Source organism: Sphingobium sp. Leaf26 (genome assembly GCF_001421665.1).
GTDB lineage: Bacteria > Pseudomonadota > Alphaproteobacteria > Sphingomonadales > Sphingomonadaceae > Sphingobium.
On record NZ_LMKV01000032.1, the window covers coordinates 1 to 57,671 of the forward strand.

47 protein-coding genes (1 of these 47 running past the window's edge) are annotated in these 57,671 nt (G+C 63.6%); 34 read left to right on the top strand and 13 right to left on the bottom strand.

The genetic code is table 11. The features are described 5' to 3' along the window. The 8 genes from ASE85_RS20435 to ASE85_RS20470 form a co-directional block, all read right to left on the bottom strand. A partial coding sequence (locus ASE85_RS20435) for an alcohol dehydrogenase catalytic domain-containing protein (RefSeq protein WP_156358450.1) occupies positions 1 to 636 on the bottom strand: 636 nt, incomplete at its 3' end. 56 nt (positions 637 to 692) lie between these two features. Then, positions 693 to 1,739 (bottom strand): aromatic ring-hydroxylating dioxygenase subunit alpha, encoded by a 1,047-nt coding sequence (locus tag ASE85_RS20440; protein WP_056693165.1) that lies wholly within the window; start codon positions 1,737 to 1,739, stop codon positions 693 to 695. A gap of 24 nt (positions 1,740 to 1,763) precedes the next feature. Next, positions 1,764 to 4,205: a TonB-dependent receptor gene (locus ASE85_RS20445; RefSeq protein WP_056693170.1), complete on the bottom strand. Its 2,442-nt coding sequence runs from the start codon at positions 4,203 to 4,205 to the stop codon at positions 1,764 to 1,766. 46 nt (positions 4,206 to 4,251) lie between these two features. Further along, entirely contained in the window at positions 4,252 to 5,295 is a 1,044-nt protein-coding gene (locus tag ASE85_RS20450; RefSeq protein ID WP_056693176.1) for an aromatic ring-hydroxylating dioxygenase subunit alpha, read from the bottom strand. Positions 5,296 to 5,313: 18 nt separating this feature from the next. Continuing rightward, positions 5,314 to 6,513, bottom strand: a complete 1,200-nt coding sequence (locus tag ASE85_RS20455; protein ID WP_235523657.1) for a cytochrome P450 — start codon at positions 6,511 to 6,513, stop codon at positions 5,314 to 5,316. Between the two features lie 5 nt (positions 6,514 to 6,518). Further along, positions 6,519 to 8,138 (bottom strand): FAD-binding oxidoreductase, encoded by a 1,620-nt coding sequence (locus ASE85_RS20460; protein ID WP_056693180.1) that lies wholly within the window; start codon positions 8,136 to 8,138, stop codon positions 6,519 to 6,521. Continuing rightward, positions 8,135 to 8,422 carry a c-type cytochrome gene (locus ASE85_RS20465; protein WP_056693183.1) on the bottom strand — a complete coding sequence of 96 codons (288 nt, stop codon included), beginning with the start codon at positions 8,420 to 8,422 and terminating at the stop codon, positions 8,135 to 8,137. Before ASE85_RS20465 ends, ASE85_RS20460 begins: the two co-directional genes overlap by 4 nt. A 177-nt stretch (positions 8,423 to 8,599) precedes the next feature. Further along, entirely contained in the window at positions 8,600 to 9,250 is a 651-nt protein-coding gene (locus ASE85_RS20470; protein ID WP_056693185.1) for a TetR/AcrR family transcriptional regulator, read from the bottom strand. Positions 9,251 to 9,679: 429 nt separating this feature from the next. Here ASE85_RS20470 and ASE85_RS20475 point away from each other — a divergent pair, with 429 nt between their 5' ends. From ASE85_RS20475 to ASE85_RS20485, 3 genes are all read left to right on the top strand, one after another. Further along, positions 9,680 to 11,983: a putative bifunctional diguanylate cyclase/phosphodiesterase gene (locus ASE85_RS20475; RefSeq protein ID WP_056693189.1), complete on the top strand. Its 2,304-nt coding sequence runs from the start codon at positions 9,680 to 9,682 to the stop codon at positions 11,981 to 11,983. A 143-nt stretch (positions 11,984 to 12,126) separates the two neighbouring features. Beyond that, complete coding sequence (locus ASE85_RS20480; RefSeq protein WP_056693191.1) at positions 12,127 to 14,415, top strand: TonB-dependent receptor; 2,289 nt, start codon at positions 12,127 to 12,129, stop codon at positions 14,413 to 14,415. A gap of 23 nt (positions 14,416 to 14,438) precedes the next feature. Then, complete coding sequence (locus tag ASE85_RS20485; RefSeq protein WP_056693194.1) at positions 14,439 to 16,085, top strand: alkaline phosphatase D family protein; 1,647 nt, start codon at positions 14,439 to 14,441, stop codon at positions 16,083 to 16,085. A 39-nt stretch (positions 16,086 to 16,124) separates the two neighbouring features. Here the strand turns inward: ASE85_RS20485 and ASE85_RS20490 are convergent, their stop codons facing one another. After that, on the bottom strand, positions 16,125 to 17,666 hold the full coding sequence (locus ASE85_RS20490; protein ID WP_235523635.1) for a right-handed parallel beta-helix repeat-containing protein: 1,542 nt from the start codon (positions 17,664 to 17,666) through the stop codon (positions 16,125 to 16,127). A gap of 83 nt (positions 17,667 to 17,749) precedes the next feature. Between ASE85_RS20490 and ASE85_RS24130 the strand changes: the two genes are divergently transcribed. From ASE85_RS24130 to ASE85_RS20510, 4 genes are all read left to right on the top strand, one after another. Then, positions 17,750 to 18,400, top strand: a complete 651-nt coding sequence (locus ASE85_RS24130; protein ID WP_056693199.1) for a hypothetical protein — start codon at positions 17,750 to 17,752, stop codon at positions 18,398 to 18,400. Next, positions 18,397 to 19,953, top strand: coding sequence for a long-chain-fatty-acid--CoA ligase (locus ASE85_RS20500; RefSeq protein ID WP_056693202.1), 1,557 nt, complete (start codon positions 18,397 to 18,399; stop codon positions 19,951 to 19,953). The genes ASE85_RS24130 and ASE85_RS20500 overlap by 4 nt, the downstream gene beginning before the upstream one ends. A gap of 18 nt (positions 19,954 to 19,971) precedes the next feature. After that, positions 19,972 to 20,292, top strand: a complete 321-nt coding sequence (locus ASE85_RS20505) for a hypothetical protein (protein WP_056693205.1) — start codon at positions 19,972 to 19,974, stop codon at positions 20,290 to 20,292. Between the two features lie 75 nt (positions 20,293 to 20,367). Beyond that, positions 20,368 to 22,824 carry a M20/M25/M40 family metallo-hydrolase gene (locus ASE85_RS20510; RefSeq protein ID WP_056693208.1) on the top strand — a complete coding sequence of 819 codons (2,457 nt, stop codon included), beginning with the start codon at positions 20,368 to 20,370 and terminating at the stop codon, positions 22,822 to 22,824. 7 nt (positions 22,825 to 22,831) lie between these two features. On the opposite strand, the gene ASE85_RS20515 is transcribed toward ASE85_RS20510, so the two are convergent. Then, a complete protein-coding gene (locus tag ASE85_RS20515) occupies positions 22,832 to 23,884 on the bottom strand; it encodes a Leu/Phe/Val dehydrogenase (RefSeq protein WP_056693210.1) in 1,053 nt (350 codons plus the stop codon). 125 nt (positions 23,885 to 24,009) lie between these two features. Here ASE85_RS20515 and ASE85_RS20520 point away from each other — a divergent pair, with 125 nt between their 5' ends. Beyond that, complete coding sequence (locus ASE85_RS20520; RefSeq protein WP_056693622.1) at positions 24,010 to 24,471, top strand: Lrp/AsnC family transcriptional regulator; 462 nt, start codon at positions 24,010 to 24,012, stop codon at positions 24,469 to 24,471. 36 nt (positions 24,472 to 24,507) lie between these two features. Here ASE85_RS20520 and ASE85_RS20525 read toward each other — a convergent pair whose 3' ends face one another. Beyond that, the gene (locus ASE85_RS20525) at positions 24,508 to 25,653 is read right to left on the bottom strand and encodes a dipeptidase (RefSeq protein WP_056693212.1); all 1,146 of its coding nucleotides are present in this window, start codon (positions 25,651 to 25,653) and stop codon (positions 24,508 to 24,510) included. A gap of 101 nt (positions 25,654 to 25,754) precedes the next feature. On the opposite strand from ASE85_RS20525, the gene ASE85_RS20530 reads away from it, so the two are divergent. From ASE85_RS20530 to ASE85_RS20565, 8 genes are all read left to right on the top strand, one after another. Then, on the top strand, positions 25,755 to 27,263 hold the full coding sequence (locus tag ASE85_RS20530) for a serine hydrolase domain-containing protein (protein ID WP_056693216.1): 1,509 nt from the start codon (positions 25,755 to 25,757) through the stop codon (positions 27,261 to 27,263). Positions 27,264 to 27,475: 212 nt separating this feature from the next. After that, positions 27,476 to 30,175 (top strand): TonB-dependent receptor plug domain-containing protein, encoded by a 2,700-nt coding sequence (locus tag ASE85_RS20535; RefSeq protein ID WP_056693218.1) that lies wholly within the window; start codon positions 27,476 to 27,478, stop codon positions 30,173 to 30,175. Positions 30,176 to 30,353: 178 nt separating this feature from the next. Beyond that, on the top strand, positions 30,354 to 32,327 hold the full coding sequence (locus ASE85_RS20540; RefSeq protein WP_156358452.1) for a serine hydrolase domain-containing protein: 1,974 nt from the start codon (positions 30,354 to 30,356) through the stop codon (positions 32,325 to 32,327). 126 nt (positions 32,328 to 32,453) lie between these two features. After that, on the top strand, positions 32,454 to 33,467 hold the full coding sequence (locus tag ASE85_RS20545; RefSeq protein ID WP_156358453.1) for a dipeptide epimerase: 1,014 nt from the start codon (positions 32,454 to 32,456) through the stop codon (positions 33,465 to 33,467). A 94-nt stretch (positions 33,468 to 33,561) separates the two neighbouring features. Beyond that, positions 33,562 to 34,773: a peptide MFS transporter gene (locus ASE85_RS20550; RefSeq protein WP_443018559.1), complete on the top strand. Its 1,212-nt coding sequence runs from the start codon at positions 33,562 to 33,564 to the stop codon at positions 34,771 to 34,773. 61 nt (positions 34,774 to 34,834) lie between these two features. Continuing rightward, positions 34,835 to 35,878 carry a DUF1611 domain-containing protein gene (locus tag ASE85_RS20555; protein WP_082462960.1) on the top strand — a complete coding sequence of 348 codons (1,044 nt, stop codon included), beginning with the start codon at positions 34,835 to 34,837 and terminating at the stop codon, positions 35,876 to 35,878. Further along, positions 35,875 to 37,008, top strand: coding sequence for a YkvI family membrane protein (locus ASE85_RS20560; protein WP_056693222.1), 1,134 nt, complete (start codon positions 35,875 to 35,877; stop codon positions 37,006 to 37,008). Before ASE85_RS20555 ends, ASE85_RS20560 begins: the two co-directional genes overlap by 4 nt. Beyond that, positions 37,005 to 38,564, top strand: a complete 1,560-nt coding sequence (locus ASE85_RS20565; protein ID WP_056693224.1) for a serine hydrolase — start codon at positions 37,005 to 37,007, stop codon at positions 38,562 to 38,564. Before ASE85_RS20560 ends, ASE85_RS20565 begins: the two co-directional genes overlap by 4 nt. A gap of 9 nt (positions 38,565 to 38,573) precedes the next feature. On the opposite strand, the gene ASE85_RS20570 is transcribed toward ASE85_RS20565, so the two are convergent. Next, positions 38,574 to 39,236 carry a helix-turn-helix domain-containing protein gene (locus ASE85_RS20570; RefSeq protein WP_056693228.1) on the bottom strand — a complete coding sequence of 221 codons (663 nt, stop codon included), beginning with the start codon at positions 39,234 to 39,236 and terminating at the stop codon, positions 38,574 to 38,576. A 517-nt stretch (positions 39,237 to 39,753) separates the two neighbouring features. On the opposite strand from ASE85_RS20570, the gene ASE85_RS20575 reads away from it, so the two are divergent. The 5 genes from ASE85_RS20575 (at position 39,754) to ASE85_RS20595 (ending at position 45,623) form a co-directional block, all read left to right on the top strand. After that, a complete protein-coding gene (locus ASE85_RS20575) occupies positions 39,754 to 40,239 on the top strand; it encodes a hypothetical protein (protein WP_056693230.1) in 486 nt (161 codons plus the stop codon). Between the two features lie 128 nt (positions 40,240 to 40,367). Beyond that, on the top strand, positions 40,368 to 41,423 hold the full coding sequence (locus ASE85_RS20580; RefSeq protein WP_056693235.1) for a DUF1611 domain-containing protein: 1,056 nt from the start codon (positions 40,368 to 40,370) through the stop codon (positions 41,421 to 41,423). Between the two features lie 153 nt (positions 41,424 to 41,576). Continuing rightward, a complete protein-coding gene (locus ASE85_RS20585; RefSeq protein ID WP_235523637.1) occupies positions 41,577 to 43,211 on the top strand; it encodes an N-acyl-D-amino-acid deacylase family protein in 1,635 nt (544 codons plus the stop codon). Between the two features lie 26 nt (positions 43,212 to 43,237). Then, entirely contained in the window at positions 43,238 to 44,533 is a 1,296-nt protein-coding gene (locus ASE85_RS20590) for a metal-dependent hydrolase family protein (RefSeq protein WP_056693237.1), read from the top strand. Positions 44,534 to 44,630: 97 nt separating this feature from the next. Further along, complete coding sequence (locus ASE85_RS20595; RefSeq protein WP_056693239.1) at positions 44,631 to 45,623, top strand: dipeptide epimerase; 993 nt, start codon at positions 44,631 to 44,633, stop codon at positions 45,621 to 45,623. A gap of 129 nt (positions 45,624 to 45,752) precedes the next feature. Here the strand turns inward: ASE85_RS20595 and ASE85_RS20600 are convergent, their stop codons facing one another. Continuing rightward, positions 45,753 to 46,901: a Gfo/Idh/MocA family protein gene (locus tag ASE85_RS20600; protein ID WP_056693242.1), complete on the bottom strand. Its 1,149-nt coding sequence runs from the start codon at positions 46,899 to 46,901 to the stop codon at positions 45,753 to 45,755. 110 nt (positions 46,902 to 47,011) lie between these two features. Between ASE85_RS20600 and ASE85_RS20605 the strand changes: the two genes are divergently transcribed. The 13 genes from ASE85_RS20605 to ASE85_RS20665 form a co-directional block, all read left to right on the top strand. Continuing rightward, positions 47,012 to 47,380 carry a c-type cytochrome gene (locus tag ASE85_RS20605; RefSeq protein ID WP_056693245.1) on the top strand — a complete coding sequence of 123 codons (369 nt, stop codon included), beginning with the start codon at positions 47,012 to 47,014 and terminating at the stop codon, positions 47,378 to 47,380. Continuing rightward, positions 47,377 to 48,438 carry a sugar phosphate isomerase/epimerase family protein gene (locus ASE85_RS20610; RefSeq protein WP_056693250.1) on the top strand — a complete coding sequence of 354 codons (1,062 nt, stop codon included), beginning with the start codon at positions 47,377 to 47,379 and terminating at the stop codon, positions 48,436 to 48,438. The genes ASE85_RS20605 and ASE85_RS20610 overlap by 4 nt, the downstream gene beginning before the upstream one ends. 63 nt (positions 48,439 to 48,501) lie before the next feature. Further along, entirely contained in the window at positions 48,502 to 49,791 is a 1,290-nt protein-coding gene (locus ASE85_RS20615) for an MFS transporter (protein ID WP_056693253.1), read from the top strand. Continuing rightward, positions 49,788 to 50,702, top strand: coding sequence for a hydroxypyruvate isomerase family protein (locus ASE85_RS20620; RefSeq protein ID WP_056693255.1), 915 nt, complete (start codon positions 49,788 to 49,790; stop codon positions 50,700 to 50,702). Before ASE85_RS20615 ends, ASE85_RS20620 begins: the two co-directional genes overlap by 4 nt. A gap of 19 nt (positions 50,703 to 50,721) precedes the next feature. Beyond that, positions 50,722 to 51,558, top strand: coding sequence for a 3-keto-disaccharide hydrolase (locus ASE85_RS20625; RefSeq protein ID WP_056693258.1), 837 nt, complete (start codon positions 50,722 to 50,724; stop codon positions 51,556 to 51,558). After that, the gene (locus tag ASE85_RS20630; protein WP_056693263.1) at positions 51,555 to 52,115 is read left to right on the top strand and encodes a gluconate 2-dehydrogenase subunit 3 family protein; all 561 of its coding nucleotides are present in this window, start codon (positions 51,555 to 51,557) and stop codon (positions 52,113 to 52,115) included. Before ASE85_RS20625 ends, ASE85_RS20630 begins: the two co-directional genes overlap by 4 nt. Then, positions 52,112 to 52,957, top strand: a complete 846-nt coding sequence (locus ASE85_RS20635; protein ID WP_056693267.1) for a sugar phosphate isomerase/epimerase family protein — start codon at positions 52,112 to 52,114, stop codon at positions 52,955 to 52,957. The genes ASE85_RS20630 and ASE85_RS20635 overlap by 4 nt, the downstream gene beginning before the upstream one ends. Before the next feature lie 27 nt (positions 52,958 to 52,984). Then, the gene (locus ASE85_RS20640) at positions 52,985 to 54,667 is read left to right on the top strand and encodes a GMC oxidoreductase (RefSeq protein WP_056693268.1); all 1,683 of its coding nucleotides are present in this window, start codon (positions 52,985 to 52,987) and stop codon (positions 54,665 to 54,667) included. 73 nt (positions 54,668 to 54,740) lie between these two features. After that, complete coding sequence (locus ASE85_RS20645) at positions 54,741 to 55,799, top strand: LacI family DNA-binding transcriptional regulator (protein ID WP_235523638.1); 1,059 nt, start codon at positions 54,741 to 54,743, stop codon at positions 55,797 to 55,799. A gap of 4 nt (positions 55,800 to 55,803) precedes the next feature. After that, on the top strand, positions 55,804 to 56,205 hold the full coding sequence (locus tag ASE85_RS20650) for a Dabb family protein (RefSeq protein WP_235523639.1): 402 nt from the start codon (positions 55,804 to 55,806) through the stop codon (positions 56,203 to 56,205). An 85-nt stretch (positions 56,206 to 56,290) separates the two neighbouring features. After that, positions 56,291 to 56,512 carry a hypothetical protein gene (locus tag ASE85_RS20655; RefSeq protein ID WP_156358454.1) on the top strand — a complete coding sequence of 74 codons (222 nt, stop codon included), beginning with the start codon at positions 56,291 to 56,293 and terminating at the stop codon, positions 56,510 to 56,512. Next, positions 56,509 to 57,342 carry a class I mannose-6-phosphate isomerase gene (locus ASE85_RS20660; RefSeq protein ID WP_056693276.1) on the top strand — a complete coding sequence of 278 codons (834 nt, stop codon included), beginning with the start codon at positions 56,509 to 56,511 and terminating at the stop codon, positions 57,340 to 57,342. The genes ASE85_RS20655 and ASE85_RS20660 overlap by 4 nt, the downstream gene beginning before the upstream one ends. Positions 57,343 to 57,419: 77 nt before the next feature. Then, a protein-coding gene (locus ASE85_RS20665; RefSeq protein WP_056693278.1) for an SPFH domain-containing protein crosses the window boundary here: on the top strand, positions 57,420 to 57,671 show its 5' end (the start). The gene runs 738 nt beyond the window's last position; the window shows 252 of its 990 coding nt (coding positions 1–252); its start codon is at positions 57,420 to 57,422; the stop codon falls past the right edge of the window.

Below are 57,671 nucleotides of genomic sequence, written 5' to 3' on the forward strand. Positions count from 1 at the left end.
GGCGATCCTGGCCGCCATGATCGCGGCCATGCCGACGGTTCCCGCGCCCCAGATCGCGATCGGCAGTCCGGCGCGCACCTTCATCGCCCGCAGCACCGCSCCCGCGCCGGTCATCAGCCCGCAGCCGATCGGCGCGAGGATGTCGAGCGGCACGTCGTCCATGCTGTCGGGCACGCGGACGACATTGCGTTCATGGGCGATGGCATGGGTGGCAAAGGCGGACTGGCCGAAGAAATGGCCGTTCATCGGCACGCCGTCATGGAACAGCGTGGGGCTGCCATCGGCACGGACGCCGGACCAGTTATGCTGGACGAAGGCATAGCAATAGGTTGGCGCATCGACCGTGCAACTGGGGCACTGGCCRCAGGAGTTGAAGCTCATCACCACGCGGTCGCCGGGCCGGACGGCGGTGACGGCGCTGCCGACCGCCTCGACGATCCCGGCGCCTTCATGGCCCAGGACGATCGGCAGCGGGACCGGCAGTTGCGCGTCGCGCACGGCCAGATCGGTATGGCAGATGCCGCAGGCTACGATCCGCACCCGCACCTCGTCCGGCCGGATATCGTCCAGCCGGACCGCCCCGATCACGAACGGCTGGCCCGGCCCGCGGCAGATGGCCGCTCTGGCAATCGTCATGAAGCGATTCTCCTATGGGGGTATGTCAGGATCAAGGGTGAATTCGACTGGGTCGGCTATGATGGTGGTGCCGTGGGACAATCCTGGCTCTTCATCAGTCGCTGGAAAATTGTGATGGCGCGGTCGGCGGTCGCGGGCCTGGGCAAGCGTGTCGGGTCGGCGTCTATGATGCGCTGCTGAGCCTCGATCATCAGCTTGTCCTCGCGAAAGGCGAGCGTCGCGGTGTCGATCATCACTTGCGCGATCGCATCGTCGCCGAACCGCGATCCTGGCCCCCAGCTATAATAATAGCGCGACGTTCGCTCGCCAGTCGGCACCACCGCCTGACTGGTGAAATTGTCGAACAGGATGACCTGGCCGTCGCCCGGCGCCTCCCCGTTGCAAGCCTGCGCGGTGCCGGCCGGATAGATCGCCGTGTAGAGCAGGAACACACCGGGCAGCACGAAATCATAGCTGGTCCAGATATCGACCCGGTCATGGTGCGCGGCCTCACCCAGAGGCGGGATTGGCGGCGAATCCGCGATCCAGCGCGACGATCGCACGCCTTCGGCGATGCGCTCTATTCTGGGCCGGTTGCGGGACCAGGCTGCATCCGCGCCAAAGCTGGCGGCGTGGACATAGGCCAGATGGGTAAGGTCCAGCAGATTGTCGTTGATGAGTTGATAGTTGGCATCATAATCGAGCTGCCCGGTCTTCAATATCCAGTCAGGATCGTCCAGCGCCTTGGACGAAGCAATGCGCGATGGATCGGCCCGGTCGGGATCGCCCATCCAGACCCAGACCCAGCTATTCTTCTCACATACCGGATAGGTGCGGACACAGGTGCCCGGCGGCACGACATCCTGTCCCGGTATCTGGCGGCACTGCCCTCCTGTCTCGAACAGGAAGCCATGATAGAGGCAGCGGATCGCGTCACCCTCGATCCGGCCCATGGACAGGGGCGCGAGCCGATGGGCGCAACGATCCTCCAGCGCGACCGGCACGCCATCTTCGCGCCGGTAGAGGACGACCGGCTCCCCCAGCAGCATTCGCTGGACCGGCGTGCGGCCGATGTCATGGCTCCAGCCGGCGACATACCAGCAGTTGCGGACAAGAGTGGACATGGCGCGCGCTCCTCCCCCCGGCGATCAATATTTGATGCTGACGGTGGCGTAATATTCGCGCGGCCGCGAATAGGTGACGGTGGTGGCACCCACGGCATCGACCTGCGTGCCGGTGACGATATAGCGCTCGTCGGTCAGGTTGAGCACGCCCAGCTTGACTTCCAGCAATTCGTCGCTGCGGGTCCAGCGCAGCGAAGCGTTGGCAATATTCTGCGGCCGGGTGATGAGCGCCGGGGTATTGACCGCGTCGCGCGCCATGCGGCTTTTGTAGCTATAGTCGCCATGCACCGTGACCTTGCCGTCCGCCGTATCGAACAGATCGACGTCCGCACCGATGAAGGCAGTCCATTTGGGCGTATTCACGAAATGGTCGTCTGTGCCGAAGGTGACGCCGGGATCGAGTTCCGTATAGCGCGCATCGATAAAGCCGATGCTGCCATTCAGGCGGATTTCAGGGATTGGACGGGCGACCATTTCCAATTCCACGCCGTCAATCTTGGCCTTGCCCGCATTCTGGATGAAGGGAGATATGCCGCGCACCACCGTAATCTGGAGATTCTTGTAATCGGTATGGAAGGCGGCGAGGTTGAGTTGCAGGCGGCGATCGAGAAACTGCGTCTTCGCGCCGATTTCATAGGTGTCGGCCCGTTCGGGGTCGAAGCGCGGGGCGACATTGCCGGGGGTCGGGATCGACAGGCGGGTGGTGTAGCCGCCCGATTTGAAGCCCTGCGCGAAGGAGCCGTAGAGCATGATGTCGCGCGTGACCTTATATTCCGCGCCCAGCCGCACCGAGAAATTATCATAACTGTCGCGCCGCTCGCCCAGCGGATAGAGGCGCGTCGGGTCGGTCGGGTCGGGCAACTGGTCGGGCGTAAACAGACCCAGCTTGAGCAGCGACAGGTTGAGATCGGACTGGCCCGCAGAGAAGCGCTTCTTGTCCTTCGTATAGCGCGCGCCCAATGTCAGGCTGAACTGGTCGGTCAGGCCGATATTATTGTGGGTATAGACGGCATAGGATCTATTGTCGTTGCGGTAGGGGCCGTAAAATTGCCCCAGCCCTTCGGACAGATAGGCATTTTCCAGATTCTGGTTCTTTTCCCGGAAATAATAGAGGCCGAAGACGGATTTCAGCCGGTCGTCGAACGCTTCGATATTGAATTGCAATTCCTGCGAGAATTGCTTTTCGCGCAGCCGCGCCAGGGTAGAGGCGATCATCATGGGCGCGCCGTCGATGTCGTTGGCGAGGTCCGCCCTGACCTCGCGATAGCCGGTGATCGATTTCAGCGCGACATGGTCGGTCAGTTCGACATCGATCTGGCCCGTCAGGCCCCATGTCTTGACCATCGATCGATTGGCGCCGTTGGCGTAGGTGGTGTCGATATCGTCGGTGATATATTGATCGCCGAATGTCAGGCGCGGCGGATTATTCGTGAAATTATAGCCCGCCAGCCCCGGCAACGTTGCGCCACCCGGCACGCCGCCGCCGCGTGGTCCGCAGATCGGCGCGAGGAAGGCGAGTGGTCCGCCGGTCCCGAACAGCGCCGGCGGCGCGCTGATGCAACTGTTGTACACGGCGGCGTAAGTCGGCGCGGCGGCCATGGCGTTGGTGTCGGTCGCGACCAGCGACACGGCACCAGCCTCTTCGTCCGCTTTCGAATAGTCGGCGGCGAGGCGCAGCGTCAGGCCATCGCTCGGCTGCCATTTCAGCTTGCCGCGAAAGGTGTAGGTATCCGTCCCGCCACGGCGGTTCGACGTGTTCCGGGGGATGATGTTGAGATTATATTCGTCCGTCACCGCGGTATCGCCGGGGAAAGGAATGATCTTCTGATAGCCTTTCTGGCTCTTGGTGGTGAAGCTGACCTGCGAAAAAAGCGTATCGCCCAGCGGTATATCGACCGTGCCGCGCAGGTCGAAACGGTCGCGACTGCCATAGGTGGCTTCCGCCCGGACGCCGAACCTGTTTGCAGGATCGCGGGTCACGACGGAAATGGCACCGCCGATGGTATTGCGGCCGAACAAGGTGCCCTGCGGCCCTTTCAGCACCTCGATCCGTTCCACATCGAGCAGGTCGACATTGGCGCCGATCGAGCGGGCGAGGATGACGCCATCGAGATAGATGCCGACGCCCGGCTCAAGGCTGGAGGATACGTCATTCTGCCCAATGCCGCGAATGAAGCCGGTCAGGATCTGCGACGAGGAAAAGATCGGCGCGCTTGAATCCAACTGCACGTTCGGAGCGAGTTTCGACAGGTCCGCTACCGAGTTGATATTCTGGTTCTTCAGCCCTTCGGCGGTGACTGCGGTGATCGCGATCGGCACGTCCTGCACGTTTTCCGCCCGCTTCTGCGCCGTGACGATGATCTCTGCGATACCGTTGCTGCTGTCCTGGGCTTGCACCGGCGCGACAGCCAATAACGGCAGCGCGACGGATGTCAGGATGGTGGAAGTCGATAGCTTGCTCTTCATGGTCCTACTCCCCTGCAATTTTCTTGGATATCGGCAGTCTTGAAATTCAGTCGGCCCGGCTTTCCAGGTCCATCATGCGCTGGAGGATGCGGCGGCCTTCCACGGTCGTCGTATCGCTGCGGATCATCAGTTCGGGCAGCAATTGTTCGCTGCGCAGGATGATCTTCTCTATTTCCTCGGTGGCGAAGATATCTTCGTCCAGAACCGGCCACAGCGCCTGTTTCAGCGCGTCGACCTGCGGTTCGCTGGTGCCGCCCAGCGCGAAGAAATAGTTGGTTTCGTGCCGGGTCGCGGGCGTCACGGCATGAAAGACCTTGGCGCTGTTGATACATTCGCCGGCCCGCTCGTCATGGTCGGCGACGACGAACATATCGTCCAGTCCGGCATGGAAGCCCGGCGCGAAGAACGTCATCGCCGACACCCGATCGACCTTGCCGTCATAGTGGCCCGCCGCAGCCATCAGGGGCGGACAGTCGGCGCCCTGCATCTCCCGGCGACTGCGGATCATGCGATCGCCGACCTGCCGCTCTTCCGGCGCGCTGGCATTTTCGCTGGTGCCGATGCTGGTGCCGTGGAGATAGCCCAGATGGGTGAGATCCAGCAGATTGTCGTTGAGCAATTGGTAGCGGCCCTTGACCGATACGAAGCGGAACGGCTTGTAGATATAGCCCGGCGCGCCGAACCCCATATCCGCTTCGCTCGGCAGCAGGCTCTCATCCGCCTTGTCCGGGTCGCCCGGCCAGATGAAGGCCCATAGCCCGCGTTCGACCAGCGGATAGGACGGGATGCGGTAGACGGACGGGACGCTCGACTGGCTCGGCACCTTGCTGCACCACCCATCCGGGCCGAAGGTGAAGCCATGATAGCCGCATTGGATCGAATCCCCGATCCGCATGGATTCGCCCAACGGGAAATAGCGGTGCGGGCAGCGGCCACCGACCGCGACGGCGGTGCCATCCTGCTTGCGATAGAGGACGACCGGTTCGCCCACTATCCAGCGGGACAGCAGGCTGACGCCGATTTCCTCGCTGAAGGCCGCGACATACCAGGCGTTGCGCGGGGCGAAACTGCCTTGCTTGAATGGATACATGATCTGCTTCCCCCTGTCTCAGGCCGGGATCGCGCGGGCGGGAAGCCGCCGAAATGCGCGGGATATGTTGTTGAGCGCGCGGTCGGGTGGTCCGACGATTGCGAAGCGGGCGACGCGCTGCGCCAGGGCGGTGAAGACGGCCGTGAGTTCCATCCGTGCCAGACCTTGTCCGGCGCAGCCATGCGGGCCATGGCCGAAGCCCAGATTCTGCTTCTCGCGCCGGTCGATACAGAAGGTGTCGGGTTGCTCGAACTGGCGCTCGTCCCGATTGGCACTGGCATAGGAGAGGATGACCCGCGCGCCTTGCGGCAGGATCGTACCGTCGGACAGCGCGACCTCCCCCGTCGTCACCCGCGCAAAATTCTGAAGCGGGGTTTCCATCCGCACGATCTCGTTCGCCGCGCCCATGGCCAGGCGTGGATCGGCGCGCAGCTTTGCCCATTCCGCCGGGTATTGGGCAAAGAACCAGATGCCCGCCGCCATCGCGCTGATCGTGGTTTCGAACGCGGCGACGACATAGCCTGCGAGCATCCCGATCGCGGTGTCGCGGCTGATATCGCCACGATGCGCCGCCGCGATCAGCTTTGCCGCAAAGCCACCGGGCGTGACACGGTTCTGGTCGTAGATATCGGCCAGCAGCGCCATCATTTCCTGCAAGCGGGTGAGGCCCATGTCCATCCGCGCGTTGGCGGGGCCTGCCGCGTTCCATGATCCCTCGGCAAGGCGCAGCAGTTGTGGGCGGACATCTTCCGGCCAGCCGATCAGGTCCATGACCACGCCCACCGGCAGGTCATGGGCCAGATCGACCACCGCGTCGAACTCGCCCTTTGCCACGATCCGATCGGCCAGGGCATCGGCGCGTGCGGCGATCGTATCGGCCACCGGCTTGAGCGCGACGGGACCAAGCGCCTCCATGATGAGGCGTCGTCGTTCCGTGTGGATCGGCGGGTCCTGACAGATCAGCGCTTCGTCCCAGGCGGCGTTGATGATCGGGTTCAGGCCGATGCCCTGATCCGACGAGAAACTGCGCCAGTCGTTGAGCGCCGCGCGCACATCGGCATAGCGGCCGATGAAATATGCCCCGGTCCGTTCCAGCCATACCGCAGACCCCATGTCGCGCAACGTGCTGTATCCAGGCCACGGATCGAGCAGGGTCGCGTCGTCGAACAGGTCGATTGCGCTGGCTGGCGGCCGGCCGACATGGATTTCCATATCCATCGCGCTCACCTTATGCCTTGCTTGCCGGGGGACAGGATGTGATTGGGGTCCAGCGCCTGCTTGATCCGCGCATTGAGGTCACGGTTCGCCTCGCCATATTGCTGCGCCACCAGATCCATGGTGTTGACGCCGGTGCGATAGCTGGCCCAGCCGCGCCCGCCGAAGCGGGTGATCATCTCGCGGATGCAGTCGTCCGCCTTCTTCTCTTCGTCCGGGTCGGACTTGTCGTAGAGGATGAAGATCAGGTGATGTAGTTCACGCCCGCCGATCGCATAGGCGACCGAATAGTCGAGGCCATATTTGCCCAATATCTCCTGCGCCAGATCGGTCTGCTGGCTGGTCTCCTCGCCCTTGGCCGGCGCGACCGGGGCGAAGCAGCACATGCCGCCGCCGCGCCAGCGCATGATGCCCTTTTCTTCCAGCGTCATCTGGCCGCTCATCAGATTCTTGTGATGTTCGAACCAGAGGTTGCCGCCCATTTCCTTTTCGGTCAGCACTTCGCCACCCGATGCCTCGAAGGCGCGGCGCACGATCGGCTCGACAGCAGCGATGATCTCGTCGGTGCCATAGAGCGCGAAATAGGTGTTCCACATGCCCAGACCCTTGGTCTTGGCAAAGTCGCGGATCACCGTATCGGGGACCGATTCCGGCTTGTCCCAGATCTCCTCGCGGCGATGGAACATGGCGAGTTGATAGGCTGCGCCCATCATCAGCACCACATTGGGGATGAGGTTGCTCATGCGGAACGGGCGCATGGCCTCGACAATCTTGGCGACGTCCGCCATTTCGCCATGGCGCACCATGAACGGCTTGAAGGCGGGCGGCTTGGGCATCAGCCAGAAACCCAATTTGGTCACGACGCCGAAATTGGACTGGGTGAAGATGCCGTCGACATAGGGACCATAGCCCCATTTGAACGCCTGCCAAGTGGTCGAATTCTTGACCGATCCCATGCCGGTGCGCACGATCGTGCCGTCGGCCAGCACCACTTCCATGCCGCATTGCATGAAGAAATGATCGCCATAGGGCGTGTAGCCCACACCCCGCTCCAGCGTGTTGCCCAGCGGCGACACGATCGGCCCCACGGTCGGTACGTCGATCCAGTAGGGCAGGTCATGTTCGACCAGATAGTCGTGCATATCTTGATAGGTGACACCCGGTTCGACCAGCGCCGTGCCCAGGTCCGGGTCGATCGCGATGATCTTGTTCATGCGCTTGAGGTCCAGAATCATCTGGCCGCTGCTGGCGGGGGTGGCGCAGCCATAGCCCATATTTTTGCCGGTGGAGACAGTCCACAGCGGCAGTTTATACCTGTTCGCGACCTTGAGCACCGCCTGCACCTCCTCGACAGAGGCGGGCGCGACCGCACCGCTCGGCACATGCTCGTGGAGCGGGTCGGGGGTGAAGCTCTTGAGATAGGGCAAGGTGCTGTCGGCGTCGGCAAAGACCCAGTCGGCGCCGACAACGGCCCGCAATTCGGCGACCGCCGCCGCGAACGCGCCCTTGTCGAGCTGTGCCGGCAACATGCGCGCGCTGTCGAGCGGAGAGGCGTTCGCCCCGGCTGCAAAAGCCGCAGCGCCGGCCGCGCCGGTGCGGATCAGATCACGTCTGCTCAAACCGCTCATTGCTCATGCTCCTTGGGATCGGCCCTGGACGCATGGAGCCATTGGGCGAGCGCCTTGAGTTCCTGATCGGAAATCTCGGTCTGGCGGAAGGCCGGCATGGCGGCTGGACCCGTGCGCACGAACTGGACAACCGCCTCGGGCGGAATAGCGCGGCCCCGGATGACCGGCGCGACATGCTGCCCGTGGCAATAGCCGCAGGTCGACGCATAGATTTTTTCCGGCGATCGTGGTTTCGGCGCGGCGCTGATGACAGGGCCGCAGGCGATGGCCGTCAAGCCCGCCAAGACGCAAATTCCCCCTGTCCGTGCGCCGCTATGGCGCCGGAGCCTTTCCCAGCCAGACATCCCACTCTCCCAAAGCTGCCGGACTATGCCCGGTCATGCAGCAACATCAATCCGACAGTTTGTCAGATTGATGTTGGGAATATCAGAATCATACAAAGTGTCAACTTTGTAATTGGATCAGTCGGAAAAGACGAGGGCGGGCAGTGGCCGGCCGGAAATCTCGACGGCATCGCTGCGGCTGACGCCCAGGCTCATCAGGATGCTCTGGACGATCTGTACCGGATATTCCGGGCCATGGTCTTCCCGCACCATGGAGGAGATGGCGGCGATGGTGGTGCCCAGGATCGAGTCGCGCCCGATCGCGCTGCACGGGACGGTCAGCAGCCCCGCCTCTATCCCTTCCACCACGGTCAATTCGGCCTGACGGAATGTTTCGGCGCCGAAAATCACGCCATTGGCACTGAGGTTGATCATCGACCATCCCCAGCGCGCATCCTCCGGCACCTTGTTGAGATAGAAGCGGATCGCGGCGGCGGCTTTCTCGCGCGGATCGGAGAGGCGCGACACGGTCCGCGTCACCGCGGTCAGAAAATCATGCGTCACTTCATAGGTCACGGCCTCACGCAGTTCGGGCATGCCGGTGAAATGATCATAAAAGGTCGCGCGGGTAATCTCCGCGCGCTTGGCGATTTCCTCGATACGGGCATAGAGGCCGCTCTCGTCGCCGAACGTGTCAAAGGCCGCCGCTACGATTTTCGCACGGGTTTTGGCGCGGCGAACTCTGCCGATTTCGAGGCGTCGCTCCTGATCCGTTACGAGCTTCGTCATATCTTTCCTCAATGCCGTGGACCTCGTCCATAGGTCCGGCATGACTCCGATGCAATTTTCGCGACCAGCAAGTTGGGCGACGACCAGTCTCAGGCGGCTCCGACGGTCAGCCAGGGATAGCCTTTCAGTCGCTCCGCACCTGTCCACTTTCGGTCTGGTCGCACCCGCGCGCAACTCGCCCGCCGGCAAAGTGGCGCTAAGGCTCTGCATCGCGCCCGATGCGGGAGCCAAACATGTGCGCATGGCGGTGCAGCCGAACAAGGCAGGCCATGATGATGGTGCAGGAAGAAGGTTACGCAGTTAGGTTATTGAAAACTAATATCTTATAAGATGCGCGCATCCCACAGGTGCCGCCGGCTCCTGACCGGGCGGAATCCATCTCCGCCGCCCCGCCTCTTGATGGTTGGGCGAGGGAGCGATCAAGTGAGTATGCGCGTGCTGCCGTTACCGTTCATCAGGCTCATCAGCTGGCTTCTCGATACGAAGACCAAGGTACCGGCGGCCATCGCGGACCAGTTGAAAAATGGCCTGTTTTCCTCGCTACCCATCTTCCTGGGCGGTGTGCTGAACGCGACGGCGGTCGCGACCATCGCCGTCTTGCGCCATCTCGCCCCGCCCTTCATCGGCTGGCTCCTGTTCGAAATCGGCCTGGGGCTGGTGCGGATGGCGGTGCTTATATATGGGAAGCGGCTGATCGCCGCCGGGCGCGTACCGCCTCGATCCCTGTCGGCCTTCCTGTCCTGCCTGTGGGCCTTGTCGGTGGGGATCGGCACCTCGCTCTGCATCCTGTCGGGCGACTGGATATTGGCTGTGATCGCCTGCCTGTCGGCCGCCGCGATGGTATGTGGCATCTGCCTGCGCAATTTCGGTACGCCGCGTCTGGCCGCGGCCATGGTCTTTCTGACGCTGGGGCCATGCGCCGTCGCCGGCAGCCTGACCAGCGAGCCGGTCCTGCCCGTCATCAGTGTCCAGCTTCCGATCTTCATGCTGACGATCTTCTCCGCCTCCTTCGCGCTGCACAGGATGCTTGTGTCGTGGATGACGGCGCTCAGCGACCTGGAGCGCAGCGAATCGCTGACGGAGACGATCCTGCGGTCCAGCCCCGACCATATGCTGATCCTGGAGGAGGATTATCGCATCTGCTATTATAACCGGGAAGGGGAGGAGGGCGTCGTGGCTGGCCTCGTCGGCCGGAACTGGCTGGACGAAATCGCCGAGGAATATGGGGATGCCGCCCGCAGCGCGCTCGATCAGGCGAAAACCGGACGACCCGCCAACCTCGCCCTCAGCCTGCTCCATGGCCAGGACAAGCGGCGCTGGTTCGACATCGCGATCAACCGGACATCGGATGCCTCCGGTCGCCTGATCGTCGTCGCGCGGGACATTACCCACCAGAAGAAGTCGGAGGAGAAGGCGGTCTGGATGGCGCAGCATGATGCGCTGACCGGCCTGCCCAATCGTGCCCTGCTGCAACATCATCTGGACGAGACATTGGCCAATGTCGGACCGGCGATGGAGGCGGCGATGCTGATCGTCGACGTCGACAATTTCAAGACGGTCAATGATTCGGTCGGCCATGATGGCGGCGACGCGCTGCTTTGCGCCTTTGCCGAACGGTTGAAAGCATCCGTAGCGCCGGGCGATCTGGTCGCCCGTACCGGCGGCGACGAATTTGCGCTGGTCATCGCCGCCAGTTCGGCTGAGGCGGTGGAACGGGTCGCGCAGACCATCTTCGACCAGTTGCGGGTGCCGATCGACCATGGCGGCCGGCTGCTGGAATGCGGCGCCAGCATCGGCGCCAGCTTCATTCCCCGCGACGGCACCACCCGGTCGGAAATCATGAAGGCGGCCGATATTGCCCTTTACGCTGCGAAGGCCGCCGGCCGTGCCCGGATGCGCATTTTCGACCCCGGCATGATGGCGGAGGTCGAACAGCATCAGACCATGATCGCGCGTGCGCGTCAGGCGCTGACCCACGACATGGTCATGCCCTATTATCAGCCCAAGGTCGACCTGCGCACCACGCAGGTCATCGGCTTTGAAGCGCTGCTTCGCTGGAGGGATCGCAGCGGCCAGTTGCGATCGCCGGACATGGTGAAGGCGGCGTTCGAGGATCCGGCACTCGGCTCCCTGCTGAGCGAGCGGATGTTGCATAAGGTGCTGGACGATATCCACAACTGGACCCGGACCGGCGTGCCCATCGGCCATGTCGCCATCAATGTCGCAGGCGCGGATTTTCGGCATGGCGGCTTTGCCGACAAGGTGATCGCCAATCTGGCAGCCAGGGGCCTTCCATCCTCCTGCATCCAGATCGAGGTCACGGAAAATGTGTTCCTGGGCCATGGCGCGGGGGAGGTGGAGCGTGAACTGCGCATGCTCAGCGAACAGGGCATCCGCATCGCGCTCGACGATTTTGGCACAGGCTATGCCTCCCTGTCGCATCTGACACAGTTTCCGGTCAATCTGCTGAAGATCGACCGATCCTTCATCAAGCGCATCGGCACCAGCGCGGATGCGGAGGCGATCACGGCGACGGTGGTCAATCTTGGCCATTGCCTGGGGCTGGAGATCGTAGCCGAAGGGATAGAGACGGCCGGGCAGGAGGCATATCTGCGCAATATCGCCTGCGATATCGGACAGGGTTTCCTCTATTCCCACGCCATCGCCGCCTGCGATGTCGAAGCCTATATCGCCGGATTCGGCGTCACAGATCCGATCGCACTCGCCAGTTGAACCCGGTCCGGCACAGGGCCGGCAGACCGTATATATGACATTGAAATATATTAACTTTCATCGACATGTCATCTGTTAGCCTCCAGCAGGTCACATCTGTTGGGCAGCGGCGTCCCCATCCAGTTCAATCGGGGGTTCGCACCATGACACGCCGTTTCCAAATCCTTTCCATGCTGCTCGCCAGCAGTGCCGCCATCCCGGCCATGGCCCAGACCGCTGCACCGGAAGGCGATAGCGCGGGTGCGGGTGAACAGATCATCGTCACCGCCCAGAAGATCGAGCAGCGCGCGATGGACGTGCCGATCACCATCTCCGCCGTCAGTGGCAAGCGGATGGCGGAAATCGGCGTCTCCGACCTGGACGAGCTGTCCAACTATATTCCCGGCCTCAATATTCAGGAACAGAGCGCCAACAATCCCGGAATCGTCATTCGCGGCATCACGTCGGACAGCGGATCGGCGCAGCAGGCGCCGCGCGTCACCCTCTATTATAATGGCGTCGACATTTCCCGCTCGCGTGGCTCCTATCAGGATATCTACGATATGGAGCGGATCGAGGTGATCAAGGGGCCGCAGGCGACCCTGTTCGGCACCGCCTCGGCGGTCGGCGCGATCAGCATGATTTCCGCCCGGCCCAAGCCCGGCTTCTCAGCCGAACTGAACGCCGGTTATGGCAATTATGATTCCAAATTGCTGAGCGGTTTCGTCAATGGCGGGTCGGACAAGGTGGCTGGTCGCATCGCCTTCGCCTGGAAGAAGCGGGACGGCTATGTGAAGAACCTGTCCGCGACGCAGGACGATCTCTATGCGCGCGACCAGCTTGGCGTGCGCGGCTCGCTGCGCCTGAAGCCGACCGAAAGCTTCACCGCCGACCTGATCCTGACCTATGATCGCCAGCGCAATTCGGGCACGCCTTTCGTTTCGCTCGCGCTGCCGACGTCCGAAGGGCCGGGCAATCCCTTCGGCTCGGCGAACCTCAGCGGCTCGCCCCTATCGGCGTCCGTGCTGGGCGGCAAAAAGTTGGGCCTGCATCGCGACGTCTATGACGCGAACCTGACCTTCGCGTGGGACATTGCCGACGACTGGACGCTCACGATGGTCAACGGCTATCGCCAGTTCGACAGCAACGAACTGTTCGACGCGGACGGGTCTGCCGCCTGGTATCTGGAATTTGGCGAGGAAGCGAAGGGCTGGCAGGCCAGCCATGAAACCCGCTTCTCCTATGCCGGCGATCATTTCCGCGGTTCGTTCGGCTGGAACGCTTTCCGCGAAAAGAACCACCAGCGCGTGCCCTTCTCGACCGAGGAAGGCACCTATATCCAGTGCGCCACACGCCTGATCCCCGGCCTCGCCTGTATTGCGGCGGACGGCACCGTCACCGCATCGCAGGCGACCGCCATCCTCACCAACGGCGCCGCGACCGTCATTCCCTACAGCTCGGTTTATGAAAATCAGGGCAAGAACGACAGCTATTCGATGTTCGCCGACGGCACCTGGCTTGCCAGCCCGTCGCTGGAGCTGACCGCCGGCATCCGCGCCCTCATCGAAAAGCGCCGATCGGGCTATGTCACGACCGTACCCAATTCCGTGCTGAGCGGCGCGCCGCTGATCCCCGGTCAGATCAACACCAACGGCCGCGTGTTGCGGACCCAGGGCAGCTTCGCCGCCTTCCTGCCACGCTTCAACATCCTCTATCGCTTCTCGCCGGAACTGAACGGCTTCGCCACCGTGTCGAAGGGCCGCCGGTCGCCGACGGTCAATCTGGATGCAACTGCGGGTGGCGCTGCGCGGATCAGCCGGATCGCGGAGGAAAATGTCTGGAACTATGAAGTCGGCCTGAAGGGCAATAGCGGCATCTTTTCCGGCTCGCTGGGCGTCTATTATCAGACATACGATAATTTCCAGGTCAGCGTCGTCGGCAGCGACGGCGTCGCCCGCACGATGAGCGCCGGCACGGCCAGCAATCTGGGTGTCGAGGCGGAAGTGGCGATCCAGCCGACCAGTTGGCTGAACATCTTCGCCAATGGCGGCTATATCGACGGGGGCATCGACGACAAGGAAGCCAATGGCCGCTTCGCCGGCGACCAGTTCCGCCTCCAGCCCAAATTTCAGGCGGCGGCCGGCTTCACCATCGACGCGCCGATCGGCAACGGCATGCGTGTCTTCGCGACGCCCAGCGTCACTTATCGCAGCAAAATCTATTTCGAAGTGCCCAACACCGAAGCGATCAGCCAGGATGGCGTGACTCTGGTCAATCTGCGCGCGGGCGTCAGCTTCGCCGACGGCCATTATGAAATTTCCGGCTTCATGCGCAACGCGACGAACAAGGACTACCTGCTCGACGCGGGCAATACCGGCGGCGCTTTCGGCATCCCGACCTACATCCCGGCCGAACCGCGCTTCTATGGCGTGCAACTCACCGGCCGGTTCTGAACCAAGCAAGGAAGGAGACAGTCATGCGCTTCACCATCGACCGCCGCCTGCTCATCAAGGCCAGCATGCTGGGCCTGGGCGCCCTGTCCATCCCCGGTGCGGCCGCCATCCTGTCGGGTCGCGGTTTCACCCATGGCGTCGCCAGCGGCGAGCCGGGCGCAACATCCGTGCTGCTGTGGACCCGCTATGTCGGATCGGGCGACAGCAAGATACGCGCTGAAGTCGCCGCCGACGCGGCCTTTACCAAGGTCGTGTCGGGCGGCGAAGTGACCGCCCGCGCGGACGCCGATCATACGGCCAAGATCACCGTCACCGGCCTCAAACCCGACGCATGGTATTTCTATCGCTTCATCGCCCCCGATGGCCGTGTCAGCCGGACCGGCCGCACCCGCACCCTGCCGCAGGGCGATGTATCGCGCTTCGGCATCGGCCTCTTCTCCTGTTCCAACATGCCCTTCGGCTTCTTCAACGCCTATGGCCATGCCGCCGCGCGCGACGATATCGACCTGGTCATCCATTGCGGCGACTATCTCTACGAATATGATCGCGGCCATTATCCCAGCCTGGAGGAATCCGTCCCCGGCCGGATCATCGAACCTGCGAACGAGATGGTGACGCTGGCCGACTACCGCCTGCGCTATGCCTCCTACCGTCTCGATCCCGATCTTCAGGCGCTGCACGCCGCCTTCCCGATGATCGCCCAGTGGGACGATCATGAACTGGCCAATGACGCTCACAAGGACGGCGCGGAAAATCATCAGCCCGACAAGGAAGGCGAATGGTCTGCGCGCAAGGCGGCGGCGGAAAAGGTCTATCGCGAATGGATGCCCGTCTCCGACGCCACTTATGACAGTTTCCAGATCGGCACGCTGGCTACCATCTTCCGCCCCGAAACCCGCATCACCGCGCGCAACAAGCAGTTGAGCGTCGGGGAGGCGGTCGCCGGACGCGGCGATCTGGCCAAGGCGCTGGCCGAATTCCGTGATGGCCCCTGGAGCGCGCAGGACCGCACGCTGATGGGCGCGGAGCAGGAGAAATGGCTCTATGACGGCTTTGCTTCGTCGAAGAAGGCCGGGACCGCCTGGCAGATCCTCGCGCAGCAGGTGATCATGGGCTATGGCCGCTTCCCCACCAACGCGGCGGACTGGGTGCCCGCAAATTCGCCGGACATCGTGCGCAAGACACTGGCCGGCGCGGTCGCCGCATCGCAGGCGGGCCTGCCCTATAATATGGATAGCTGGGACGGCTATCCGGCCGCACGCAACCGCCTCTATGACGCGGCGCTGGCGGTCGACGCGGACCTTGTCGTGCTGTCGGGCGACAGCCACAATGCCTGGGGCTATAATCTGGGCGAGCGCGGTCCGGGGCAGGGGGGCGGCAAGGACCGGGTCGGTGTTGAATTTGCCGGCCACAGCGTCACCTCGCCGGGTTTCGAAACCTATGCCAGGGGCGTGCAACCAGCCGACATCGCCCGCGCCCTGCGCGCCGTCAATCCCGGCATGGCCTTCTGCGACGCCAGCCAGCGCGGCTATGTCTCGCTGGAGGTGACGCCGCAACAAGTCGCCGGCTCCTGGCACTTCATGCAGGATATCCGTACCCGCACGACGGCCCTGGCGGGCACGCATCGCATGACGGTGCAACGCGGCGCAAAGCTGTTGCAGGATGCCTGATACGGGGATCGGGGCGCCATGTCAGGCGCCCCGATCGCTCTAGCGGCGTGCCTCGAAGATCGATATGCGGCGCGGCTGTCGCAGGCTGATCGTGGCTTGCAGTTCACGCTGCAACATGGTCAGCATCCACGCCCGGTGCTGGTTCAGATAGGCCGGGAAATCATCCGGCTTGGCAGGATCAAACACCGGCACGGCCCAGTCGAGCGGTGGCTCTGTATAAGGGATGAGCGGCTGGTTCGCGCCATCCTCCGGCAAGTCCACATGCCGGCCCAGATAGCTGTTGTCGCGGAACCGGATATAGCCGACCGGCGCAAAGCCCGCCTGGATCAGATAGTCCGGCCCGTTCCGTCCGATCTCGCTGCCATAGCGGGCCGTGCCCGCCACCTTGAAGACATTGTCGTTGAACCGCACGTCATGCGCCCATCCGTCCCAGTTGGTCGCCACCACCATCTGCACATCCATCGCCTTGCCGACATGGACGACATTCTTCTCGACCAGCGCATCGGACACGTTGCCCGATAGCTGGAAGATGCGGGTGCCGTCGTTGCGACTGACATTATAGCGGGCGATGGTGCCGCGATTGCCCAGATTATCCTTCTCGTTGCGCTTGGGCGAACAGATCAGCAGGAAGCCGCCGGCATTGTCGTGGCTGTAATTGTAGAGCAGCGTGGTGCGCCGCGAATTGAAGTCGGAATCGAACCCCTGCCCATCATACCGGGTGCGGGTATAGGCGGCCTCGTTCAACTGGATCAGGCTGTTGTCGGTGCTCCATTGCCAGATGCCGGCGCTGTAGCCGGGCGCACGGCTGCCCGCATAGCGTACGATATTATGCTCGATCAGCGCGCCGTCCGTGCCGCGCGGCACGATGCCGTCGCCGCCGACATCCTCGACATAATTGTCGCGGATGACGACGTCCTCGCTCGGGAACCAGTTGCTGAACGTCACCCGGTCGCTGATCCCCGCGATGCCGGACCGGTCCACGCGCCAGACGATATTGCGTTCGATCAGCAGGTCGCGAAAGCGGGTCGCCAGCTTCTGCCCGGTCGCGCTGAACACGATGCCGCCATTATCCTTGCGCGCATTGGTGCCCCGCACATCATGGACATACATGTCCGCGATCCGGATGCCGCGCGTGACGCCCCGGTCCTGGGCGGACACCAGTACGCCGAAGCGCTGCGCCTGCGTGGGGGCGTCATTGGTGACCTCCAGCCCGCTCACCGACACATATTCGGCATTCACGATCGCCACGGCATGGGGGGACACGCCGCCCGCGTCGATACGGGGGCGGGGTCCGATGCCGCTGGCGGTCACGATGATCGGGGCATTGGCCTTGCCCGACCGGGTGATCGTCAGCGGCTCCTTCCACACCGACCCGGCAGCCAGCAGCAACCGGTCGCCCGGTTGCAATAGGACGTCGCGGATACGGCCGAGCGATTTCCAGGGCTGTGCATCGGACGTGCCGCTGAACCGGTCATCCCCCCTCGTCGCGTCGATATAATAGGTCGCGGCATGGGCAATGGTCGGCAGACCAGCGGCGGACAGGCAGGACAGACAGGCAAGACGTGCCAGCAACTTCAGCAAGATTTCCAACTTCCTCAAACTGTTTGGACGAATCCGTCTATCTCTAAGTGGCTGAACGGAAAGTGAAACCGGCTTGTTGTGGGATGCTGGTCCTGGCCAAGGCCGACCCCGACGCCGACACGTCCGAACTTTTCTTCGATGACGTCCGCATACCCGCCGACAATCTGCTCGGCGAACCGGGGCAGGGCTTCATCCAGGCGATCACGGCGCAGGCCGACGCCTTCACCATCGAGCATCCGGGCGCCAGCGAATGGGACGATCTGCCGAACGGGGGCTATGCAGCGACGGGCCGTAATGCGTATATGAACTGGCCCGCCACTGACGGACCGCTGAACGATATGCTGATAGAGGGGATCAAGCGCCACGACCCGCTGCACCACGCGGTGGAGCAGGGGCCGGGCTATACGACCGGTCGGGTCTTCCATAATGGCGGCATCCCCCATATCGCCTGCATATCCGGTCCCAATTATCTGCCCGGTATCGCGGCCAACGGCCATATGGACAAGCTGGACGCCGACCTTGCGGCGCGGCAGACGGCGATGATCGCGGACATGATCCGGCAAGCCGACGCGCTTCCCATCGCGACGCTCAGGGGCAGCGACAAGAGCCTTGGCGCTGATCCGGTCACGGGGCCGGACACCGCCAATCGCGCCACCTGTCCCGTCTGGTCCATGGCACCTGATCAGCGCCCCCGCGCTATTTCCTTTTCTTACCCATTGGAGGCGATCCGTTGAACGCGCCCAAGCTTCTCTCCACCCCTGGCGCCGACGCCTATGCCTATCCCTTGCTGATCCGCCACCTGCTCGCCAATGTCGCGGACCAGAGCGAGGCGGAGATCGTAAGCGGCGACCGGCGCCTGACCTATCGCGACTTTGTGGACAGGGTGACGCGACTGGCGACCCTGCTGGCGGCGCGCGGGGTACGCGCGGGCGATACCGTCGCGGTGATGGACTGGGACAGCCATCGCTATCTGGAATGCTATTTCGCGATTCCCATGATGGGTGCGATCCTGCAAACAGTGAATGTCCGCCTGTCGCCGGACCAGATCGCCTTCACCCTGCGCCAGTCCGGCGCGACCTTCCTCCTGCACCATGCCGACTTCGCCCCGCTCTGCGCACAATTGCTGCCGGACCTGCCCCAGATCGGCGGCGTGATCGTCATGGAAGGACAAGGGAACGGCTATGAAGCGCTCATCTCCACCACCCCGTCCGATTTCGCCTTCGCCGATTTCGATGAGAATGCGATCGCCACCACCTTTCACACCACCGGCACCACCGGCGATCCCAAACAGGTGTTCTTCAGCCATCGCCAACTCGTCCTCCACACCATCACGCTGGCGGCGACTCTGGCCAACCAGCCGGACGGGCAGGGGCTGCGCCGCACCAATGTCTATATGCCGATGACGCCGATGTTCCATGTCCATGCCTGGGGCATGCCCTATGCAGCGACGATGCTGGGCGTGAAGCAGGTCTATCCCGGCCGCTATGATCCTGCGGCCCTGCTTGCGCTCAAGCGGCGCGAAGGCGCCGATTTCTCCCATTGCGTACCGACCATCCTGCGCATGCTGCTGGACGCCAATGTCGCATCGGGCGAGAGCCTGTCGCCCTGGACTGTCGTGATCGGCGGTGCGCCTTTGCCTGTCGCACTGGCGCAGGAGGCGGATGCAGCGGGCATCGCTACGCTGGTCGGCTATGGCATGTCGGAAACCGGGCCGATCATCACGCTGGCGCGCGGGACCGATCGGGATGTCGCCGGTCGCTGCCGCGCCGGCTTCCCCGCCATATTGGTACAGGCACGGATCGATACCGATCATGGCGGCGAATTATTGTTGCGCGCGCCCTGGCTGACACAGGGCTATGCGACCCAGCCGGACAGCGACGCGCTCTGGGCCGATGGCTGGATGCACACCGGCGATGTCGGTGCCGTCGATCCTGATGGCGCATTGCGCATCGTCGACCGGCTGAAGGATGTGATCAAGACCGGTGGCGAATGGGTGTCCTCGATCGATCTGGAGGATCTGCTCGTCGCCCAGCCCGGCATTGCCGAAGCCGCCGTGGTCGGCATGCCCGACGCCAAATGGGGCGAGCGCCCGGTCGCCTTCCTCGTCGCCGGCCAGGGTGCGCAGCCGCCACAGCCCGACCAGCTATGTGCGGCGTTGCAACAGCATGTCGCCTCCGGCCGGATCAGCCGCTACGCCATTCCGGAACGGCTGCTGACGCTCGAAGCGCTGCCGCGTACCAGTGTCGGCAAGATCGACAAGAAGGCGCTGCGCGCCATGTTGGCCTGAAAGCAGGCGGAAGGGGCCATGATGGCGCGACATAAGCGCCTGATCGTCGCCCCGCGCCTGGCCCATATCGTTCTTGGCGAAGGGGCGCCGCTCTATCCATGCGGCATCTCCTTCCTCTCGCTGGTGCCCGTATCCGACTATCTCTGCCAGCTATTGCCGGACGGCGGGCTGGACCGGCTCGACGCGGATTTCGCGCACCAGCAGGTGGACAGTTTCTCCCATGCGCTGACCTTGCTCGATGCGTTGCCCGCCGACGCGATCGGCGGCACGCGCCACGCCGGCGGTCTGATGCGCCCGCTCGCGGCGGCGGCAGAGGCTCTGGAGGGTTTGAGTCGGTAAGGCGCCGCCACCAGAAACTGCCATATCCTATTTTCTATATTTGATATTTTTCTTTAAATGAGACAATTAATATCCATGAAGAAAAACCAGCCTGGCAAAACCGTGATGTACCTGTCCAACTCGTTGTCGCGTTGGTGCCTCGTCCTGCTGGTCATCGTGGCTGGTATAGCCTTGGGACTATTGGCCAATCGCCTGCCGAAACCGGTCCCGGACACGGCACCTGCGACGCTGTTTTCGGCCGAACGGGCGATGCACGACGTTCGCGCCATCGCCACCCGACCGCATCCAACCGGATCGCCGGAAATCGCGGATACGCGCCGTTATCTGATGGCGCGGATGACCGCCCTTGGCCTCGCACCGCAATTGCGGACCCAGGATGCCGTCTCCGCGCGCCCCTACACCAAGGAAATCGCGCCCGCCGGCCGCATGCGCAATATCGTCGGTACCTATCGGGGCACTGATCCGGCATTGCCTGCCATATTGGTCATGGCCCATTATGACACCGCTGCCCTTTCGCCCGGTGCAGGGGACGACACGTCCGGTGTCGCCGTCGCGCTGGAAGTCGCCCGCGCCCTCAAGGCTACCGGGCCGCTGCGCCGGTCCGTCATCTTCCTCTTCACCGATGGAGAGGAAGTCGGGCTGATCGGGGCTTCCGCCTTCTTCGCGACCGATCCGCTGCGCCACCATATCGGCCTGGTCCTGAACCTGGAAGCGCGCGGGAACGGCGGCAAGGCACTGATGTTCCAGACCAGCGCCGGCAACCGCCAGTTGATCGACACCTATCGCCGCACCATCCCGTCGCCGGCCGCCGACTCGCTGATGGCCACCGTCTACAAGCGCATGCCCAACGACACCGACCTCACGGTGGCGCTGGACAAGGGGCTGGCCGGCATGAACTTCGCCTTTGTCGGGCATCAGGTCGCCTATCACACCGGGCTGTCTACCCCCGACCGGCTCGATGTCGGCAGTCTCCAGCATATGGGCGACCAGTTGCTGCCACTGGTACGCAGCTTCGCCAATGCCGACACGCTCGATCGGACCGGCGAAGATCGCATCTTCACCGACCTGTTCGGTCAGTTTCTCATCGTCTATCCGCCCTGGCTCGGCTGGTTGCTGGCCCTTGTCGCGATCGGCGCGCCCATCGGCATGACCGGCATAGCCCTTGTCCGTCGCCGCATCGGCTGGCGCGACACGCTGGCCGGAGCGGGCGGCTTGCTCGTGATCTTGTTCGGCATTGCAACCCTGCTGATGCTGGCCATCCGGCTTGCGGCCTTGCTGGTACGCAATATTTCCTCGCCCTATGCGCTGATCGGCCAGTTCGACTGGCTGCTCCCCGCCACGCTCCTGCTCGGCCTCGGCACCGGCGCGCTGCTGCTGGGCATCGCCGCGCGAGGGCGGTCAAGGGGCACGGCGCTTCTGATGGCGACGGCGGGTCTGGTCGCTGCCCTGCTCGGCACGTTCAGCGCACTCCCGCTCGCCCTCGGTATCGTCGCGGCACTGCTGCTCTGGGCCAGCATGCGCCGCCCCCGTCCCCTTGCCGGCTGGTTCGCGGGCGCCATGACGCTGCTTGCGCTGCTGGCGCTCGCGATGCAGGTCACGCTGCCCAATGGCGCGCATATGCTGGTCTGGCCGTTACTGCTGCTCGGCGCGCCGCTGGCGCTGCTGCTCTTTGCGCCGGATCGGGCCACGCGCCCGCTGGGTCTGGTTGCCATCACCCTGCCTGCCCTGCTGATCGCCGGGCTGACGGCGCGGTCGGGCTATGACTTCTTTTTGCTGATCGGCGCCTCGCTGCCGGCGGTCGTCACGCCTTTCATCCTGCTGACCCTGCTGGCGCTGGTGCCCTTGCTGTGGGCCATACGCGGCCTTCCGGTCGTGGCCATGACCACAACGGCCGCAGGTCTTGCCCTGTTCATCGCAGCCGCCATTCTTGCCCGCACGCCGACCGCCGACAATCCGGACATGGTGGAGGCCTTCTATGTCGCCGATCTCGACAAGGGGCGCGCCAACTGGGTCAGCGCCAAGCTGGACCGCGCCGGCTGGGTTCGCCAAGCGCTGACGCAGGATGGCGGCGATCCGAAATTCGCCTCGATCGTGCCGATCGCGAAAGAAGATCACTGGGTCGCCGCGGCAAGGCCGGCGGCTTTCGTCCGTCCTCAACTGACCCTGACGGCCAGCGGTGCGGGCAAGGCTTATCGCCTGAGCCTCGATGCGGCCAACCGCAATGGCGGCCGCTTCATGCGCCTCTATCTCAAGCCTTCGGTGGACCTGCGTGACGTCCGCATCATGGGCCAGAGCGCACCGGGCACACTCAAGGCCGGCGACTGGACGCCTGTCACCTTCCATGCCAGCGGCGCCGATCCGGTCCGCCTGACCATGGATGCGGCCGGGAAGGGGCGGGTCGAGGTGCAGATGATCGAACTGGTCGATCACTGGCCGAAGGGCAGCAAGGTCATGCCCTTGCCGCCCCACAGCATCGCCTATCGCCGCTGGGGCAACAGTCTGGTCATGGTCCGCACGACGCTGGCCTGGTGAACGCGGCTCAGGCGGCCTGGCGGTTGGCCGTCGCGATGATCCGTTCCGCCATCTCGTCCGCCACCCAGGCGGCCGAACGACCCTCGCGCCGGGCAAGGTCCAGTATCTCGCCCACGCGCGGGCCGATCTGATCGACGCGCGCCGCCACGCTGGCCCGATCCTCGCCCAGATATTCGGCCGATACGCTGATGATGCCGCCCGCATTGACGACATAGTCCGGCGCATAGGCGATGCCGCGCTCCAGCATCAGGTCGGCGACGTCGGGCGTGGCCAACTGGTTGTTCGCCGCGCCGCAGACCAGCCGGGCTTTCATGTCGCTCACGCTCTGCTGCGTCAGCGCGCCACCTAGCGCGCAGGGCGCAAACACATCCGCGTCCACCGCCATGATCTCATCGGCATCCACGACCGCAGCGTTCAGCACCGCGCCCAGCGCGTTGCGACGGCGCGGGTCGATATCGGCAATCACCAGTCGCGCGCCGGCATCGGCCAGTTGACGACACAGGCTCGCCCCGACATTGCCGGTGCCCTGCACCGCGACGGTCAGGTCGGACAATTCGGCCCCCAATGTCAGCCGGGCGGCAGTCCGCATGGATTCAAACACGCCCAGAGCGGTCCAGGGCGACGGATCGCCGCCAGCCTGATCACCCGACGGGTCCAGTCCGGCGACATGGCGCGTCACCATGGACACTTCGCGCATGTCGGCAACCATGGTTCCGACATCCTCCGCGGTGACATACAGCCCCTCCAGTTGCTCGACCGCACGGCCGAAGGCGCGAAACAGGGCGGCACGGTCGAAACTGCCCTCGGGCCGGCGCAGCACCGCCTTGGCACCGCCAAAGGGCAGGCCCGCCAGCGCATTCTTATAGCTCATGCCCTCGGCCAGTCGGCAGGCATCGTCAAATGCGGCCTCCAGGTCGGGATAATGCCAGAAACGGCATCCGCCAGCCCCCGGCCCCAATGCGGTGGAATGAATTGCGATCACGCCGTCCATGCCGCTTTCGGGATCGAGCAGGCGCACCGATTGCATCGGCGGGTTCAGGCGGGCGAGACGGGCAACCATGATCTTCTCCTTGGGAATGTCCTGCCTTTATCGACGTCCGGCAGAGAAGAATCTTGCCCGATTTTTCGGATATTTTCGGCGGAATAAGAATGATTTGTTCGGGTATATGCGATATCGAGGATAATATGATCGAACTCGACAATTTCGAGCGGAAGATTCTCCGCGAGCTGCAACGCGATGCCAGCCAGACGACGGCGGAGATTGCGGAGAAGGTAGGGCTGACGCCGTCCCCCTGCTGGCGCCGCATCGACCGGCTGGAGCGGGAAGGGCTGATCCGCAAGCGGGTCGCGCTGATCGACCGCCGCAAGGTCGGCCTTAATGCCCAGGTCTTCGCGCAGGTGAAGCTCAACGCCCATGGCCGCGCCAATCTGGACGAGTTCAGTGCCGCCATTCGCGGTTTTCCCGAAGTGCTGGAGGCTTATGTGTTGATGGGCACGATGGATTTCATGCTGCGCATCGTCGCCAGGGATATCGACGCCTATGAACGCTTCTTCTTCGAGCGACTGAGCAAATTATCGGGCGTGCAGGAAATCAATTCCACTGTCGCACTGTCTGAAATCAAGGCGACCAACGAACTGCCGATCTGACATGGCGGCGGGGCGTGGCCCCGCCACCTGCGCGCATCATTTCCAGGTCGCGCCCAACAGCCGGCGGAAATTGCCGCCCAGCACGGCGCGGATATTGGCGTCCGAATAATTGCGGCGCGCCATTTCCTCGACCAGATTATATATTTTCAACGGATCGTCGAATCCGTCCGTGTCGATCTTGTCGCGGAAGGCATAGCTGCCCTTATAGGCCGCCTTCAGCTTGGCGTAGGATGCCGGTTCCATATCGTCATAGCCATAAAGGTCGGCATCCGATCCGATCCCCACCTTGTCGATGCCGATCAGTTTGGCGACATGATCGACCTGATCCACAAGATTGATGATCGTCGTCGGCTCCTGAGCGGTCAGGAAATTGCGCACGCCGGTAATCCCCATGACGCCGCCCTTGGCGCCCAGCGCCTTGATCGCCTCGTCCGTCTTGGTGCGCGGGTGATTGTTGAGCGCGCGGCAATTGCTATGCGTGATCGCGATCGGCCCGCTGGCCATGGCGATCGCGTCCAGCGTCGTCTTGTCGCCGCAATGGGACACGTCGACCAGCATGCCGATCTTGTTCATCTCCGCCACGATGGCGACGCCATAGTCCGACAGGCCGCCGTCGATCCGGTCGGTACAGCCCGACCCGATCCGATTCTGGCTGTTATAGGTCAGCTGCGACACGCGCTGGCCCAGTTGATAGAAGGTCTTCACATCCTCGACCGTATCGAAATGGTCGCTATTTTGCAGTCCCATGATGACGGCCATCCGGCCATCCGCCTTGGCGCGGTCCAGATCGGCGCCCAGCCCCACGCCTTGGAACAGATGCGGGTTGCGTGCGACGAAGCCCGTCCAGGCGAGCAGCCATTGCAGGGTTTGCGCTTTCGCATCCGGCCCGCCGATGCCGATGCTGTTGTGGAAGGCGGTGATGCCGCTCGCGCGGAAATCGGCGGCCCATTTCTCGCTTACCGGTTCGGCATAGACTTCGGGGCGGAAGTCCAGCGTCAGCGGTCCCAACATGTCGATGATGAGCGATTCCTTCACCAGATCGGTCACGCGCCTGGAATAGCGGCGCGGGGAAGCCGCATGCGCCTGATAAAGGCCGCCATTGATCATCGGAAAGGCGAGCGCCGTTGCCGCAACGGCGCCTGCCAGAATCTGACGCCGCGAAGCACCCGTTCTATCATCCATATCTCACTCCATCCTTGTCCAGATCGGAAAAGAGTTTGCCGATAATGATTGATCCTGTATAGAGAAATAATATCTAAAACGAGAATATTTAGGGGTTCTGCATGCTGCATCTCGACCAAGACCGTTGGTGTCGATGGAAGTGGAGCCTTGGCGGCGCGGCAGCCGCGCTCTTGCTGACCCCGGTCATCCCGATAGCGTTCGCAAAACCCGCTACGGCGACAAACCCCGCGTCCATCGACCGTGTAAAATTGGCCGGACTCCCCGATTTCATCGACGGCATATTGGCGCAACAGATCGCGCAGCGCGAAGTGGCGGGCGCGGTCATCACCATCGTCTATCGCGGCAAGGTGATCATGACGCGCGGCTATGGCCTTGCCGATGTGGACAAGGGGATTGCCGTCGACGGGCAGCATACGCTGTTCCGACCGGGGTCGGTATCGAAGCTGTTCACCTGGGCTGCTCTGATGCAGCAGGTGGAGGCCGGCAAGGTTGATCTGGACGCGGACGTAAATCGCTATCTCGATTATGAAATTCCGCCATTTCAGGGCCAGCCGATCCGGGTGCGCGACCTGTTCACCCACGCGCTGGGCATGAGCGACCTGTCCTATGCGGAGGGAGAGTGGGAGAAGGAAGAAACCTATCAATCCTTCCTCAAGACCCATATTCCCCAGCGTCTCTGGGCGCCAGGTGGTGAGATTTCCTATTCCAACTATGGCGCGTCTCTGGCCGGATATATCGTGGAGCGGGTGTCGGGCGAAGCGTTCCCGGATTATGTCGAGCGCCATATCTTCCAACCGATTGGCATGGCGACCACGACCTTCCGCGAGCCGCTGACGGGGGACAGGGCGGCGCATATGGCGCTGGGCTATGCGCTGGTCGATGGCCGTTTCAAGCCTAAGCCTTATGAACGCTATGACAAGATCATGCCGGCTGGATCGGCGGCATCGACAGCGCCGGACATGGCCCGCTTCATGCTGGCTATGCTCGGCTATGGCGTCTTGGGCGACGCACGCATCCTGAAACCGGAATCGGTGCGATTTCTTGAAAGTGATTCGATCGCCAACGTGCCGGGGCTGCCGGGCATGGCCCATGGGTTCATGGTGGCGCGGCAAGCCGGGCCAAGGCTGGTCGGTCATGGTGGCAACACCATGGATTTCCACAGCTATCTATTGTTGGCGCCGGAAGCGGATTTCGGCTTCTTCGTGTCGATGACGGGCGGGCCGGGCAGCTATGGCGCCCGCACGGAACTCAGCGATGCCATCATCGGACGCCTTTTCCCGCAAAGCCCGGCGGTGCGCTGGACCCAGGCGGGCGTCAAGCCGCCGGTCGGTGCCTACCGCGTCAACCGCCGCGATTATGCCAAGTCCGCAGATCCGGCTGGCGATCTCAAGCTCTCGCTCCAGGGCGCACATGGCCTGCTGGTCGAGGCGCAGGGACGCAAAAGCCATTGGGAGCAAATCGGACCGGCGCTCTATGAGCAGGTGACGGGTGCGAGAAGCGGCGGCCCCTATGACCGATTGCTCTTTTATGGCGCGCCGGGCGATCCGCGCATCTCCTTCGCTTCCCAGCCGCATGTCACCTATCATCTGGTGGCCACGGCAGGAAAATAACATATGGATGCCGTCGATCAGACCTGATCGGCGGTATTAATTTTCTGATATGATAATTCTATCTTATTTGGGATTGAACTGTCCGTATATTAATGTTCTTATCCTCCTCAGTTGAATCGAAGGAAGCGGTCACGTCGGGCAGGGATTAAGCGAACTATAAGCGGACGGCCTTGGCGTGCTGCGCCCTTCGATGGGTGCAAAGGGGTATAAGCATGAAGTCCAACCATTTGTTGTGGCTTGCGGGCACCGCGTTGGCGGGGATCGCAGGTATGTCGCCCGCCATGGCGCAGCAGCCGGCGGAAAAGGCCACGGAATCCGAGATCATCGTTACCGGGTCACGCATCCAGCGGCAGGGCTTCGATGCGCCGACCCCCACTACGGTTCTGGGGGTGGAGCAATTGCAGCAGGGCGATCGGCCGAGCCTTGCCCAGGCGCTCAACGACATTCCCCAATTCCGGCCTACCGCTACACCGGAAACCACCACCGGCAACACCACCGCTGCCGCGTCGCCCGCCGACTTGCGCGGCCTGACCGCCGTGCGCACGCTGACCCTGCTCAACGGGCACCGCTTCACCGGCAGCGCCGACCTCAACAGCGTGCCGCAAAATCTTATCAAGCGGGTCGATGTCGTGACCGGCGGCGCCTCTGCGGCCTGGGGGTCAGGCGCGGTCGCCGGCGTGGTCAACGTCATTCTGGATGATGATCTGACCGGCTGGAAGATGGGCGCCAATACCGGCATCTCGTCGCGCGGCGACGGCCATCGCTTCGGCGGCGACATTGCCTGGGGTACGAAATTCGCGGGCGATCGCGGCCACATCATGGTCGGCGGCGAATATCTCAGGAGTCGGGGTGCTTTCGACCGCAGTTCCCGGCCGAACCTCAACGCAGGCCTGTTCCAGCGGGCCGACGGCCAACTCGTCCTGACGCCCGACGTGAACTATACCATCCTCAATCGTGGCGGCTCGATCCTCAGGACCTCTGCCGTCCCTTATAACCTGGTCTTCAATCCCGACGGGTCGGTCGGTCCCTTGCCGTTGGGCAGCGAGACCTATGGCCAGCAGACGATCGGCGGCGGCGGCCAGAGCATCTACGACTATCTGTCCGTCAGCACGCCCTATGAGCGGACCAATCTCTTCGCCCGGGTCAGTTACGAATTGACCGACAATCTGAAGATCTGGGCCGAGGGCAGCTACAACCGCATGGCCGGCGACTTCAGCTTCTTCCCGGAAACGCCGATTTCGGTGATCCAGCAGGATAACGCCTTCCTGACCGCGACCGCCCAATCGCAGCTGGCGGCTGCCGGCGTCACTGGTCCCTTCATTCTCGGACGCATCCTGGACGATGTCGGGCCGGACGGCATGTTGCGGTTCAACTATGCCCGCCGCAATCTGGAAGGCGCGATCGGCCTCGACGGCAGTTTCGGCGATGGCTGGAGCTACAAGGCCTATTATGACCATGGCGAACTGCGGAACCGGCAGGTGCTGGGCAACCAGCGCATCGCCGCCCGCTTCAACAAGGCGATCGACGCGGTGCTGGTCAACGGCAGCCCGGTCTGCCGCGTCAATGCGGACCCCAGCACGGCCAATGACGACGCGGCCTGCGTACCGATCGACATTTTGGGCAACGGCAAGATCAGCGACGCCGGTCGCGCCTATGCCTTTGGCGACGCCTCCTCGACCAGCACCACCAAGCTGGACGCGGCGGGTTTCAGCATCAGCGGTCAGCCTTTCTCGACCTGGGCCGGCCCGATTGATATTGCCGTGGGCGGTGATTTCCGCTGGGAAGAGTTCGTCACCAATTCGGTCGATGCCCTGTCGGCTGCCCGTTCCTTCGCTACGCTCAACTATGCGCCGACCAATGGCGGCTTCAATGTGAAAGAATTTTTCGCTGAAGTCGCCGTCCCGCTGCTCGACGTAGCGGACACGGCAAAACTGGAAGTCAACGGCGCCGCCCGCTATTCCGACTATAGCACCAGCGGTGGCATCTGGTCGTGGAAGACCGGCGGTACATTGCGATTGGTCAACGACCTGTTGCTGCGCGCCGTCTATTCGCGCGACATTCGTTCACCTAGCATCAGTGAATATTATCTGGGCCGCGCCACCAATATCGGCAATATGCAGGATCCTTTTCGCAACAATTCGGTCGTGCTGAACGTGTTCAGCTATACCGGTGGCAACCCGGCATTGGACCCGGAAGTCGCACACACATTGACGCTGGGCGGTTCCTATTCGCCGCATTTCGTGCCGGGGCTGCGCCTGTCGGTCGACTTCTACAAGATCAAGATCGACGGCGTGATTGTGACGCTGGCCCCGCAGGACGTTCTGAACCTGTGCGCAGCGCAAAATCCCAACGACAATCTGTGCGGCGGCCTGCTGGAGCGCGATGCCAATGGCGGTCTTGTGTCCGTGCTGCGCACCTATCGCAACCTGGCCCAATACAAGACCAAGGGGCTGGATATCGAGGCGGCCTATCAGGTGCCGGTGGGAGCCGGACGGGTGACCGTGCGCTCACTGGCCACCCATGTCATGGAATTGCTGATCGACGATGGTGTCACCACGACCGATCGTGCGGGCATCGTCGGCGGCGACACGCTCTTCTCCACGCCCAAATGGCGTGTCACGACCTCGGTCGGCTATGATGACGCGCATTTCGGCACAGACCTGCGCGTGCGTCATGTCAGTGGCGGCAAATATACCTATGTTCCCGGACCCAATGGCCAGTTACCGCTCAATAACGATATCGGTGGTCGCACTTATGTCGACCTTGCCGTCCGCTTCAAGGTCGGGGCTTTCACCTTGTTCGGCAACGTCAACAATCTGTTCGATCGCGATCCGCCGATGTCGCAATATACCAACGCCAATTACGACGTGATCGGCCGCTATTTCTCCGGCGGCGTGAAACTGAACTTCTGATCGCTCGACGGCGACCCGGACGGTGGCATGCCCCTTGCCTGTCACCGTCCGGCTCTAAAGGAAAGATATGACCATGTGCTTGCCACATCCATCTTTCCGAACGGCGAATTCTTGGCGCATGGGCGCGACGATGACGGGACGATCTGGCAACAGGATGAACAGGAAAGGGCGCAGCATCATGCGATGGATGAAATATCTGGCCGCCGGCGCATTGGCGCTGGCCGGCGGCGTTACCGTGGCGCAACAAGCGCCGGCCGATGCGCCGTCCTTGCTGCCGCAACCGGCGGCCAAACCCGGCGCGGCGTTGCCATTGCCTTCCTCCGTCGATGGTCAGCATGCGCTGACCAGGCAGGATGCGGATGCGTGGCTCGACGGCTTTTTGCCCTATGCTCTGGCGCGGGGTGACGTCGCGGGTGCGGTGGTCGTCATCGTCAAGGACGGACAGGTGCTGACCCAGCGGGGCTTTGGCTATGCCGATGTCGCCGCGCGCAAGCCGGTCGATCCTGCGACCACGCTCTTCCGTCCAGGTTCGGTGTCGAAACTCTACACCTGGACGGCGGTGATGCAGCAGGTGGAGGCCGGCAGGCTGAACCTCGACGCCGACGTCAACCAATATCTCGATTTCAAAATCCCGGCCTATCAGGGCAAGCCGATCACGCTGCGCAACATCATGACGCACACCGCCGGCTTCGAGGAAGCGGGCCGCGACCTGATCGGCAACAGCGACAGCATCCCGACGCTGGAAGCCGCCCTGAAGCGTTGGACGCCACATCGCGTCTACGCGCCTGGTTCGACCCCGGCCTATTCCAATTATGCGACGGCGCTCGCCGGCTATATCGTGCAGCGGGTGAGCGGCATGCCGTTCGACGACTATATCGAACGCAACATCTTCCAGCGGCTCGGCATGCAACATGCGAGTTTCCGCCAGCCGCTGCCGGCCGCGCTCCAGCCGCACATGGCCAGGGGCTATGAATTGGGATCGGGGGAGGCCAAGCCGTTCGAGATCGTATCGGTCGCGCCTGCGGGCAGTTCCTCGATCAGCGGGGGCGACATGGCGAAATTCATGATCGCGCACCTCGACAATGGTGGCCCGCTGCTCAAGCCCGAAACGGCGAAGCTGATGCACTCGCCCGCCAATGAGCCGCTCCCCGGCCTCAACCATATGATGCTCGGCTTCTATGAGGAGAAGATCAACGGCATCAGCGCCATCGCCCATGGCGGCGATACGCGCTGGTTCCATTCCGACCTGACCCTCTTCCCGAGCAAGAATGTCGGCATCTATATTTCGCTCAACAGCATGGGGAAGGAAGGGGCTGTCGGCCCGATCCGCAACAGCTTCTTCAAACAGTTTGCCGATCGCTACTTCCCGGCGCCGAAGGCATTTCCGAAGGAACTGGCTACGGCCAAGGCGCATGCGACGCAGGTGGCCGGCACTTATGCCAGCAGCCGTGCGCCAGTCGAAAACTGGGCCGCGATGATGGGCTTCCTCGGCCAGATGGAGGTCGGCACGGACAAGGACGGCAAGCTGTCGATCCCTGCCTTCAAGACCATCGGTGGCGCGCCGCGCAAATGGGTCGAGGTTTCGCCCTATATCTGGCAATCGACCGAAGATGGCGACCAGTTCGCCGCACGGGTCGAAAATGGGAAGGTCACGCGCGTCTTCTACGGCCCGGTCGCGCCCATCATGGTTTGGGATCCGGTGCCCTGGTACAAGGACACCGCCTGGTTGAAGCCGCTGGCGATCGCGGCGCTGGCCATTCTGGCGCTGACCGGCTTGGCCTGGCCCGCAGGTGCCATCAATCGGAAGCGCTACGGCGCGAAGCTGGAACGGGCGGGGCATGCCCTGATCCTGCATCGGCTGGTCCCGGCTTGTGCATGGGCCGTGCTGGCATTGCTCGGCAGTTGGCTGCTGGTCGTGATCAAATCCAGCGAGTTCGTGACGTCTGCCGGGTTGATCTGGTTCAACCAGATTGCGGGCCTGCTCCTCTTCTTCGGCTTCGTCGGTGTGGCCGGCTGGAACATGTACCTGGCTTTCCAGGCAAGGCGCGGCTGGTTCGGCAAGCTGTGGAGCATCCTGCTGCTGCTTGCCGCCATCGTGATGCTGTGGGTGGCGCTCGCCTTCCACCTCATCAGCTTCGGCGCCAACTGGTAATAGCGGGGCGCAGCCGGGCGCGACGGCGTCGCCCGGCTGCACTTTTTCAACAGATTTTTTCTTCCGCCCGCATCGGATGCGCGGGCGCAGGGCGGCTTGCGCCCGATTGCTTCAGGAGTTTCCATCGTGACCACCGCTCTGACCCTCGACGTGCAAGCCCAGCGGCTCGACTTCAAGGCGCCGTTCCGTATTTCAGGCTATGTGTTCGAAGGGCTGGACTGCGTGGTCGCGACCCTGTCGGACGGCACTTATAGCGGGCGCGGCGAAGGCGACGGCGTCTATTATCTGGACGATCGCCAGCCCCATATGCTGGCCGAACTGGAACGAACCCGCGCCGCGATCGAGGCCGGGCCGACCCGTGAGGAACTGCGCGCGATCCTGCCGGCCGGCGGCGCGCGCAATGCGGTCGATGCCGCGCTGTGGGAATTGGAGGCGAAGCGCAGCGGCACGCCGATCTGGGCGCTGGCGGGGCTGGAGGCGCCGAAGCCGGTCGTCACTACCTTCACGCTCGGCGCGGACGATCCGGCGAAGATGGCGCAGGCTGCGGTTGCCTTCGGCCCGGTTCGTGCGATCAAGATCAAGCTGACCGGCGACCTCGACCTCGACATGGCCCGCGTCGCCGCCATCCGGGCTGCGCGACCCGATGTCTGGCTGGGCGTCGACGCCAATCAGGGTTTCGCGATCAACGAGTTGGACAGTTTAGTGGCAGCGATGGTGACCGCCAAAGTCTCCCTGATCGAGCAGCCTCTGGCGCGCGGGCGGGAGGCCGATCTGGACGGCTATCGGTCGCCCATCCCGCTGGCGGCGGACGAAAGCGCGCTGACGCTGGACGATGTGCCGGGGCTGGTCGGCCGGTTCGATGTGGTCAATATCAAGCTCGACAAATGCGGCGGTCTGACCGAGGGGTTGATGATCGCCGCGGCGACGAAAGCGGCCGGCCTGGGTGTCATGGTGGGCAATATGGGCGGCTCCACGCTCAGCATGGCACCCAGTTTCCTGCTTGGACAGCTATGCGATATTTGCGACCTGGACGGCCCCATTTTCCTGAGCGGGGATCGTGATCCCGCCATCCGTTACGAAGACGGCATGGCATGGTGCGACGAGCGCATGTGGGGCCGGCAAAGCGCGGATGCGGCGTGAATTTCGCCGGAGCCCTCGATCAGTGAAATCTGTGCACGATGCGCGCGGCTGGTTCGGCCAGCCGCCGGGACTGACCATATTGTTCCTCACCAACATGTGGGAGCAATTTTCCTATTTCGGCATGCGGGCGCTGCTCGTCTATTATATGACCCGGCAACTGATGCTGGGGCAGGGGCAGGCGTCCTTCGTCTATGGTGCCTACACCGCTTGCGCCTATTTCACCCCGATCGTCGGCGGGGTGGTCGCAGATCGCTGGCTGGGCAAGCGCCGCGCGGTCGCGATCGGCGCCTCGATCATGGCGGCGGGCCATTTCATGATGGCGTTCGAGCCGCTCTTCTATCTTGCGCTCGCTACTATCGCGCTAGGCAACGGCCTGTTCCTGCCGAGCCTGCCCAGCCAGATCAACGACCTGTACGCGCCCGGCGATTCCCGGCGCGGCTGGGCCTATAATGTCTATTATGTCGGCATCAATATCGGCGGCTTCCTGGCGCCACTGATCTGCGGGACGCTGGGCGAACTCTATGGCTGGCACTATGGGTTCGGCGCGGCCGGCATCGGCATGTTCGCGGGCCTCGCCATCTATCTGCTGGGACACAAGCACCTGCCGTCCGAACGTGCCATGCCGATCGCTGCGACGGATGGCGTGGTGTCGACACCGACCGCCAATGGCGCGCAACTCTGGCTGGTGCTGGCGGCGGTGGGCCTGTGCGTCACCATATTCCGTGGCGCCTACGAGCAGGTCGGCAATACGGTCGCGCTGTGGGCCGGCAGCGGAGTGGATCGCACCCTTGGCAGTCTCACCATTCCCATGACCTGGTTCCAGTCGTTGAATCCCCTGCTGGTCATGCTGCTCACGCCGCCCTTGCTGGCGCTCTGGCGGCGACGGGCCGAGGCAGGGCGCGACACCGCGCCGGCGCGGCGGATGGCGCATGGCGCGTTGCTCGTCGCCCTCGCCTATGTGCTGCTCGCGCTGGTCGCCTGGCATTTCGGAGACGGGCAGGCGCCCTGGATATGGCTCGCCTTCTTCTTCCTTATCTTCACCGTGGGAGAATTGTTCATCCTGCCATCGGGCCTTGGCCTCTTCGCCCGCCTCGCGCCACCACGAATGGGCGCGACCACCGTGGCGGCCTGGTATCTCACCATCTTCGCCGGCAGCCTGAGCGCTGGTCTGGTCGGTACATTGTGGAGCCACATGGCGCATGGCAGCTATTTCGCGCTGCTCGCCGTTCTGGCCTGTCTCGCTGCCTTTCTGCTTCGGCTGCTCGACCCCGCGATCCGTCGTGTCGATCGTAATTCGAGTGATTAATAGGTTGATTATTCTCCAATCAGGATCATAGTGTCCTAATTATCAAAATTGGAAATGAGAGATGACGATGCAGCCTGGCGGGTTTGACTTGGATATGCTGGTCCTGCCCCGCCCCTATTTGCTGTTCCTGGGCGATGCGACGGAACGCGGCTTCGCAAAGACCGCGCTCGGGCTGGCGGACTGGGCGCCGGACCTGTGTATCGGCGAATATGGCCTGCCCGGCTGCACGGTGACCGCCGGCCTGCCGCAACTGACACCGGCGGAGGCCAGGGCCATGGGCGCCCGCGCGCTCGTCATCGGCGTCGCCAATGTTGGCGGCGTGATCCCCGACCAATGGATGGACGCACTGGTCGAGGCACTGGAGCAGGGCTTCGACCTGGTCAGCGGCATGCACGCCAAGCTGGCCAGCTTTCCGCGCCTTGCCCATGTCGCGGCGCAGCAGGGGCGCAAGCTGATCGACATACGCATGCCCCCGCGCGGCATCCCGATCGCGACCGGGCGCAAGCGCAGCGGCAAGCGGCTGCTGACCGTGGGTACCGACTGCGCGCTGGGCAAGAAATATACCGCCCTTGCCATTGCCGATGGCCTCAGGGCGCGCGGCGTCGATGCCGATTTCCGGGCCAGTGGCCAGACCGGTATCATGATCGCGGGATCGGGCATGCCGATGGACTCGGTGGTATCCGATTTCCTTGCCGGTGCGGCCGAGATATTGAGTCCCGATGCTCCAAAGGAGCATTGGGACGTGATCGAGGGGCAGGGATCTCTGTTCCATCCCGCTTATGCCACAGTATCGCTGGGCCTGTTGCACGGCAGCCAGCCGGATGTCTTCGTGGTCTGCCATGAAGTGGGTCGCACGGAAATATTGGGCGTCAGCGGCTACAGCCTGCCCTCCATCGCGCAGGTGATCGAACAGACCATCGCCATGGGGCGCCTCACCAATCCGGCCATTCGCTGCGCGGGTATCAGCCTCAATACAGCGTCGCTCGATGCCGTGGGCGCTGCGGCGGAGATAGATCGCCTGTCAGCGGAACTCGGCTATCCGGTCGCCGATCCGATCCGCCGCGGTCCGGCCTTCGACCGGTTGCTGGACGCCTGCCTCGCATGAGTGGCGCGGGGAGAGAAAAGGGGGCAAGCTGGTTCCAGCGTTTCCTGTTGCCCGGCTTCGCGCTGAAGGCGGTCATCATCGGCGGCGGCTATGCTACCGGGCGCGAACTGGCGGAATTCTTCTTGCCGAGCGGCCCCTGGGGCGGGCTTGCCGGCATGATCCTGGCGATGCTGATCTGGAGCATTGTCGCCGCTATCACCTTCCTCTTCGCCCGCATGGTCGGCGCGCGCGACTATCGCAGCTTCTTCGAGGCGCTGCTGGGCCGCGCCTGGTTCATCTTCGAAATCGGCTATCTCCTCTTCATCATCCTGATCCTCGCCGTGTTCGGTGCGGCCGCCGGCGCCATAGCGCAGGCGGCATTTGGCGCGGCTCCGATCGTGGGTACGTTGGCGCTGATGGCGGGCATTGGCCTGTTCGCGACCTTCGGCAATGCCTCGGTCGAAATATTATTCAAATGGGTCTCCTTTCTGCTCTATGGCGTCTATGCGCTGTTCCTGATCCTGGCACTGGCCGGTTTCGGCGACCGGATCGGGCAGGGCTTTGCGGTGCCCGCCGCGACGGATGGCTGGGCGCTGGGCGGCCTCACCTATGCAGGGTACAATATCATCGGCGCCGTCGTGATATTGCCGGTTCTGCGGCATATGACGTCGGATCGGGATGCCGTCGTGGCAGGTCTGATCGCAGGGCCGCTCGCCATGGCGCCGGCCATAGCCTTCTTCGTCTGCATGATCGCCTTCTATCCCGGCATCGCGCAGGAAGTGCTGCCATCCGATTTTCTGCTCGGCCAGCTTGGCAGCCCGGCCTTCCATCTTCTCTTCCAGGTGATGATTTTCGCAGCCTTGCTGGAAAGCGGCACCGGTGCGGTCCACGCCGTCAATGAACGCATTGCCAGCGCATGGCATATCCGGCGCGGTGCGGTGTTGGGCAATCCGGCCCGCCTTGGCATCGCGCTGTTCATCCTGACGGGCTGCATGCTGGTCGCCGACCGGGTGGGTCTGGTGGCCCTGATCGCTACCGGTTATCGTGCGCTGGCCTATATTTTCCTCACCATCTATGTCCTGCCGCTGCTGACGATCGGTCTTGTCCGGTTGGCAAGGCGGCGGTCCACACACCAAGCGGAGGCCGCATGAAACGCCTGTCGATTGCCCTCGCTCTCGCGTCCACGCCCGTCCATGCGGCGCCGCCGGTCGATTTCGACGCCCGTGTCGAGGCATTGCGCAAAGCGGTCGGCGTGCCCGGCGTCGGTGTCGTCATCGTGGAGCGGGGCCAGACTGTTCTGGCCAAAGGCTATGGCGTCAAGCGACTGGGATCGAATGATCCTGTGACGCCGCACACGCTCTTCGCGACCGGATCGACCGGCAAGGCCGTGACGGCGGCGGCACTGGCAACCCTGGTGGATCAGGGCAGGATTGGCTGGGACGACAGGGTGATCGACCATCTGCCCGGTTTTCAGATGTGGGATAGCTGGGTGACACGCGAAATGACCATCCGCGACCTGCTGGTCCACCGCTCCGGCCTGGGGCTTGGGGCGGGCGACCTGCTGTTCGTGCCGCGCAGCAACCTGTCGCGAGCGGAGGCGGTGCGCCGCCTGCGCTATATCAAGCCCGCAGCCAGCTTCCGCAGCGGTTATGCCTATGACAATATCCTCTACATGGTCGCGGGCCGGTTGATCGAGACCGTCACCGGTCAGACGTGGGAAGCCTATGTGAAGAACCATGTCTTCAAGGTCGCCGGCATGACGGATTCGGTCAGTGACGATCCCGATCGCTTTGCCAGTCCCGACCGTGCCCAGCCCCATGCCCGCATGAATGGGGGTCTGCGCGGCGCAGGAGATCAGGAAGTGCTGGATGAGCGGGATAGTCTGGCTCGCAACGCCGCGCCAGCGGGCGGGCTGGCGGTCAGCCCGGTCGACATGGGCAAGTGGCTGGCGCTGCAACTGGCCAAGGGCAAGCTGCCGGACGGTGGCCAGCTCTACAGCGCGACGCAGGCGGAGCAGATGTGGCGCCCCGCCACGCTGATGCCGATCGCGCCCAGACCGCCCGAACTGGCGCTGACCCAGCCCAAATTCATGAGCTATGCGCTGGGCTGGCAAATACAGGACTATCGGGGGGCGAAGATCCTCCAGCATGGCGGCGCGGTCTTCGGTTTTCAGACGATGGTCGTGTTGATGCCGGAGCAGGACGTCGGATTTGCGATCGAAATCAACAGCGAGGATGGCGAACTGGTGCAAGGACTGGTCTACGATCTGCTCGACCATTATCTTGGCCTGCCGGCGCAGGACTGGCCAGCGACATTCCGCGCTTTCAAGGCGAAGAAGATTGCGGAAGGCCTTGCTGCCTATAAGGCGAAGGCGGCCGTTCCGGTGCAATCCGCGCCCTCTCTGCCGCTCGCCCGTTATGCCGGCACCTATCGCGATCCCTGGTATGGCGACATCGTGATTGGGCAGGACGGACAGGGGCTGACCATCGACTTCCGCTCTACGCCGCGCATGGGCGGGCGGCTGGCCCATTTCCAATATGACAGCTTCCTGACTCGTTTCGACGACAAGACGATCGAGCCGGCCTATGTCAGCTTTGGCCTGGATGCGGACGGCAAAGTGGAGCGGGTGACGATGAAGCCGGCCTCACCCATTGCCGACTTCAGCTATGACTATCAGGATCTGTTGTTCACGCCGGTCAAGCCGTGAGGCGCGACTTCAGCCCTTGCGCGGCGCGCGCTTCCTGGCCTCGCTCCGGGTCACATGATGATGGGCGTCGTGCATCAGGTTCGACAGATCCTCTTCCGCGCTCGACATGACGCCGATGGTCAGTGTTTCCTTGAAGCCCGGCGCGCAGACATAGGCATGCCCCATGCCTGAATCGATATAGATGGATTCCCCGGCCTTCAGCTCGATCGGGTCGTAAAATTCCGTGTGGACGATGATCGCGCCTTCCACGACATAGATGAACTCTTCGCCCGAATGGCGGACGAGCTGGCCGAATTCCTCGATCGTCTGGGCATGGATGCGGGTGACGACAGGCACCATCCGCTTCTGCCGCAATTCGGTGCAGAGATAATAATATTCATAATTGGATGTGTCGACGCGCACGGCATTGTCGATCGTCCCGACGCTGCGCCGGCCCATGATCGCCGTGGGCTGGGCGGTATCGGCCTCTACGAACAGGTCGGCAATGCTGATGTTCAGCCGCTCGCTGAGTTGCAGCAGCTTGTCATAGGTCAGCGACAGCCGGTCATGCTCCACCTTCGACAGGGTGGACACCGGTATGCCGCACCGCTGGCTCATTTCCTTCAGCGTCCAGCCATTGCGGGTGCGCAGGTCCGTGATCACCGCGCCCAGGGTCCGTCGACCGCCTGCCATTCAACTCGCTCCTATATTACCCTGCGCGAACGGACCATGATGTCCTGTTCGGAAAACCCGATATAATCTAGCATTGCCGTGCCGGAATACGCAATGCGTTGCCCTGTTCCGCGCCCTGTTCCGCATTGTTCGCCTGATCGTGGCATTGGTCGAACGCGCTTTGCCCGACAGCGCTCCGTTCGACCATCGAAAATATGTCCTGATAGGAAAATTTGCGTTGCCGGGCGACTGGCGGGAGAATGGTCCTGTTTTCAGGCCCAGGACGGGATGGAAAATCTATACCAATCCAGAAAACGCGCCCACCTGTTGGGTGCGAGGACGAACATAAGCGGAAATGGATGGCAGTTGGCCCTCCCGGCCCGGTGTCGACAATATCGCGGCGCGCATCTGCGAGAATTCCGCCTCGCCCCATGGCCTCACCCTGGCGGGGGAGGGGCCGGCCATCCGTATGGTGGCCCTGATTATAGCTATCCCTCCGCCGACCTGCTGAACAAGCAGTTGACCCCGATGATCCCGGATGTCGGCGCCCGATCGTTCGACGAGTTCGGCGCATCGGGTGTACGATCCGATCCTGAAGTCGATCCCTGCCCTCAACGGCATGGCGCTCGGCTTTTATGAGCAGAATATCAATGGCCGGCGCGTGCTGTCCCATGCCGGCGACATGTTGACCTTCCATGGTCAGCTTTGGCTGCTGCCGGGCGAGAAGGTCGGCCTCTGCATGTCGATGAACGCGGCCGCCACGGACACACTGTCCGGCGCGATCCGCAGCCATGTGTTCGACGCTTTCGCCGACCGCTATTTTCCATTCGACTACAAGGATGATGGTCGCGTCGATGATCCTGCCGGGCCTGCCGGGCGCCACGCTCTGCCACGCAGGGCTGATCTGGCGGCGGCCCGGCATGCGTTTTGCGAAGATCCGGAGTCTTGTGTTGGTGGCAAGTGCCATATTGCTGCTGTAGGTCGCAGTGGACTTTCTCTTGATCGGGCGGGATTGAATTTCTGATTAGAGAATTAATAGCTTGATATTCTCCCTATGGAGAATATTATGAGTCACATCAACGGTGCAGGACATGAGACGGGATTCGCCATACAGGCGGCCACCATGCCCGCCTCCACTGACAGGTGAGACAGGTGCTTCTTCAGACAACAGATCATGCGTCCGGCGCGCAAGCGCTCCTCCAATCGCTGCCCCAACCCTATCTGCTGTTCCTGGGTGACACGGTGGAGGCGGGATTTGCCAAGACGGCCTTTGGCCTGCGCGACTGGGCGGCGGACAAATGCGCCGGCGAATATGCACTGCCGGGCGCGACCGTCAGCACCGGGCTGCCCGCCTTGACCCCGGCGCAGGCGTATCGGGCCGGCGCCCGCTCGCTGCTGATCGGCGTCGCCAACAGCGGTGGCGTGCTGGCAGACAATTGGCTGCCCGCATTGGTCGAGGCGCTGGAAGCCGGGCTGGATATCGTCAGCGGCCTGCATATGCGCCTGACGGAATCCCCGCTTCTGGCGGAAACGGCGGAGCGGCTCGGTCGCCGGTTGATCGACGTGCGCCATCCGCCACGCAACATCCCGGTCGGCACCGGGCGCAAGCGCAGCGGCAAGCGGTTGCTGACCGTGGGAACCGACTGCGCGCTGGGCAAGAAATATACCGCCCTTGCCGTCGCGCGCGCCTTTGCTGGCCGAGGCATCGCCACCGACTTCCGCGCCACCGGCCAGACCGGCATCATGATCGCGGGCGGCGGCGTGCCGATGGACGCGGTCGTCTCCGATTTCGAGGCGGGCGCGGCTGAAATGCTCAGCCCGGATGCCGCGCCCGACCATTGGGATGTGATCGAGGGGCAGGGGTCGCTCTTCCACCCTGCCTATGCCGCCGTTTCGATGGGCCTGCTCCACGGCAGCCAGCCCGACTGCATCATCGTCTGCCACCATCCCGGCCGCACGGAAATGCTGGGCACGCCCGGCTATGCCCTGCCGAGCGTGGAGGAAGTGATCGACCTCAACCTGCGCATCGGCGCGCGGACCAATGCCGCCATTCGCTGTGCCGGCTTGTCCTTCAACACCGCGCATCTGGGCGAAACACAGGCCCATGCCCTGATGCAGGCGGAAAGCCAGCGGCTGGGTATGCCGGTTGCCGATCCGATCCGGGGCGGTGCCGCCTTCGACCGGCTGATCGATCGCTGCCTCGCATGACGGCATCGGCGGACCCTATAGCCGCGTCTATGCCGGCCGCCATGTCGAGCCAGGGTAGCCAGCAGATCGTGCCGGATTCCGGCCATCATATCCAGATCGACTGGCCCGATATCGTGATCGCGGCGATCGATCGGATAGCCACATAGGGGAGAAATGAAGATGAAGCGTGCCTTGCTTTGTAGCGTCATGTCGCTTTTGCCGATGTCGTTGCTCCTCGCCAATGCGCCGGCGGCCGATTATGATGTCGTCATCCGGGGCGGCCGGGTGCTGGATGGCGCGGGCAACCCGTGGGTCCGCGGCGATGTCGCGATCAAGGACGGGCGCGTCGTGCAGGTGGGGCAGGTGAGTGGCCATGGCGCGAAGGAAATCGACGCCAAGGGGCGCTATGTCTCCCCCGGTTTCATCGACATGATGGACCAGTCGGGCGGTGTGCTGTTGAAGAATGGCGCGGCGGAGAACAAGCTGCGCATGGGCGTCACCACCGTCATCGCGGGTGAAGGCGGGACGCCGGTCGAGGCGGCGCAAATCCCCTCCTATTTCGCCCAGCTTGAGAAGCAGGGCATTTCCGTCAATTTCGGCAGCTATTATTCCACCACCCAGGCGCGAATGAAGGTGATGGGCGATGGCGCAGGCAACCCGACGCCGACGCAAATGGACGTCATGCGCAAGGAAGTGCGCACCGCCATGGAGGCAGGCGCGTTCGGTGTGACCAGCGCGCTCATCTATCCGCCAAGCAGCTTCTCGACCACCGCCGACCTCATCGCGATGGCAAAGGTGTCGGCCCAATGCGGCGGCTTCTACGCCACCCATATGCGCGACGAGAGCGGCGACCTGGTGAAGGCCGTCAACGAAGCGATCGAGATCGGCGAAACATCGGGCGCGAAGGTTGAAATCTTCCACCTCAAGGCCGCCTTCGCACCAGGTTGGGGCAAGCTGATGCCTGAAGCGATCGCGGCCGTGAACGCGGCGCGGGCGCGGGGTGTCGATGTCGCGGCGGACCTCTATCCCTATACCGCCGGCGGCACCGGTCTGGAGATCATTGCGCCGAGCTGGGTCTGGGCCGATGGTGTGCAGAAGGGGATCGAGCGGCTGAAAGACCCCAAGCTGCGGGAACGGATGAAGAAGGACGTCGCGGCCGGTTCGATGCCCGGCTGGTCCAATCTGGTGCAGGCGTCGGGCGGCTTTGGCAATGTCATCCTCGCCAATGGGTTCAGCCAGAAATATGCGCCCTATCATGGCCAGAGCCTGGAAAAGATCGGCGCCGCACTGAAGCGCGATCCGGCCGATGTGGCATGGGACATCCTGCTGGAGGGGTTGCCCAACCGGTCCGTCGCTCTCTATTTCATGATGACCGAAGGCGACATCGAAACCGCCCTGCACCAGCCATGGGTCAGCATCGGCAGCGATGCCGCCGCGTCGGAGACGTTCGGCCAGATGGATGCGCTCGGCCTGCCGCACCCGCGCGCCTATGGCACTTTTCCGCGTATCATCGCCGAATATGTGAAGCGCCGTCCGGTGCTGTCGCTGGAAGATGCGGTGCGCAAGATGACCGGCTGGCCGGCCCAGCGCATGGGCCTGACCGATCGCGGCCTGATCCGCGACGGCATGCGCGCGGACATCGTCATCTTCGATCTCGACCGGCTGGACGATGTCGCCAGTTGGGACAAGCCGACGGCAGCGCCGACCGGCATCGACACGGTGCTTGTGAACGGTGTCGTGACGATCGAGGATGGCAGGCATAGCGGCGCGAAAGCCGGGGCCGTGCTGCGCCACGGTTGCGGCGGTTGAGACGCCAACGGAACAGGGAGGATAGGATGAAGCGGATTTTATGGACGGTGCTGGCGACCAGCATGTTGGTCGCGCCGGCGCTGGCGCAGGACAAGGCGTCGGCGCAGCGTATCTATATCCAGGCTGGCCGGTTGCTGGCCGACCCGACGAGCGGCCGCGTCGATAGCACCAAGACGATCGTGGTCGAAGGTGGCAGGATCGTGGAGATACGCGATGGCTTCGTCGGTGAAGGGCAGGTGATCGACCTGCGCGACGGCTTCGTCCTGCCCGGCTTCATCGACAGCCATGTTCATATCACCTCCCAATCCGGTCCCGACAGCCGGCTGGACGGCGTGACCAAGTCGACCACGGCGCAGGCGTTCGACGGCATCGTCTATGCCAAGCGCACCGTGCGCGCGGGCTTCACCACCGTTGCCGATCTCGGCTCCGACCCCGAAGCGATCAACGCGCTGCGCGACGCGATCGCGCAGAAGAAGGTCGTCGGCCCGCGCATCCTGGCCGCCGGCATCGTCGCCGCGCATGGCGGCCATGGCGACGTGCATGGCTATCGGCAGGAAATACTGGACCTGTTCCGCCCGACGACCCTCTGTTCGGGTGCGGACGATTGCGCCCGCGCGGTGCGGCAGGCAGTGCAGCAGGGCGCGGATGTCATCAAGACCGCCTCGACCGGCGGCGTCATGTCGGACACGGCGGCGGGCCTTGGCCAGCAGATGAGCGACGCCGAACTCCTCTCCATCGTCGAGACGGCGCACAGGCTGGGACGCAAGGTCGCGGCCCACGCCCATGGCACGGATGGCGTCAATGCCGCCCTGCGCGCCGGCGTGGATTCGGTCGAACATGGCACCTATCTCGATGCCGAATCCATCCGCCTGTTCAAGGCGAAGGGCAGCTATCTCGTGCCGACCCTGCTGGCCGGCGACACGGTCACGCGGCAGGCGGAAACGGCCGAATGGATGCCTCCGAACGTTCGGGCAAAGGCGCGGATCGTCGGCCCGCTCATGATCGACGCCGTGCGCCGCGCCCGCGCCGCCGGGATCAACATGGCGTTCGGCACCGACTCCGGCGTTTCCGCCCATGGTGACAATGCCCGCGAATTTGCGCTGATGGTGCAGGCAGGCCTGCCGCCGATCGACGCGATCCGCGCCGCGACTGTGTGGGCCGCAACCCATGTCGGGCTGGACAAGGAGGTCGGCTCGATCATTCCCGGCAAGGCGGCGGACATCGTAGCGGTGAAGGGCGATCCGCTGACCGATATCCGCGCGCTCGAAACCATGGCCTTCGTGATGAAGGGAGGGGATGTCGTCCGCGCCGTCAGCGACTGATCCTTTCCTGACCCATCCATGACCGCCCTGTCCGAACCGGCTCCGCGACCCCGCGGGGCCGGACGGCTCTTTTCATGCCCAGATTTTGGAGCTTTCCATGGAGCGCCTCACGCTTGCCGTCACGGTCGAAACGCTTGCGCTGGCCGACACCTTCCGCATATCCGGCCGCGCGATCGACAGTGCGGACGTTATCGTCGTCACCCTGGACGATGGCGATCATCGCGGCCGGGGAGAGGCCGCCGGCGTCTATTATATGGGCGACGATATCCCGCAGATGCTGGCGATGCTCGATCTGGTGCGCCCGGCGATCGAGGCGCATCCCTCGCGCATGGACCTGCGCACCATCCTGCCGCCCGGCGGGGCGCGCAATGCGGTCGACGCAGCGCTCTGGGATATGGAGGCGCAGCGGACGGGACGGCCCGTCTGGCACTTGGCGGGCCTTCCTGCACCCAGCCCGCTGCGCACCACCTTCACCATCGGCGCGGACGATCCGGCACGCATGGCGGCCAAGGCACAAGCCTACGCAAAGGCCCGGTCGATCAAGGTCAAGCTGACCGGCGACCTTCATCTCGACATTGCCCGCGTCATGGCGATCCGTGCCGCGCGACCCGACGTCTGGTTGGGCGTCGATGCCAATCAGGGGTTCGCGATCAACGAGTTGGACAGCTTATGCGCGGCAATGGTCGATGCGAAAATATCCCTGATCGAACAGCCGTTGCCGCGTGGGCAGGAGGCCTCGCTGGAGGGGTTGGACTGCCCCATTCCGCTGGCTGCGGACGAAAGCGCCCTGACGCTGGACGATGTCGCCGGGCTGACGGGGCGCTTCGACGTCTTCAACATCAAGCTCGACAAATGTGGCGGCCTGACCGAGGGGCTGATGATCGCCGACGCCGCGCGTCAGGCGGGGCTTGGCGTGATGGTCGGCTGCATGGTCGGCAGCAGCCTCGCCATGGCGCCTGCCTTCCTGCTGGGGCAGGTCTGCGATCTGGTCGATCTCGACGGTCCGCTCTTCCTTGCGCAGGATCGGACGCCCGCTTTGGTCTATAACAATGGTTTGGTCCATTGCGGCCCAGCCTTGTGGGGCGGATGACAGAGTGGACGATCCCGCCAGCCGGCGTTCAGCCCGTAAAACGTCGCAATGAACTGTCCAACTCGCTGTTCACTTATGGCGATGAAACGGGCCGCCCGCCTTATCCGGCGGGCGCCCTGTCACCGATTCTCAGGCCGATGTGATCGCGCTCCACTTATTGTCGGACGCGGCATTGGCGATTACGGTTTCGACGAAATCCATGGTCCGCAACCCCGCCTCGATCGACGGGAAGCCATCCGTCGCATCGCTTGCACCCGATCGGATGCGGGTCGCGAAGATGCGGTAGAGGTTGGCGAAGGCCTCGATATAGCCTTCGGGATGGCCCGCCGGCGTGCGCAGGCGCGGCAGGGTGGACGGCGCCAGTCCCGGCCCGCCGGCCCGCACCAGTTCCGTCGGCCGGTCCAGCCAGCGCAGGGTCAATGTGTTCGGCTCCATCTGCGACCATTCCAGGCCGCCCTTTTCGCCATGGATGCGCAGTTTCAGCCCGTTCTCATCCCCCGCGGCGATCTGGCTGGCCTTGAGCGTGCCGCGCGCGCCATGCTCCAGACGCAGCAGGATGCCGACATCATCGTCCAACCGGCGACCTTCGACATGGGTGGTGAGGTCCGCGCACAGTTCCCGCACCTGCAATCCCGACACATGTTCGGCGAGGTGAAAGGCATGGGTGCCGATATCGCCAAGGCAGCCGCCCAGCCCCGCGCGCGCAGGGTCGGTGCGCCATTCGGCCTGCTTGTTGCCGTCCCGGTCGATCGGCTGGCTCAGCCAGCCTTGTGAATATTCGACATGGACCAGACGGATATTGCCGAAATCGCCGCGCGCCACCCGCACCCGCGCCTCTTCCACCAGCGGGTAGCCGCTATAGGTGAAGGCGAGGCCGAACTGGCGGCCGGATCGCTCCGCCGCCCGCGCAATCTGCCGGGCCTCCGCCAGGCTGAGGGCCATCGGCTTTTCGCAGAAGACATGGAAGCCTGCGTCCAGCGCGGCGATCGCCATCGGGGCATGCAGATGATTGGGGGTCACGACGGCAATGGCATCCACGCGCTGATCGGCGGGGAGCGCCGCCTCCGCCGTCAGTAGCGCATCGAGCGAATCATAGATCCGCGACGGCGCAATGCCCAGCGTCGTGCCGGATCGCTGGTTGCGTTCGGGATCGCTGCTGAAGGCGCCCGCTACCAGTTGCCAGTCGCCGTCCAGTGCGGCGGCCGCGCGATGGATGGCGCCGATGAAGGCGCCTTCGCCGCCGCCCGCCATGGCCAGGCGCAAAGCTCGTGCCGTCATCTCTCTCCTCCTTCTGACCCGTTTTAAGGTAGCGCAATCATTCTTGTTCTTGATCTCTCATGATTTACCGGTAAATGAATAGCAAGAATAAACAAGATGGAGAGTCGAGGATGCGCAGGGTAGCGAACCTCAATCTGATCCTGATCGCGGGCATCGCGACGGTGATCGCCACGTCTGCCATTGCGCAGACGCCGCCGCCGGCCTTTGGCGCCTGCCGTGCGTGCCATAATGTCCAGAAGGACGGGAAAAGCGGCCTTGGCCCCAACCTGAACGGGGTCGTCGGTCGACCGGCGGCATCGCTGCCCGGTTTCACTTACTCCGCCGCTCTCAAGGGATCGAAGCTGCGCTGGGACGATCAGACCCTGGACGCATTCCTGGCCGCACCGATGAAGAAGGTGCCCGGCACCCGGATGCCGATCGGCACGCCCGATCCGGCCAAGCGGGCCGCCATCATCACCTATTTGAAGAGCCTGAAATGACGCAGGGCAACGGCATGCGTGGCCCCGCGATCTTCCTTGCCCAGTTCATGGGCGACGTGGCACCATTCGATACGCTGGACAATGCCGCGCGCTGGATGGCGGCGGCGGGTTACAAGGGCATTCAGGTGCCCAGCAACGATCCGCGCTGCATGGATCTGGCGCTGGCGGCGGAAAGCCAGGGTTATTGCGACGAACTGGCCGGGCGTTGCCGCGAGGCAGGCGTCGAGATTTCCGAACTGTCGACCCATTTGCAGGGGCAACTCGTTGCGGTTCACTCCGCCTATGACGCGGCCTTCGACAATTTCGCGCCGCCTGAATTGCGCGGCAAGCCGGCCGAGCGGCAGGCCTGGGCGGTCGATCAGCTCAAGCTTGCCGCCAAAGCGAGTCGTCGACTGGGGCTGAAGGCGCATGCCACCTTCTCCGGCGCCTTCGCCTGGCCCTTCATCTATCCCTGGCCCCAGCGGCCTGCGGGTCTGGTCGAAGAGGCCTTCACGGAACTGGGCCGGCGCTGGCTGCCGATACTGGATGCGTTCGAGGAAGAGGGCGTGGACCTCTGCTATGAATTGCATCCGGGCGAGGATCTGCATGACGGCCTGACGTTCGAGCGGTTCCTGGACGCGGTCGGCGGCCACAGCCGCGCCAACATCCTCTACGATCCCAGCCATTTCGTGTTGCAGGCGATGGACTATCTCCAGTTCATCGACATCTATCATGATCGCATCAGGATGTTCCATGTGAAGGATGCGGAGTTCAACCCGACCGGCAAGGCCGGCGTCTATGGCGGCTATGCCGACTGGGTCGATCGCCCCGGTCGGTTCCGCTCGCTGGGTGACGGGCAGGTGGACTTTACCGGCATCTTCTCGCGTCTGACCCAATATGGCTATGACGGCTGGGCCGTGCTGGAATGGGAATGTTGCCTGAAACATCCCGAAGATGGCGCGCGCGAAGGCGCCCCCTTTATCGAGGCGCACATGATCCGCCGGCCGGAACGGGCATTTGACGATTTTGCCGGTGGTGGCGACCCCGCCAATAATCGGCGCTGGCTGGGACTGGCCTGACAGCGACGCGGATCAAGGCCCCGATAACAAGCATCATATGGGGCACAGGGTAGAGGAACGGGCATGACGGGCGTAAACCGGCAAAGGCTATTTTGGCTGAGCGTATTGGCGCTCTTCACCGCGTCGATGAGCGCGGCGCTGCGCGCGGCGATCGCCAGCAGCCTGAAGGCGGAATGGATCGACCCGATCGCGCCGATCGCGGCCGGTGAAATGATCGGGGCAGCGCTCGGCTCCGCCTTTCTGGGCTTTTCGATCACCGTCTTCGTCGTCAGCGCCTTTCTCGATACGCTCGGCATCCGCCGCGTCCTGATCGGCTGCGGCATCGCTTTCCTGATCGGCACGACGCTGATCGTGGGCGCGGGCGCCTTCGCCAGCGGCATGGGCATCTATCATCTGGTCTGGCTGGGTATGCTCCTGTCCGGTATCGGCTGGGGCTTTGCCGAAGCGTCGATCAATCCGCTGACCGCGCGCCTCTATCCGGACGACACGACCCATCGCCTGAACGTCCTCCACGCCTGGTATCCCGGCGGCCTGATCGTCGGCGGCCTTGCAGGCGTGTTCCTTGCCTCCGTGCTGCCGTGGCAGGCGATCATGGCGCTGGCCTATTTCCCTGCCATCGGCGTCGTCCTGATCGCCGCCACCACGACCTTCCCCGCGCCACCCGCGACAGCAGGCAGCCGCGCGATGAAGGACATGATGCTGGAAGTGTTCCGCCGCCCCAGCTTCTTCATCTGGTTCGGCGCGATGTTCCTGACCGCCTCGTCCGAACTGGCGCCGGGCCAGTGGATCGACGTCGCGCTCAGCAATCGCGTCGGCATGCGCGGCATCCTGCTGCTCGTCTATGTCAGTGCGCTGATGTTCGTCTTCCGCCATTTTGCGGGAAGGATTGCCGGTCGCCTCTCCAACCCCGGCCTGCTCTGGGTGTCCAGCCTGCTCGCGGCCATCGGCCTGTTCCTGCTGTCGCAGGCGCAATCGCCGGTCTCCGCCATCCTCGCATCGACGGTCTGGGGGCTGGGTGTCTGCGCCATGTGGCCCACCATGCTGGCGTCGGTCGCGGAACGCTATCCGCGCGGCGACAGCTGGGCACTTGGCCTTGTCGGATCGGCGGGCGCGCTCGCCAGCTTCTTCGTCCTGCCGCAACTGGGAGAGATGTTCGACCGCGCGAAGGTCGAGATTGCCGGCGGCCCCGAAGCCTTCACCCGCCTGACCGGCGAAGCGCTCCGCGCCGTGGAAGATGCCGCCGCATCCCAATCCTTCGCGCGCCTGACCTTCGTGCCGATCACGCTGCTGGTCGTCTTCGGCGGCATCTGGCTCGCCGAACGACGGGCCGGTCGCCGGGATATCGGCGCATGACCATCTCCCGTCGCACGATGATCGGCGCCAGCATCGCGGCTGCCGCTGCCCCGGCTTTCGCCGCAGGAGCCGGGAAGACCGGCTCCAATGCCGCCCGTTTCTCGCTCGGCTACGCTCCGCATGAAGGCAGCTTCACCAGCCGGGGCGGCCTGCTCGAACAGATCGCCTATGCCGCCGATCAGGGCTTTACCGCCTGGGAGGATAATGAAGCGCGTAGTCGCCCGGTCGAGCAGCAGGAAGCGATGGCCCGCGCCCTTGCCCGGCGCGGCATGACCATGGGGGTCTTCGTCGCTTCCATGCCCAAATGGGCCGATTTTCGCCCGCTGCTCGGCGCGAACGACGATGCCGAACGTGAAGCCTTCCTGGCCGATATCCGCTCTTCGGTGGAGGTCGCCAAGCGCCTCAACGCCAAACATGCCACCGTCGTCACCGGCTTCATGGATCGCAAGGTGCCCGTCGATATCCAGACCGGCCGCATCATCGACTGCTTGCGCCGCGCGGGCGATATCGTCGCGCCCCACGGCCTGACGCTCGTGATGGAGCCGCTCAATACGCGGACCAACCATCCGGGCGTCTACATGCAGTCGATCGCGCAGGGCTATGCCGTGGCGCGGGGCGCGAACAGTCCCGGCGTCAAAATTCTGGCGGACCTCTATCATGAGCAGATCCAGTCGGGGAACCTGATCCCGACGCTCGACGCTTGCTGGGCGGAGATCGGCTATATCCAGTTCGGCGACAATCCGGGCCGCAAGGAGCCGGGCACCGGCGAGATCAACTATGCCAATATCGTCCGCTGGCTGCGTGCGCGCAACTATGGCGGCGTGATCGGCATGGAGCATGGCAACTCGGTAGCGGGCCGTGAGGGCGAGGATCGCCTGATCGCCGCCTATCGCACCATCGACAAGACATAAGACAGGAGGAGGCGAGAGGATGAAACGCATTCCTATCGGCATGGCAATGGCGGTCGGCCTGATGGCAGGCACACTGGTCCATGCGCAGGACAATCCCGGAAAGCCGGGTTTCAAGGACACGCCGATCCTGCCGGGCGGTAGCTGGCATGTCCATGATCCCGACCGGCCGGCACCCACGGTCGTCACGCCGGCGGCTGAGCCGGGCGGCGCACCGTCCGACGCGGTCATTCTGTTCGACGGCACATCGCTCGACGCCTGGCGCAGCGAACGCAAGCCCTGGACGGTGGAGAAGGGTGTAATGACGATCCCGTCCCGCGCGGAAAGCGGCGGCGAAAATGCCCTCATTTCCAAGCAGGAATTTGGCGACGTCCAGCTGCATCTGGAGTTCCGCTCGCCCAATCCACCAACCAAAAGTTCGCAGGACCGAGGTAATAGCGGCATCTGGTTCATGCAGCGCTATGAGGTGCAGATCCTCGACGGCTATCAGAACCCGACCTATGCCGACGGCACGGTGGGCGCTGTCTATGCGTGGAAGCCGCCGCTGGTGAACCCGTCGCGCAAGCCGGGTGAATGGCAAAGCTACGACATCGTCTTCGAACGTCCCAGCTTCGCGCCGGATGGCAGCGTCACGCGCCCCGCCTATGTCACCGTACTGCTGAACGGCGTGCTGGTGCAAAATCATCAGGCGATGCTGGGCACCACCGCGTGGCGCAAGATCGCGCACTATCAGGCGCATGGCGACAAGGCGCCGATCCAGCTTCAGGATCATGACTCGCCAGTGTCGTTCCGCAACATATGGGTCCGGCCGTTGCCGCAGGATGCCATCGCTCAGGATGAAAAGGGGGCAGGACAATGATGGATCGCAGACAGGCGCTCGCCGGCGTGCTGGCCATGTTCGGTGCGCAGGTTTTCGCGCCGCTCGCCCGCGCCGCGGGCCTTGCCCCGGCCGGCGTGATCCGTGAGGGCGCACCCAGCATCCAGGTCTTTACGCCGGACCAGCGCGCGTTGATGACCGCGCTGAGTGAACGGATTATCCCCACGACCGATACGCCCGGCGCTATCGCGGCAGGGGTGCCGGCCTATATCGAAAAGCTGCTGGCCGACTGGGCGCTGCCGGAGGATCAGGCACCGATCCTGTCCGGCCTTGCGGAAATCGATTCCCGCAGCCGTCAGGATTACAAAATACCTGCCGTCGATACCAAGCCGGAGCAGCAGGATGCGCTGTTGACGCTGGCGATGAACGACGCGATCCCGAACGGCGCCGGGTTTTTCGAGGCGTTCCGGCAACTGGTCATCACCGGCTATTATACGTCGGAAATCGGCATGACGCAGGAACGCGAATATCTGCCCGTACCCGGCGAATATAATGGCGCCTTTCCCTATGCTCAGGTCAACAAGGTCTATTCCGCATGATCATGAACCGTCGCTCCATCCTGCTGGGCGCGGGTGGCCTCGCCGCGCTCGCCAGCCAGAATCTCATCGCCGGCGGCGCGCAGGCGGCGCAGATCCGCAAGGTCGGCCTGCAACTCTACACCGTGCGGGAACTCTTCTCAGCCGATCCGGTGGCCACGCTGGAGCAGGTCGCGAAGATCGGTTATCGCGAAGTCGAATTTGGCGGTGGCGGCTATGACGCGATGGATCACAAGCTGCTGCGCAAGACGATGGACCGCCTTGGCCTGACCAGCCCGTCGCTGCATATCGGCTATGACGCGCTGCTGGACAAGTTCGATGCCAGCGTCGCCATGGCGAAGACGCTGGGCGCGGATACGGTCATCCTGCCCTATATGGTGGACAAACATCGCGAAGCGGCGGCCTGGGACGCGGCGCTGGTCAACATCAACCGCTTCGGCGCGCAACTGAAGGCGGCCGGCCTCGGCTTCGCCTATCATAATCACGACTTTGAATTCACCGTGAAGCCCGATGGCGTCAGCCTGTTCGACCGGCTGGTCAAGGCCTGCGATCCTGAACTCGTAAAGATCGAACTGGATCTTTATTGGGCGGTCCATGCCGGGGAGGATGTGCAGGCGCTCATCAAGCGTCTCGCCGGTCGCATCTATGCCTATCATGTGAAGGATATGCGCCCCGATCGCAGCATGACGGCGGTGGGCGCTGGCACGATCGACTTCGCCAGCCTGTTCAAGCTGAACGCCCTGGCTGGCGTGCGGCATTTCTATGTCGAAAACGACCAGTGCCCGGCGCCCTACATCCCGGACATCAGCAAGAGCTTCCAGACGCTGCGCGGCCTGCGCTTCTAAACACTCTATCCTTGGGAGAGGATCATCATGGCTTCGACGGACAGGTTCGATGCGATCGTCATCGGTACGGGCATCAGCGGTGGCTGGGCCGCCAAGGAATTGACGGAAAAGGGACTGCGCGTCCTGATGCTGGATCGCGGCCATATGGTCGAACATGGGGAGGGCTATACCTATGATGGTCGCCCCGCCTATGATGTGCCGGCCCGCAACATCATGCCCGACGCCCTGCGCGAGAGCGACTATTTCATCGCCAAGCATGGTTATGTGCAGCCCAGCAATCAGGCTTTCTACAATAACGACCGCCTGAACCCCTATGATTATGGCGAGGGCAGCAAATTCTACTGGATTCGTCCCGGCGCGGTCGGCGGCAAGTCGCTGATCTGGGGACGCTGGAGCTTCCGCTGGAGCGCCGCCGATTTCGAGGCGAACAAGCGCGATGGCATCGGCGGCGCCTGGCCGATCACCTATGACGACCTCGTCCCATGGTATGATTATGTCGAAAAATATGCCGGCGTGTCGGGATCGCGAGAAAACCTCCCCTATCTGCCGGACAGCCAGTTCCAGCCGCCCATGCCGATGAACATCGCGGAAAAATGGATGAAGCAGCGGCTGGAAAGCGAATTTCCCGGCCGCAAGTTGATCCATGCCCGTCTGTCCAACATGACCGAGGACAAGCCGGAACAGGGCCGCACCAGATGTCAGGTCCGCAATCAGTGTGGCAATGGCTGCTCCTTCGGCGCTTATTTCTCGACGCAGGCGGTCACCTTGCCAGCGGCGCGGGCGACCGGGCGGCTGACGCTGCGGTCCGATGCGGTCGTGACCAATCTGGAATATGATCCCGCCACGAAGAAGGTGACGGGCGTGCGCTTCGTCGATGCCAAGACCGGTCAGGCCGAAACGGTCAGTGCAAAGCTGGTGTTCCTCAATGCCTCGACCCTTGGGTCGGTGCAGATTCTGATGAACTCCCGCCAGCCCGATGGCACGCGCAGCCATTTCGATTCCAGCGGTACGTTGGGTCGCTATGTCATGGACCATATCTTCCGTGTCGGCGTGAGGGGCGACATTCCGGGCATGGAGGAATTCATCGAATTTGGTCGCCGTCCCGGCGGCGTCTATGTGCCGCGCTTCCGTAACAATGGCCAGGATGGCGACGTCGGTTTCAAGCGTGGCTATGGCTATCAGGGTGCCGCCTATCGCGAACCGTCGAGGCCGGTGGGCTTCGGCGCGTCGATGAAGGAAGGCATGCGCCGTTATGGCGGCTGGAAATTCCAGATGGGCGCCTTCGGGGAATGCCTGCCCTATGAGGATAATCATGTCGCGCTGAACCCGGGCAAGACCGACCGGTTCGGTGTCCCGCTGATGCGGTTCAACGTCACCTTCCGCGAAAATGAACAGCGGATGATGATCGACGCCCGCGAGCAGGGTGAGAAGATGCTGCGCGCCGCTGGCCTAAAAAATGTCGAGAGCAGCGTGCGGGAACATGTGCCCGGCGACGCGATCCACGAAATGGGCGGCGCGCGCATGGGCGACGATCCGCGCGCGTCGGTACTCAACAAATGGAACCAGGCGCATGACGCCTCCAACCTGTTCGTGACGGACGGCGCGCAGATGGCGTCGATCAGCTGCGTCAATCCGTCGCTGACCTTCATGGCGTTGACGGCGCGGGCCGTGGATCATGCCGTCAAGGGGCTGAAGGCCGGCACGGTCTGAACGACATCCCGTCCCTTTCGCCACTATGACGCAGTCGACAAGGCGCTATCAGGGGGGCGAGGGGGACATGGATGTGACGGTGAGACGACGGCAAAGGGGGGTGACCATCCGCGCGGTGGCGGAACGGGCCGGCGTGTCCGCCATGACCGTGTCCAACGTGATCAACGGCGCCGGGCGCGCGGGCGCGGCGACGATCGAGACGGTGCAGAGGGCGATCGCCGAATTGGGCTATGTGCCCAACCTCGCCGCCCGCCGTCTGGCCAAGTCACGGGCGACGACCGTGGGCCTGATCTACGACCGGCGCACGCCCTTTCTGGACGCGGTGCTGGTCGGTTCGCTGCGCGCGACCAATGCCCATGGGCTGCAACTCATCCTGCGCGACGGCGAAGATGTCGCGCGTGTCGGCGCCGAACGGATAGCGCAGGATCTGGTACGCAGTGGAGCGGATGCGCTGTTGCTCGTCCCGCCCTTTGCCGAACGGCTGAGTGGTTCGGCAGCGCTGGCGTCGCTGGGCGTCCCGCTGGCGACGATCGCGACCGGCATGGCGATGGCGGACGTCACCACCGTCCGCATCGACAATCGGGCGGCGATGTTCGCCATCACCGAACGGGTGATCGCCAACGGCCATCGTCATATTGCCTATATTGCCGGGCCTGATCCCTACAGCGTCGTCGCCGCGCGCCTCGACGGCTTTCGCGCGGCGCTCGCCCGACATGGCCTGTCTGAAGAGCCGGCGCTGGTCGTCCAGCATGGCGATTTCGACTATATGTCCGGCATCGCTGCCGCGCAGTCCCTGCTATCCGACCTGAGCCGGCCCACGGCCATCATATGCAGCAGCGACGATCTGGCCGCCGGCGTCATCGCCCATGCCCATGACATCGGGCTGCGTCTGCCACGCGACCTGACGGTGACGGGGTTCGACGACACCATATTGGCGTCCCGCATCTTCCCGCCGCTGACCGTGGTGCGCCAGCCCGTCGAGGACATGGCCTTTCGCGCGACGCAGTGCCTGATTGCCGCACTCGGCAAGGGGCCGGAGCAGACTCTCATCACCGACGAGCTTTTCGATCATGTCATCGTCGAGCGCCAATCCGTGGCGCCGGCGCCGGGACATGTGCCAGCGGAGGAATGAGGCAATGAAGGCAAGCAGAAGGGAATGGGCAGCCGTGGTGGTATTGGGTGGTGCGGGCATGGCGCTGACGCCGGCAAAGGCGGCAAGTCAGCCGCAGTTGGTCCATCATGTCTTCTTCTGGCTGAAACGGCCGGGATCGCAGGCCGATCGCGACCGGCTGATCGCGGGATTGCGCACGCTGCGCGACATTCCCGTCATCCGTCGGCTAGACATCGGCGTGCCCGCCAGCACCGAGAAACGCGACGTCGTGGATTCCAGCTACGACGTGTCGGAACTCATGTATTTCGACAATGCGCAGGATCAGAAAATCTATCAGGATCACCCGATCCATCAGGCTTTCGTGAAAGTGTGCGAAGAACTTTGGCAGAAGGTCACAGTCTACGACATGATGATCGTTCCGGACTGAACCGGGCCGGCGCCGATTTCGTCAGCACATGTCCCTGTCATCCCGATTGCGTCGATGCGCTGGCGGGCATGGCTCATGCGCTGCTGTGCGACACTGGCCCGCTGCGTATCGCCATGAGGGCGGGGTGCTCGTCGGCCAACCCTATCTCTTGCCCTGGATCGACACCGCACTCCTGCAAAGCCTCAACGGCTATATGGCGCTGCCTGATATTGCGCCCTATATCGTCAGGTCGGAACTGGGTGGGCAAGCCGGCCCGCCGGGCGCGATCGCGTTGGCCGCCATCGCCTTGAAGGGAGCGCGCATTTGACCTGCCATCGTCTGACGCCCCATTTGGTGGAAAAGCCCTGGGGCCGGACCGATATCCCCGCTTGTTATGGCGCCCTCGCCGGCCAGCGCATCGGTGAGGTGTGGTTCACCGGGCCGGAAAGCCTGGCGCAGCCGCTACTGGTCAAATATCTCTTCACCAGCGAACGGCTCTCGATTCAGGTTCACCCCGATGATGCGCAGGCGCAGGCGAAGGGCCTGGCTGGCGGCAAGTCGGAATGCTGGTATGTGGTTGATACGCAAGGCGATGCGCAACTGGGTATCGGCATGCGAGACAGGGTCGACGCCGAAACCCTGCGCGCCGCGGCGCTCGATGGCGCGATCGAGGATATGCTGGACTGGAAGCCTGTCCGACCCGGTAGCTTCTATTATATCCCCGCAGGCACGATTCATGCCATTGGCGGGGGCATCACCCTGGTCGAAGTGCAGCAGAACCATGATGTGACCTATCGTCTGTACGACTATGGACGGCCGCGCGCATTGCATCTGGACGATGGGCTGGCGGTCAGTCGGCCAGAGCCTTATGCGCGGCCGGAAATCCAGGTTGCCGGCGATGCTGCGTCTCTGCTGGTCGATGAGCCGCATGCCCCCTTTTCGCTCGCAAGCCTGACCGGTCAGGCCGGGGAGTCCGTGCATCTGGACAACGGCCCGTGCTGGTTCGTGCCGTTGCGCGGGCAGGGGATGATGGATGGGCAAGAATGGGAAGCAGGAGAATGCTGGCTGATCGAAGATCGGACTGATCTTCTCATCACCCGGCCATTCCACGGATTCGTCGCGCGCCCGGTGGACCCATCGGCCCGGCGGGAGCCATAGCAGAACAGCTATCCGGCGGATTTTGCTTGTTCCCTGATGCCACCCTTCTACATTGAGAGCAGGCACAGGGGAGCGCCATGGGCATATTGGATTTTCTTTCGAAGCAGTTCGTCGATGTCATCGACTGGGTGGAAGAACCCGGCCAGCTTGGCTGGCGCGTGCCGCTAGCCGACAGGGAAATCCAGAATGGGGCGCAGCTGACGGTGCGCGAAGGACAGATCGCTGCCTTCTTCAACGAAGGACGGATCGCCGACATGTTCGGTCCCGGCCTCTACACGCTCGACACCGCGACCCTGCCGCTGCTGACGGCGATCATGAACTGGGACAAG

Excerpts from the sequence above, each read along its gene's own strand:
- ASE85_RS20440 (WP_056693165.1), bottom strand. The coding sequence starts at position 1,739 with ATGTCCACTCTTGTCCGCAACTGCTGGTATGTCGCCGGCTGGAGCCAT.
- ASE85_RS20445 (WP_056693170.1), bottom strand. The coding sequence starts at position 4,205 with ATGAAGAGCAAGCTATCGACTTCCACCATCCTGACATCCGTCGCGCTG.
- ASE85_RS20450 (WP_056693176.1), bottom strand. The coding sequence starts at position 5,295 with ATGTATCCATTCAAGCAAGGCAGTTTCGCCCCGCGCAACGCCTGGTAT.
- ASE85_RS20455 (WP_235523657.1), bottom strand. The coding sequence starts at position 6,513 with ATGGATATGGAAATCCATGTCGGCCGGCCGCCAGCCAGCGCAATCGAC.
- ASE85_RS20460 (WP_056693180.1), bottom strand. The coding sequence starts at position 8,138 with ATGAGCGGTTTGAGCAGACGTGATCTGATCCGCACCGGCGCGGCCGGC.
- ASE85_RS20470 (WP_056693185.1), bottom strand. The coding sequence starts at position 9,250 with ATGACGAAGCTCGTAACGGATCAGGAGCGACGCCTCGAAATCGGCAGA.
- ASE85_RS20475 (WP_056693189.1), top strand. The coding sequence starts at position 9,680 with ATGCGCGTGCTGCCGTTACCGTTCATCAGGCTCATCAGCTGGCTTCTC.
- ASE85_RS20480 (WP_056693191.1), top strand. The coding sequence starts at position 12,127 with ATGACACGCCGTTTCCAAATCCTTTCCATGCTGCTCGCCAGCAGTGCC.
- ASE85_RS20485 (WP_056693194.1), top strand. The coding sequence starts at position 14,439 with ATGCGCTTCACCATCGACCGCCGCCTGCTCATCAAGGCCAGCATGCTG.
- ASE85_RS24130 (WP_056693199.1), top strand. The coding sequence starts at position 17,750 with ATGCTGGTCCTGGCCAAGGCCGACCCCGACGCCGACACGTCCGAACTT.
- ASE85_RS20505 (WP_056693205.1), top strand. The coding sequence starts at position 19,972 with ATGATGGCGCGACATAAGCGCCTGATCGTCGCCCCGCGCCTGGCCCAT.
- ASE85_RS20510 (WP_056693208.1), top strand. The coding sequence starts at position 20,368 with ATGAAGAAAAACCAGCCTGGCAAAACCGTGATGTACCTGTCCAACTCG.
- ASE85_RS20515 (WP_056693210.1), bottom strand. The coding sequence starts at position 23,884 with ATGGTTGCCCGTCTCGCCCGCCTGAACCCGCCGATGCAATCGGTGCGC.
- ASE85_RS20520 (WP_056693622.1), top strand. The coding sequence starts at position 24,010 with ATGATCGAACTCGACAATTTCGAGCGGAAGATTCTCCGCGAGCTGCAA.
- ASE85_RS20525 (WP_056693212.1), bottom strand. The coding sequence starts at position 25,653 with ATGGATGATAGAACGGGTGCTTCGCGGCGTCAGATTCTGGCAGGCGCC.
- ASE85_RS20530 (WP_056693216.1), top strand. The coding sequence starts at position 25,755 with ATGCTGCATCTCGACCAAGACCGTTGGTGTCGATGGAAGTGGAGCCTT.
- ASE85_RS20535 (WP_056693218.1), top strand. The coding sequence starts at position 27,476 with ATGAAGTCCAACCATTTGTTGTGGCTTGCGGGCACCGCGTTGGCGGGG.
- ASE85_RS20540 (WP_156358452.1), top strand. The coding sequence starts at position 30,354 with ATGCGATGGATGAAATATCTGGCCGCCGGCGCATTGGCGCTGGCCGGC.
- ASE85_RS20550 (WP_443018559.1), top strand. The coding sequence starts at position 33,562 with ATGTGGGAGCAATTTTCCTATTTCGGCATGCGGGCGCTGCTCGTCTAT.
- ASE85_RS20555 (WP_082462960.1), top strand. The coding sequence starts at position 34,835 with ATGACGATGCAGCCTGGCGGGTTTGACTTGGATATGCTGGTCCTGCCC.
- ASE85_RS20560 (WP_056693222.1), top strand. The coding sequence starts at position 35,875 with ATGAGTGGCGCGGGGAGAGAAAAGGGGGCAAGCTGGTTCCAGCGTTTC.
- ASE85_RS20565 (WP_056693224.1), top strand. The coding sequence starts at position 37,005 with ATGAAACGCCTGTCGATTGCCCTCGCTCTCGCGTCCACGCCCGTCCAT.
- ASE85_RS20570 (WP_056693228.1), bottom strand. The coding sequence starts at position 39,236 with ATGGCAGGCGGTCGACGGACCCTGGGCGCGGTGATCACGGACCTGCGC.
- ASE85_RS20575 (WP_056693230.1), top strand. The coding sequence starts at position 39,754 with ATGTCGGCGCCCGATCGTTCGACGAGTTCGGCGCATCGGGTGTACGAT.
- ASE85_RS20585 (WP_235523637.1), top strand. The coding sequence starts at position 41,577 with ATGAAGATGAAGCGTGCCTTGCTTTGTAGCGTCATGTCGCTTTTGCCG.
- ASE85_RS20590 (WP_056693237.1), top strand. The coding sequence starts at position 43,238 with ATGAAGCGGATTTTATGGACGGTGCTGGCGACCAGCATGTTGGTCGCG.
- ASE85_RS20595 (WP_056693239.1), top strand. The coding sequence starts at position 44,631 with ATGGAGCGCCTCACGCTTGCCGTCACGGTCGAAACGCTTGCGCTGGCC.
- ASE85_RS20600 (WP_056693242.1), bottom strand. The coding sequence starts at position 46,901 with ATGACGGCACGAGCTTTGCGCCTGGCCATGGCGGGCGGCGGCGAAGGC.
- ASE85_RS20605 (WP_056693245.1), top strand. The coding sequence starts at position 47,012 with ATGCGCAGGGTAGCGAACCTCAATCTGATCCTGATCGCGGGCATCGCG.
- ASE85_RS20610 (WP_056693250.1), top strand. The coding sequence starts at position 47,377 with ATGACGCAGGGCAACGGCATGCGTGGCCCCGCGATCTTCCTTGCCCAG.
- ASE85_RS20615 (WP_056693253.1), top strand. The coding sequence starts at position 48,502 with ATGACGGGCGTAAACCGGCAAAGGCTATTTTGGCTGAGCGTATTGGCG.
- ASE85_RS20620 (WP_056693255.1), top strand. The coding sequence starts at position 49,788 with ATGACCATCTCCCGTCGCACGATGATCGGCGCCAGCATCGCGGCTGCC.
- ASE85_RS20625 (WP_056693258.1), top strand. The coding sequence starts at position 50,722 with ATGAAACGCATTCCTATCGGCATGGCAATGGCGGTCGGCCTGATGGCA.
- ASE85_RS20630 (WP_056693263.1), top strand. The coding sequence starts at position 51,555 with ATGATGGATCGCAGACAGGCGCTCGCCGGCGTGCTGGCCATGTTCGGT.
- ASE85_RS20635 (WP_056693267.1), top strand. The coding sequence starts at position 52,112 with ATGATCATGAACCGTCGCTCCATCCTGCTGGGCGCGGGTGGCCTCGCC.
- ASE85_RS20640 (WP_056693268.1), top strand. The coding sequence starts at position 52,985 with ATGGCTTCGACGGACAGGTTCGATGCGATCGTCATCGGTACGGGCATC.
- ASE85_RS20650 (WP_235523639.1), top strand. The coding sequence starts at position 55,804 with ATGAAGGCAAGCAGAAGGGAATGGGCAGCCGTGGTGGTATTGGGTGGT.